This window comes from Ruegeria sp. AD11(2025) (genome assembly GCF_056542405.1).
In genome coordinates this window covers 1-41554 of the sequence record NZ_JBQFZU010000034.1, presented here as the reverse complement: position 1 = coordinate 41554, position 41554 = coordinate 1, and the positions used below count along the sequence as shown (strand labels likewise).

Here is a 41554-nt window from a genome sequence, read left to right as displayed (position 1 = left end):
TCATCTCCACTCCTTGGCGGTTACGATGAGCCAGAAACCCTCTCTTATCAAATCGACCTAAACTGTCCCATTGGCGCTGACGTCAGACAATTCCTTGTGGGAAGCCGTAAGATCAAAGGTTTGGTTCGACATGTCGATTGCCGGTCCTGTACCGTCGAGACTGTTGACCCTGCTGCGACGGCATCCGGCGGCTCAGAGCCCAATCCTCTCAAATGCCGCATCACGCATTAACGTCGGCTTTTGTGACAACATTGGCGGTTTGCATGCCAATCTCGCGAGAGGCGGCAACATAGCGCCGAGTTGAGCAATGCGTTATTGTTCGGAAGCCAGCACGTGGGCTAGAATGCAACTTATACGATAGTGCATTTACGCCGACGAACCAAAAGACGGTACGCAACATGCCAGTTTTTATTGTTTTGACAGATGCAGATATTAGCGATGCTGCATTTTGGGGAGCGTTGGATATCGGTCCCGACAGTACGATTGATGCTTCCGGACTGAGCAATTCGATCCAGGTCACGATGACCGGGAATTCCATCACATTCACAGATACCAATACAGGGATTGTCACTACATACAGCGATGTTGATCTGGCTGGTGGATCGTTCAGCCAATTCGTCGAATACACGGGTAACAACAACGACGACAATGTCAGCGGATCGGTCGGTCTGAACGCAGGCGGTTACAGCGGCGGGCGTGGAGACGATACCTTAACAGATAGCGGCACATTGGGTGGGACTATCAGTGGTGGCCTTGGCAATGATACTCTGCAGGGCGGCTCCGGCGACAACAACATCTTTGGCGATCAAGGCAATAATACTCTGCGCGGCGGTTCCGGGAACAATAACCTCAGCGGGGGAGCAGGCAGCGATACGCTTTTTGCTGAAGACGGTAGCGGGAATTTAGATGGCGGCACTGGTACAGATGTCATCTATGCAGGCCAGAACACCAGCTTTGTCGATGGAGGTAATGGAAACGACACGTTAATCCTACCGGCTGGATCAACCTTCACTCCATTTTCTCCCGGTTCGAATGGCGGTACCGCTACGTTGTCAGGCGGAGGTACTTTTACTTATGTCAACATCGAGTCGGTTGAGATTGCCTGTTTCACTGAAGGGTCCTTGATTAGAACGCCCGACGGCGATCGTTTGATAGAAGACCTTAGAGTCGGTGATTTGGTCGACACACTCGATCATGGGTCACAGCCCATCCGTTGGATTAACAAGCGCACTGTGCCGGGCAGAGGTAAACATGCGCCTATCTGTTTTGCGCCCGGTGTGATCGGAAACCAGCGCGCGATCCGGGTCTCTCCACAGCATCGTGTTTTGTTATCGGGCTGGCGTTGCGAGCTTTTTCTGCATACGCCCGAAGCTTTGTGCGCGGCGAAGCATCTGTGTGATGGCGACCGTATATTCGTCGCCCCGTGCGATGAGATCACTTATGTCCACTTTATGTTTGGCCAGCATGAGATCGTGTATTGCGAAAATGCGCATCTTGAGAGTTTCTATGCTGGCGAGCAGATCATGAAAGCCGACCAAGCCATTTATCAAGAGCTGATTGAGTTATTCCCCGAACTCGCTGGTGACCAAAAGGTATCACTACCCGCACGCCCGTTCGTCAAGAAAGCTGAGGCAATGCTGCTGAACGGCTGACGCGTGTGAAGCATGAAACGTCGCGCACTTCGCCGTTCGTCATGCGCTCCAATGGATGGCTCCACCTTGCGCCAGAACGTGCAAAACACGCTGTTCGTGTTTTGAGATATTCAATGGATTGTCTCTTGGTCTTATGCCAGCCGAAAATGCATCCGGCATCTCGCACGGAAGTCTTTTGGTTCAGGTCGGTCCAATCAGGTGGACCTTAGCGGCGGGCCGCAATCGTAGACATAAAATCTCTATAACTCTGCATCCGTGCAGCGCGTGATGGGGAGATAGTGTGATGAGTGTCATAAGGCAAGCGGACATTGGGAAGACCAAATCGAACGGAAGCAAAGTCCCGCGTCTGTCTGGTCGGACCAGGCCGCGGCGAAAGTACGGTCTCGGTTCAGGCCAATTTCAGGCCTCTGAATGGCAGCTTCGGTGGCACGCGCTGCGTCGCAACGAACGGCTCGCTGCGCATGCAGCTATCCGCGTTCGCCACGTGGCAGATCAGCAGGAACAGGCGCCTTCGGTGCCTGATCTGCAAATCAGCCTTGGTTATCCCAAAAGGAAGTCAGGATCAATGAAAGCAGTCTGGGTGCTGGATGAAGGAAGTGAAGCGAAAATGGCAAGGCTCTGTCGCTGGTGGCAGTACTATGCGTCGCCCTATAAATGAAACGTGGAACGTCACTGATATTTGACTCAATCGACTTCCAAAACCTCAACAAATCGGCAAATCGCGTCACTCATTTCTGACCCAAACGGCAAGCATTTTTGACCCAAAACGAGCGGCAGCTTGTGGTCGAAGCCGCGGATAAACTCTCGAAGTTGCGTTATGACACTTCCGAACCAGTCTCAGTTATCCGCCTCAAGCCACGCTCTTGTTGCAAGGCCCAAAGAAACTTTAGTAGAGACCAGCGACCTTTGCCCGGAGTTTGACCAGTGACGCTACGATGTCGATGGTGGGCGTTGAGACCCCTGTAAGTTGTCCCAGTTCTTGCACTGAAGTTACTAAGGCATCAATTTCCATCGGTCGGCACAACTCCAAATCCTGCCACATGGAGGTCTTGTGCGCACCGACGGCCGCTCCACCGTCGATCCGTTTTTCAACGTCTATCGGGAATTTAACACCAAGTTTCTCACCGATTTCCTGAGCCTCAAGCATCATCCCGCGAGCCACAGAGCGTGAGCCTTGGTCGGTACACAAGACATCAAGTGTTGAATGGGTGAGAGCGGAAATAGGATTGAACGACAAGTTGCCCCATAGCTTCAGCCAAATCTCGTCCCGAATTCTTGGTCTTACAGGCGCACGCAGACCGGCAGTGGACAGTGCAGCCGAAAGGTTGGCGGCACGGTCCGATTTAGAGCCATCGGGTTCGCCTAACGAAAACCGATTGCCTTCGACATGCTTGATCGATCCCGGAGCAATGACTTCTGCGGCTGGATAAACAACACATCCAAGCACCCGGTCCGGCCCGAAACCGTTCCATTGCGCGTCTCCCGGGTCTACAGATGACAATCTAGTTCCCTCGAAGGGGCCGCCCAGCTTGTGGAAATACCACCATGGTACCCCGTTCACTCCGCTCACTATTGTTGTTTCTGCCCCAATCAGCGGCTGCATCGAGCCCACAACTGCTGGAACGGAATGCGCTTTCAGTGTGATAAAGACATAGTCTTGTGGTCCGAGATCGGCGGCATTGTCCGAGGCGCGTATTGGCACGTTGATCGGGTCCCACCCATCCTCGTGGAGAGTCAGCCCTTTTTCTTGCATTGCAGCCAGATGTGGGCCACGCGCAATGACACTGACGTCGGCGTCAGCCTGCGCGAGCTTCGCGGCAACGTAACCTCCGATAGCTCCGGCACCAAAGATACAAACTTTCATGTGTCTAAGCCTTTGCCAGTCCCAATTTAGCGGCCATCCCGATCCTTTGTATCTTACCAGTCGCGCCTTTTGGTATCTCTTCGAGAATAACCACTGAAGTCGGCACCTTGAACTTTGCGAGCCGCGCGCCAACAAAATCCCGGACTTCCTGACCTGCAATCGCCGCTCCTTCTGAGAGCACCACCGCCGCCGCTATGTCTTCGCCCAGTTTTTCGTGGGGAACGGCAAAACAAACTGCCTGAGCAACGTCCGGATGGCTCAGAAGCACGGCATCAACTTCAAGCGGGCTGATTTTTTCTCCGCCGCGATTGATAAGCTCCTTTAGGCGTCCGGTCAGTCGCAGATAATTCTCCTCGTCGAACGACCCCTGGTCGCCGGTGCGAAACCAGAGTTTTCCATCTGCTTCAAAGAAATTGTCTGCATTTGCCTGCGGGTTGCTCTCATACCCAGGCGTCACGTTCGGACCGCTGATAACGATTTCTCCGACATCACGCGAAGCGATCAATACATTTTCCGTTTCGTCTGCAATTCTGACTTCGGGACCCGCTGCTACTCCGACATATCCGGGCTTTTGCTTTTGTGGAGGAAGCGGGTTGCAACACATTTGATGCGTAGCCTCAGTCATACCGTAGGCTTCGATCACGGGCGCATCAAAAGTCGCAATCAACTCTTCCATTACCGGCGCGGGCAACGACGCGGAAGAAGACCGCAAGAAACGCAATCGAGATTCCTCAATAATCGATTGGTTTCGGGCGGCTCGGGCGAGAATAGCTTGGTGCATTGTCGGAACTGCTGTGTACCATGTCGGATCAACCTCAGCGACCTGCGAAAAAAAGCTGAGAGCGTTGAACCCAGGGGTGCAGCTAATTTGCGATCCAGCGCTTAATGAAGCTGCGACGGCCGCGATCAACCCATGGATATGAAACAGAGGCATAATGCTCAGACAACGATCGTCTGTCGTTAGCTTCAAAGACGAAGCAACGTTCCGCGCCGACGAATAAATATTGGCCTGCGTCAAAGGAACGATCTTGGGGCGAGACGTTGTTCCTGATGTGTGGAGTATCAGGGCAACGTCATCTTCGCCCGGCGCTGATGTATCAACCACTCCAATTGGGTCACAGGCCAAAACGGAAAACTGTCCGGCTGGACGAGAACTATCACTAGAAGCCCGCAAGACGACCACACCCAGTTCCGTCGCCGCTTGCACGGCTGGGCCATTTTCGTTTTCGCTTACAAGAAGGGCCTTTGCTTTCAGGTCTTTGAGATAGAAGACGTATTCTTCGAAAGTGTATGCAGGGTTTAAGGGCGCCGTCGTCGCCACTTGGGCGACGGATATGAATGCCGTCGCCATCTCTGGTCCGTTGGGCAACACAATTGCCACCCTGTCGCCGCGCCCTACTCCGATCTGATGCAGGTCCTCTTTGACTTTCGCGCAATGCTCGCGCAAACCAAGATAGCTCAACCAAGACCGGCCAGGGGCTCCAATGGCATTTGCAGTGTCTGCGTGGTGTGCGATCAATTCAGCGACTAAATGGGGCATCTGTTATCCGTTTACAAAAGCGTCGGTTTCTTTCGCAAAGTAAGGTTGTCGCAGCAGGTCCTAAGTCACGCGTACATTCAGGCTGCCCAGCTTGTCGACGGCCAAGACCATAACATCCCCTCGGTTGACGGGACCAACACCAGAAGGTGTCCCTGAAAGGATAACGTCACCGGCCGCAAGCTCGAAGTAGTCGCTCAGGTACGAGATCATCTCGGGGACTTTCCAAATCATCTGGTTCAAGTCGCCTTCTTGCCGAACTTCACCATTCACCGTCAGAGTAATCGGACCTCTGTCGAGATGCCCGACCTCTGATGCCTTGTGAATCGGTCCGCATGGCGCCGAGCGCTCAAACGCTTTCCCAATTTCCCACGGGCGACCCATTTTTTTCATCTGTCCTTGCAGGTCGCGACGGGTCATATCAAGTGAAAGGCCGTACCCAAAGACATGATCCAACGCATCGTCCACCGAGATATTCGTGCCGCCGGACTTGAGCGCAACAAGCATTTCTGCTTCGTGGTGCACGTCGGAACTGTGCGGAGGGTACGGGAACTCCCCTGAGGAATCCAAATTGTTGGGATTCTTCTGAAAGAAAAACGGGGGTTCCCGGTTCGGGTCGTGACCCATTTCAATCGCATGTGCCGCGTAGTTCCGCCCAATGCAATAGACACGACGAACCGGGAACGTGCCGCCCCCCGCTACGGGTATGACGTGCACCTGCGGCGCGGGAATGACATGGTCGGACATCGCTTTCCTCCTGAGCGTTTGACAGCTAAAGATCGGGTTTTCAAACGGACAGACACCTTCCGATCAATGCCACATCACATTCAATTGGACGTGGCTGCTTACCAAGTCATCGCCAAAATCTATGCTATTTTGCAAGAGCCACGGCTTCAATATGGCGCGACCATTTCCCAAATTGGTTGGGCTTTGGCGCTACCTCAGTCGTCGGACTGGATGCTCTTTGGCAGCACACGCGAATAAACCGATTTCAGGTGATCTACCATGGCGCTGGCCGCAAGCTCGCCATCACCCTTTGCTATGGCTGACACAATCACATCATGTTCACTAAAACTGGAATAATCTTCTGCGGGTTTCAAAGTCTCTCGTGGCTGCCCCCAAACAATTGATCTTCGAACCGAATTCAAAGTCTCGAAGAAGTATAGAAAGAGCTGGTTTCGAGTAGAGCGGGCTATGGCGTAGTGCAAATTGTTGTCCCACGCTTCGTAAGTGCGCCAATCTTCTGCCGTGCGACATTTGTCCGCGCAAAGCCTCATTTGCTCACGGTCCGAACGAGTAGAATGGAGCGCCGCCAGCCGGCTAAGCTGCGGTTCGATCGTAAATCGCACCGACACAACCTGTTCAGGTTTAATTTGATTGCCCAAATAGGTTACGTCGGTGAGGTTGAGAACCGGCCTGGAACCAACAAATGTTCCCCGCCCCACATGACGCCAGATCAGCCCCTGGGCCTCAAGCTCTGCCAACGCTCTTCGCAACTGATTGCGGGTTGCCCCAAGTTTTGAACACAGCTCACGTTCAGGTGGGAGCCTGTCGTTATGCCTGTATCCGGCATTGTTAATCAGGTCGCGTACACGGTGCGCGAGTTCGGTTGGTGCGCTCATATCTCCACCCAATTTGGTGATTGGTTGATTGATTGAAACGCCAAGTCGGAAAAAACTCAAGGCCAAGAAACAAGCAAACATCGAGTCGCCGGACAGAGCCCGCGACCCGAGCTTTGCATCAGCACTAGGGAGGAGAGCCGAGTGCGATTAGCAACTGTTTCCGTAGAGGGCAACGCAGTTTGCGTGGCAATACTTGCCGATGGCAGCAGATTGGACGTTTTGCACGCAGCACAAATCCTTGGCATGGCGCTGGATGCCAGTACGATGCAGCAGTTGATTGCAGGCGGCGAAGTTACGCTTAAGACCTTAAATTCACTCGTTTCGTCAGCAGAATCAGGAGAACTGACAGACGCGTTGGTGCCCGCTGATGCACCATTTTTGGCTCCAATTCCTGCTCCGCGTAAAAACGTGTTTTGCGTTGGGCGCAACTACGCTGAACACATCGCCGAGGGTGATCGGGCGCAAAACCAGAAAGTTGGTGTAACCGAGCATCCGGTGTTCTTCACAAAACCGCCGACGTCCATTGTGGCACCAGAGGCCGAAATTTTGATTTTTCCAAAGGTTTCGCAGGCCATAGACTATGAAGTTGAACTGGCAATTGTGATCGGAAAACCGGGGCGCAACATAGCTAAGGCTGACGCATACGAGCATGTATTCGGCTATACTATCCTCAATGACATCACCGCTCGTGACATCCAACGCCGACATGGTGGGCAGTACTTCAAAGGCAAGGGTTTGGATGGGTCTTGCCCATTGGGTCCCTTAATAGTGACCGCCGACGCAGTAAGCGATCCACACGCATTATCAATTGGAATAACGATCAACGGTGAACAGCGCCAAAACGGAACGACGGCGGACATGATTTTCGACATTCCAACGCTGATCGCTTCCCTGTCGGAGGGCATGACCCTGGAACCTGGCGACGTTATCGCGACTGGCACGCCGTCTGGTGTTGGGTATGCGATGAACCCTCCACAGTTCCTGAAAGACGGGGACATCGTGGTTTGTGAAATTTCAGAAATCGGCACGCTCAGGAATACCGTGCGCGCCGTTTAAGTGGCTCCTGCATTGCTGAATATGCGGGACGCCAACCATGCAAGGGAGGAAGACTACAATGATGAACAGAAGGACTTTCACAGCGTCTTTGCTTTCGGCGGTACCGGTAGCGGGAGCATTGGGAACACAGGTTTTTGCGCAGGATTTGCGTAAAATTACTTTCGTGCAGCCAAGCCCTTCGGCAATCAATTCATTTCCGGTGTTTGTTGCCATTGGAGAAGGGTACTTCGCGGATGAAGGTTTGGATGTAACTGTCGAGGCGATTAACGGCTCGGGCGCCGTGCTTCAGGCATTATCCGCCGGGCAAGCGCATTTCGGTCGCCCAGGACCTGGCCCCTTGATTGCCGCACGGTCGCGCGACGTGGATGCCGTACACATCTACAACGTTGCCGCCCGCAGCAACTTTGGCATCGCCGTGCCGGAAGACTCTGACATTCAAAACGTCGAAGAACTGCGGGGCAAAGTCATCGGAACAGGTACCGCGGATGGCGCTGAAGTGGGCTTTGCACGAAACGTAATGACCGGGGCTGGCATGAAAGAGGGTGAAGATTTTACCTTCCTGACCGTCGGCGATGGCGGCCCAGCAACTGCGGCTTTCCTGAACGGCGAAATTGACGCTTATTCTGCTTCGACGGCTGATACGGCAATCCTGAACCAGCGCGGTATGGCGGTGCGTGACATCACGCCTGCGGAATTCGGGCGCTTCTTCGGAAACGGTATTGCAACTATGGCTGACACAATCGCCAATGACCGCGAATTGGTTGAGGCCTGGAGCCGCGCATTCGCACGTGGACACGCTTTTGCGCTCGATGATGCCAACCGCGAAGCCGTGTTGAAGCACCTGGCGGACGGAAATCCGCAGGAAGGCGAGGACAAAGAGTTCCAGTCAGCGCTGTTCGATGCCGTGCGTTCAAAAACCATAGCAGCAGATCCAAGCAATGGTCTGGGATGGTATCCCGCCGAGGTTTGGCAAGAATGGCAAGATGCGCTGGTCGCAGGGGGCGAAATTTCAGGGCCACTTGATGACCTGAGCGCTGCGTGGACCAATGAGTTTGCTGCCATTGGCAACGAGGCCGCCAGCAAATGAACGCTGAAGTCACCCATGAGTTCTCCGGCGCGCCCCTGGGCACGCCGGTCTACGAGTTGACCCACGTAAGCAAGACCTATGCGCGCAATCTGGTTGTCGCGCTCGAGGACATAAATCTGACGCTTCGGAAAGGAAGCTTCACATCTGTCATCGGGTCCAGCGGGTGCGGAAAGTCAACTCTGCTCAAGATCATGGCGGGCCTGATCCCGCCCACCAAGGGGCGTGTGATCCTTCAGGGACAACCGGTCACAGGGACACGCCGGGACATCGGTATGATGTTTCAGCAAGCGACGCTTTTCCCCTGGAAAACGGCCGTAGAAAACATCGTCTTGCCGATTGAAATCCGCGATGGAAAGGCGGCGGCCAAGCAAGCTATGGCCAAGGCGCAGGAACTTTTGGACATCGTGGGTTTGCAAGGGTTCGAAAACGTATATCCGAACGAATTGTCAGGCGGCATGGCGCAGCGCGCTTCAATCTGCCGAATGCTGATCACAGAACCAGCCGTGCTTTTGATGGACGAACCATTCAGCGCTCTCGATGAATTGTCGCGCGATATGATGAACATGGAATTGCAGCGGATATGCCGGGAACAGGATGCGACTGCTTTTCTTGTAACGCACTCCATTCAGGAGGCCGTTATTTTGTCTGACGAAATCGTCGTTCTCAAACCGCGCCCGGGCAGGATTGCTGAAATCGTCGAGGTCGACCTGCCGCGCCCACGAACGCTCGATATGATGACTACACCAAAATTCGGCGCTATCGTAGACTACATTCGCAGCCTCCTGGATAAGGGAGAAGAAATGTGAGCGAAGTTCAGAATTACTCACCTTCCGTAAAAGACGCTGATACCGCAGAAGACACTGTATGGGAGCAGAAAGTTCACTTTATCGACTCGGTCCCCCGCTGGTTGGCGATGACCTTTGTCTTCGTGGTATTCGTCGGTACCTGGCAAATTGTGACCAGTTTTAAGCTGGTCTCTCCGATCATTTTACCGACGCCGATGGAAACCCTCAAAGATATGATCTTCGTGGGGCAAAACCTTTTGACCGGCGGTTACATGCTTGGTGCGCTGTGGATCACGATAAAGGAAGTCATCTACGGTTTTGCGCTGGCAATCGCGATCGGGTTTTCGCTGGGCGTTTTGGTTGGCGAAACGGCCTTTGGCGAGAAGGCCGTGATGCCCTATTTGGTATCTATCGATACGATGCCAAAAGTCGCGTTCGCACCGCTATTTGTGGCTTGGCTGGGGTTCGGCATTGAATCCAAGGTGGCACTTGCGGCCTTTATCGCAACCTTTCCAATCGTAGTTGGTACTGCGGCTGGGCTTCACGCCGCCGACGAAAACGCGCGCATGTTGTTCAAGACGATGGGTGCGAGCCGGATGCAGACATTGATCAAAATGAAGCTGCCGACTGGGTTGCCACAGATTTTCACCGGCCTCAAAATCGGAGCAGTCGGTGTTATGGCTGGCGCGATCACAGGAGAATTCCTGGGTGGCGGAAAGGGATTTGGTGAACTCATCCGTGTTGCAGCTTCGCAGCTCAACACTCCGCGCGTGTTCTCCTTGATCCTGTATCTAAGCCTTGTTGGTCTCGCTGTATTTGCGTCAGTGGTTTGGACACAGCGTAAGCTGGTGTTCTGGCACAAAGAGCAGGTTGGCAGAGATGACTTCTGAGCCTGTGAAAATAGACTGCCAGAGCTTGCGTGAATTTGTGGCAAGCGCGCTCGAAACGCAAGGTGTGCCAGAAGCCGATGCGGACAGGGTGGCCTCGCTGATGGTTGAGGCCGACATTTTCGGCTATGGCACTCACGGGGTTTTTCGCCTGCGCCAGTACCTTGCCCGATTAGCAGGTGGCGGGTGCAATCCCACGCCCAACGTCACTATTGAACATGAAACCGTCGCAACCGCGTTGATTGACGGCGATGACGGCCTTGGTCACCTGGCTATGGCGGCGGCACGTGATCTTGCAGTAAAAAAGGCAAAAGAGGTCGGCATCGGATGGGTTGGTGTTCGGCGCGGCAATCATGCAGGACCACTGGCACTTTATGTGCGCCCGCAAGCCGAGGCTGGGTTGCTTGGCATGGCTGCGGCGGTGGGCAGTGCAAACCACGTACCGCCCTATGGCGGAAGCGACTTGCTTCTTGGCACCAATCCCATCGCATTCTCTGCCCCTGCCGATGGCCCGGACCCGTTTGTGTTCGATATGGCGACGACCGTTGCCGCGATGGGTAAGATCAAAACCCTGTTGCAGCAAGGCGAACCTATGCCCGAAGGTTGGATGGTTGGGCGTGATGGCAATCCGTTAACGGACCCTGCCCGCAAATCAGAAGGGTTTCTTTTGCCGATCGGAGGTCCGAAGGGTTTCGGCCTTTCCGTGGCTATCGGGTTGATGGCCGGGGTGCTGAATGGCGCGGCATTCGGCTCTGACGTGGTCAATTTCACCTCGGATACAACTTCATCCACAAACACCGGCCAGTTCGTTATGGCGCTCAATCCGGCAGCCTTTGGGATGGGCAATGACTTTGCTTCTAACGCAGCCCGCGTCTTCTCTGAAATGCGCGCATCCGCCCCCCTGCCCGGTCATGACCCGGTGCGCTTGCCCGGAGACGGCAAAACGGCTGCCGCAGAGGCCCGCCGCAAAGACGGTGTGAGGCTGAACCCCGCTCTTTGTCGAGACCTTAACAAACTTGCTGAGGACTGTGGGCTATCTCCTCTGTTTCCTAGTCTCAGCACCGACTAGCAGCGCATCCGTGGGAAGCTGGTAGGCGCTTTTGACGAGAATTTAGCGAGGTGTCTCGTCCTCTGCCTCCAGCGCTTTCACAAGAGCAAAAAGTTTGTTCATCATGTGAAGCTTCATGGTTTTTCCAAGCCCATCTGCATCGCGGGCTTTAAGCAACTCCATCATGGCTTCATGTTCATCAATTGCCTGCGCCCAGCGTTCGTCCGACAAGTTGGCCATAAAACGTGCACGGCGGACCCGCGCGGCTAAAAGCTTGTGGTGGTTTTCCAAAATTTCGTTTCGCGCGCTCTGAATAAGTGCCTGATGGATGTCCTGATTGGCTTTGAAATACGCCTGCCGATCACGCGCCTCGTACGCGCTCAGCATATCCTTGTGGCTACTTTCAATCCGTTGAAATTCTGCGGCGTCCATCTGCTGACAGGCCAGTTCACCCACAAGTTGCTCAAGCGCTGCAAGCACTGGAAACGTGTTCTCCAATTCCTCTCTCGTTACACTTGCAACGCGAGCACCACGATTGGCCTGAAGCACCACGAAACCTTCTGATGCAAGAACCTTTAAGGCTTCTCTCAGTGGTGTCCGTGAAACACCCAAGGAGTCACAAAGCTGCTTCTCGGGCACTTTTTCACCCGGCTTCAACACATCCTCTACAACAAGATTGCGCAAACGTTCGACCAGCTCTTCATGTAACGTCGTGCGCTTGATGCTGTCCGTCAGATTCATTGCCACTTCCTATTCATCAAGTGCCATTTCCAGCAGGCGCGCGACATGCATGGGCTGTCGCAGGGTACCCGCAGTGATTTGGTGCCGGCACGATGTTCCATCCGCCACTACGATTGCATCCGCAGGCGCTTTTTCTAAAGCTGGAAACAGGTCGAGCTTTGCCATCTTGATCGATACATCGATAGTTTCGGGCGCGTATCCAAATGCCCCGGCCATACCACAACAACTGCTTTCAATCATGTGCACCTGCGCCTCGGGAATACGCTTCAGAAGATCAAGCATCGGTGTGACGGCATCGTGCGCTTTCTGGTGGCAATGTCCATGTACGTATATTGGGTGCTTCAACGGTTTCAGGGGCAAGTTCGATTGGCCGGCCAAAAACTCCTCGAAGGTACACGTGGCTTGCGACAACAGTTCTGCATCCCGTCCCGGGCAAAGAGCCAAATATTCGTCACGAAAAGTGAGGATTGAGGATGGTTCAAGTCCGACCACCGGCACCCCTTGAGCGACTGCCTCTCGCGTCGCGTCGATCACGCGCTGCGCCTCATGACGCGCCTCTTCCACGCAACCCACAGCCAAAAGAGTGCGCCCGCAATCCAGCGACCTTCCAGTTTGGTCATCCCGTGCTACGGCGACCCGCAGTCCTAGCGCACGCAGGACCCGGACCGCGGCGCGTAGATTGTCAGGCTCGAAATACCGGTTGAACACATCGACAAACAGAAGAACCTGCGGATCAGCGTCCTGTGCCTCGCCATCCCGGAACGGGTCTGAAGACCACACTGGTAAGTCACGTCGCGCCGAAATTCCAGTCGGTTTTTCCAGTAGTTTACGCAAAGGAAAAATTTTGTTCCGGGTATTCAATAGCCACGCAACTTTTGCTGCTTTAGGTGCATATCTGGGCAGATAAGCTACTAATTTATCTGCCAATGTCAGCCCGTCTTTTTTGCGCTTCGCTGAAAGCACTTCGATCTTCATGCGGGCTATATCAACGCCAGTCGGGCATTCACGCGCGCAAGCCTTGCAAGACACGCAGTATTTCATCGTGTCCTGCATTGCGTCCGAGGTTAAACCGCCCGGCAACTGCCCGCTGATGGCAAAACGCAACGTGTTTGCCCGCCCACGTGTGGCATCACGTTCGTTTCGGGTCGCACGGAAAGAGGGACACATAACCCCGCCCTTGAGCTTGCGGCACGCACCGTTGTTGTTGCACATCTCGACGGCGCCCTGGAATCCTCCTCCGGCACCCGGCCAAGCCGACCAGTCCAACGCCGCCTCAAATTCCGGAACTGAATAGTTCGGGCCGTAGCGGAATAGGCGGCGATCATCCATGGCAGGCGCGTGCACGATTTTGCCGGGGTTCATTAACCCATCGGGATCGAACCGGTCTTTAACCTCTTCAAACGCAGAAACGATGCGCGGGCCAAACATCTTGCCATGAAACTCTGATCGCACGATTCCATCGCCGTGTTCGCCTGAGTGAGACCCCTTGTATCTCTTGACCAGATCAAAGGTTTCTTCGGCAATCGCTCTCATTGTCCGGACGTCCTTATCCTGCCGCATATTCAGCACAGGACGAACATGTAAACACCCGACTGAGGCATGCGCGTACCATGTCCCCTTTGTGCCGTGTCGGGCGAAAATTTCAGTCAGGCCAGCGGTGTAATCGGCGAGATCAGGCAACGGGACGGCGCAGTCTTCAACGAACGAGATCGGTTTACCCGCCTCTTTCATCGACATCATCACGTTCAACCCAGATTTTCTGTATTCCGCGATCGAGTTTTGCAGTTTGGTATCAGTAACTGATACAACTCCGCCCCAACGGTTTTCAATCCCGCTGAAATCAAACCCGAGATCTCCCATCAGTTGGGAAAGCTCAACCAGTATTGCAGCATTGTCCTCAGCGCTACCCTCGGCGAATTCCACCAGCAGCAGGGCTTCGGGGTCGCCTTCAACAAACGCCTCAATCGTACTGCGGAACAACGGGATTTCACGCCCCAATGCGATCATGGTGTCATCGATCAACTCTACTGCCTGCGGTCTGAGCGTCACGAGGTGCTGCGTAGCCTCCATCGCAGCACGAAACGTCGGGAAATGACACACGCCGGTAACTTTTTCACCCGGCAATTGAGCCAGTTTCAGCTCCAGTTCTGTGAAATATGCCAGCGTACCTTCTGACCCCACCAGCAAATGGGACATGTTGACGTCGTTACCTACGAGCGCATCGATATTATATCCGCCCACACGACGCTGAACTTTAGGAAACCGGGCATCAATTTCCGAAGCCTCGCGACGCCCCAGAGCACGCATGTCTCCAACAAGATCCGCATACTCGCCAGGTGCCGCCATATCGGCGCTGAACCGTGCTTCCATTCCGTCGCTGAGGATTGCACTTATTGCACGGACATTGTCGCGCATGATCCCGTAGCGCAGGGATTTTCCGCCTGAAGAGTTGTTGGCGGCCATTCCTCCAAGCGTGCAGCGCGACGCGGTTGAGGGATCAACAGGAAACCACAGACCATGCGGTTTCAATGCTTGGTTCAGTTGATCCAGAACGACACCCGGCTGAACACGCGCGACACGGTTTTCAACGTCCACGTCCATAATGCGATTCAAGTGCTTGGTGTTATCCAGGACAACGCTTTGATTGACCGTTTGCCCACATTGCGATGTGCCGCCGCCGCGCGGAAGAATGGAGCATCCTTCGTCGCGCGCAACAGACATCACAGCCTGTATATCTTCTGTGGATCGGGGAACCACCACGGCCTTCGGTACCATCTGATAGATCGAAGCGTCGGTCGAGTATCGTGCGCGCGATGCAGGGTCAGCCGTCACCTCTCCCTGGACATCTGACAACAGTCGGCGGTGCAACGATCCATGTTCAAGCATCGGGTTCGCCTTCTCTTCCCAACTAGCCAATAAGAAGCTTCACTTCACCGTTGACTGAATAATGAATTCATAATTAAATTTTGCCAATAGGTAATCACGCCACTTTCATGACACCAACGGAAGGATCAGCTCAGATGCGCCAGGCGGGCAGACATTTTTTGCAAATCCCAGGGCCAAGTGCCGTGCCGGAACGCATCCTGAAGGCCATAAGCAAGCAGACCATCGACCACCGCGGGCCAGATTTTGCAGAAGTAGGCCACAAGGCCCTCGCTGGGATGAAAACGATTTTCAAGACAAAACAGAACGTCTTTATCTACCCTTCATCCGGGACAGGCGCATGGGAAGCTGCGCTTGTGAACACAGTGTCGCCGGGCGGAAAAGTTCTTATGTACGAAACAGGACATTTCGCGTTCATGTGGAACAAATTGGCCAAAAAAATAGGATTGCAGCCCGAGCTAATTGAAGGGGATTGGCGTGGTGGTGCGGACCCCAATCAGATTGAAGACCACCTGCGAATGGACAATCAGCACGAGATCAAGGCGGTCTGCGTTGTCCACAACGAAACGTCGACAGGGTCAGTCTCACCTATCGAGGACGTGCGCAGCGCTATGGACGCAGCAAAACACCCCGCGCTTCTTATGGTTGACTCAATCTCTGGCCTTGCATCGATCGATTTCAGGTTTGATGACTGGGGCGTAGATGTCTGCGTCTCAGGTTCGCAAAAGGGACTGATGCTACCACCCGGTCTGAGCTTCAATGCTGTAAGCGATCGTGCGTTGGAACATTCAAAATCCGTTACAACGCCACGCAGCTATTGGGATTGGCAGGATATGGTCGGGCCAAACCTGAAAGGGTTTTTCCCTTATACCCCCGGCACCAATCTTCTTTACGGACTAATTGAGGCCATCGATATGTTGCATGAAGAAGGACTGGACAACGTATTCGCTCGGCATGCCCGCCACGGAGCCGCGACACGGGCTGCCGTGCAAGCATGGGGTCTCGAGGTACTGTGTACTCGCCAAGGTCAGGAATCGGGCGTCCTGACCGCTGTTAAAGTCCCGGAAGGGCACTCTGCGGATGCCTTCCGCGCGACGGCGCTGGAACACTATGACATCTCACTTGGAAATGGCCTGTCGAAAGTGGCCGACAAAGTTTTCCGCATAGGTCACTTGGGGGATTTCAACGACCTGATGTTGATGGGCACACTCTCAGGCGTAGAAATGGGACTCGCCAAAAGCGGTGTGCCGCACAATACAGGCGGTACTCAGGCTGCATTAGAGTATCTCAAGGCCGCGTAGCACTGGACAAAGTCTCCAAAAACGCCACGAGGGCCGCGATCTCCTGTTCCGTCAATTTCAGTTCCGAAAGAACCGCCTCGCCGTCGGTGTGAAGCCTTTCCGTGTCGATTTCGCTGTAGTGCCGGACCACGGCATCAAGATCATCCAGGCTGCCGTCATGCATGTAGGGGGCGGTTTCCGCCACGCCTCGCAGGCTGGGCGTACGAAAGATTCCAAAATCAGAATGGCTTCGTCGCACATTTCGGACCGCCCACGCGCCTTGCTTTTCCGGATCGTCAGTCCAGTCTCCGTCCAATGTATAAGGGCTGGAGAGCAAAAAATTCAGTCCTCCGAACCGCCCTTCATCGACCTTTGTCTTGCTCAGAAAATACGGTACGCCAGCGTCGTGGAATTCGTTGTTGGAAAATCTCGGGCCATTATGGCAGAACACGCAATTCCCACGCCCCAAGAAGAGCTGAAGACCTCGCTGGGCAGCTTCGGGGTAGTTCGCAGCCTCTGCCAGATCGCTGCGCTCCAACGCGTCGCGAAAATCGTCAAATTGTGTCCGCTCGGTTACCAGAGTTTCCAGATAAGCTGATAGGGCTTTGGCAGTGTTTACCAACACCAGATCGGGGTTTTGGCTTTCAATTTCGCCAAAAATATCCTCAAAATCATTGACATCGGGACTTTCGGAAATGGCCCTCTTCAGGCTTTCCTTACTGTGCGCCATCTCTTGTTCTTCGATGATCGGATGCAAGCTGGCTGCCCAAAGATTATCGCTCTTTCCGCCCCACCCGTACCATCGCAGACCAGCCTGGTTCCGCAGCGATGGCGTATTCCGATCCAAAAGCACGCGACCGAACGCACGCGGATCGAGCGTGGTAAATGCCTGCTCGGGGTCGTGACAACTTGCACAGGCTAATGCACTGTCAATCGACAACACCGGATCATCGAAAAGCGCAGCGCCCAGCGCAATCGCTCGGGGATCGTTTGAAACCCTATTGCTTGGATCCGGCTGGATTGGTGGCGGCCACGGCCCGAAGGACAACGTTTGCTGGATCTCGTCTTCTGATAGCAAGACCTCAGCACGCACTACACTCGTTAGGGCCACGAACGCGACTGTCACCCACAGCTTCATTTCAACGCTAAGTCAGAAGTGTAGGATAACGTTTGCCCGTTATACTCGACGTCCACTTGCAGTTCCCACATTCCCGGCATGTGAAACAGCATATCATCGATACGGAACACGTCGTCGCCTATTGCAGTGACAACTGGAAGGTAGTTCATCCCGTGTTGGTGAGCAGGCATGACTGCATCGACACGCATTTCACTTACGGCAGTTTCACCGCACACCGTGAGGAGTATCGAAAACGGCTGGGCCAACGGGATTTCGTCGACAGCCACATACACCGTAGGTGCGTTCTGAGTTTCTGTACTCATCCGTTGCCCCGTCGCCTCACAAGCGATGGCCGCGCCGGAAGATGCCAGAAACCAGACGAGCCAGCGGATCATTTTGATGCCAGCAAACGTTCTGCGTTGGCATAGGCAATGTTGTCTGCGATCTGATCTGGAAGCAATTCCAGCCATTCGCGTGAAAAATCTGCATGCGGGCCGACGTAATACCAACGCTCCGGTGCAAACGTATCGGTACCGACCATAAACCGATCAGGATGCGCTTCGAACGCAGCTTGCCAATCCGGATCGACACGGCCCCGCGAGACCATATCGGAACGGAACGCCAGATCGGCCCAAAGCCGGGGATACGCGTTCAAAGCGTCGACCACCTTCCCCGGATCGTCAAAACCTGAGTGGGCCCATAACACCCGAGCCTCCGGCCAGGTTTCGAAAATCAGGTCTACCGCCTCGCGATCACCATGGTGGTGCAGAATTAGGTTCCGCTCTTTGGCCAGCGCGATCATGTGCTGGATGACTGGCGTCTTAATGTCATTTCCATAGGCGTGAAATTCGCCGATGGCTTCATAGTCATTCTTAGCCAGATTTGCTTCCAGATAGTCGATAACTGTTTCGTCGTGCATCCAGGTGTTGATCTCACCACGACGCCGATAAGGGCGAAGTGCCGGAACAACGATGTCCGGCGCTGCAGCCAAAAGAAGTTGCGTTCCGTTATCGTCCGAGCTGGAAACCAGGGCTTTCCGCACGCCTGCATCCCGCAGGATTTTGGCCACCTGTTCGGGCGGAACCAGTTTGACGGCATCATGGCTGTAGTGAATATGCGCATCGAAGATCGGCCGCTCTTCCGCGATGGCCTCACCGCAGAACAGCCATGCACCTAAAATGAAGGTATATCTTAGCATTTCAAACATCCTCCATAGCGTTCAGTCCCGAGCAAGCGTGACGTCGAAATTCACGTGCAGGTAAGGTTCAGTGATCTTACCTGAAAGTGCCATGTCATTGGGAAATTCTGAAGCGGGTCGTTCGACATACGTCATCACCAGATCGTCCCGAACGCCGAAGACCGTATCCTGATCCAGATAGGGATCGTCGTCCGGAAAAATCTCGGTCACGAGTGAGCGATAGCCGGGGGCTTTGACGATAAAGTGTAGGTGTGAGGGCCTCCACGGATGGCGACCGCAAGCGCGCAGAATATCGCCGACTGGCCCATCAGACGGCACAGTGTATTCAACAGGCTTAACTGTGGTGAAAGCATATCTGCCGTCATCGCCAACTGTCATCAGCCCGTGGAAAGAATAGGTGTCCTGTTCTTCATCCTGACTGGCGTAAAGGCCATTGGGGGCCGTTTGCCATATGTCGAGTTCTGCGCCGGCAATGGGATTGCCCTCTGTGTCCCGAATGACGCCTTCAGCAAGCAGAACCGGCCCGCCGTAATACCGTTTCATATCCCCACCCATGGGCAGCGGAGGTGCGCCGGATACGTGAAACGGGCCCAACACCGACGAACTTGTTGCGTCTGGACTTGAATGCAGCATGTCCACCAAAGATGACAGGCCCAGGACGTCCGACGCCAGCACAAACTCGTGGCGATCCTCGGTTTCCACAGCGGCACAACCCTCGAGAAACGCAATCCCAGCGCGCCATTCGTCATGCGTCAGGTTGGTTTCGCGCGCGAAGTCATGAAGATGCTTGACCAGGGACCCCATGATTTCACGCATCCGCGGATCGGTGTCTTTGGACAGGTATCCCATGAAGACGTCGGTGATATTGTCATTGGTGACAGAGCGCATCTTGGCCTCCTTAAATCAGGGCAAGGCTGAGGATCGGGAACTCGATCAGAATGAACAGAACGATCAGCATCACGAACGCAAAGGGAAGTGCGCCCATGAACACATCCTGGAGCGATATGCGGTCGTCGTTGATCGTAGATTTGATGACAAAACACGATATGCCCAGAGGCGGGGTCAGAAGTCCGATTTCAGCTCCGACCACGGTGATAATCCCGAACCAGATCAGCGACATATCAAGGGCCTCGGCCATGGGCAGGAACAACGGGACGACGATCAGGATGATCGATGCTGTGTCGAGCAATGTTCCCAAGAAAAGCATCAGCAGGACATAGAGCAGCATGATCGACCAGAAAGACGCGGAATTCCCTGCAAGCAAATCCTGCAACTGGTTGGGCAGACCAGCGAGTCCCAGCATGCGGCTGTAGATTGACGCTGCAGTGATCAGGAACAGGATCGCCGCTGTGATATGGCCGGTCTCCAGCAACGCATCCCAGAAGGCTCTGGGCGTCATGGATTTGCGCGCAACGGCGATAACCAGCGCGACCAATGCCCCGGCTGCCCCTGCCTCGACAGCGGTTAACCACCCCGTGTAAATGCCGCCGAGCACCACGGTGATGATGAACAATGTCGGCAGGGTTTTGGATGCGATCTCGCGCTTGGACATCCATTCGGTGTCTTCGACGACCCGGCCCCCAACGAATGATGGTGTGAAACGTCCCATGACCCAAATCGCGCCAACATAGGCGATTGCCAGCATGATGCCCGGTATAACTCCCGCAAGGAACATGTCCCCAACGGATTGTTCGGCGACAAACGAGTATATGATCAACATTGCCGAAGGCGGGATGATCATGCCCAGCACCGAAGACCCGGCCACCACACCAACAGCAAAACGCGGATTGTAGGCCTGCGCCATCATCTGCGGGACCGAAACTTTGGTGAACACCGATGCCGACGCAATTGACGACCCTGTAACTGCGGCAAAGACGGCGTTGGCTCCGACGGTTGCCATTCCGATACCGCCTTTGACCTTGCGAAATCGCATGGTCATGACTTCGTAGATGTCCCTGCCCAACCCGGCCTTTGAAACGATGAGCCCCATGAAGGTAAACAACGGGATGGTTGCAAAGCTGTATTCCATCGCGCTGTCGCCGACCGCCACTTTCAACAGGTTCAGAGCCAGCGTGAAATTGTCCCGCATCAGCCAAATCGACACGAACGAGACCACGCCCAGTGCGACAGGAATGTAAACGCCTGCGTAAATCAGAAAGACGATGGCGATGACCGAGATCAGGCCAATCTCAATCGGCGTCATTCTGCGGCCTCGTCATGTTCAGGGGTGCGAATTAGATGCGGGCGGTCCTGCGCCGTGACAACCTTGAGCAGGAAGATCACGCAGGCAAGCGCAGTACCGCACGCGATGACCAGTTTGACCGGCCACCATGGCAGTGTGAAAAGACCCGGAACTCCGAAGTAGTCCTGCGTCTCCCACATGTGCAGGAATTCCGGAAAGGTTACATAGGCAATTAGGCCCATGAAGATTGCCGAGATGGCATTGATGATGCGCCTCAGATTGCCCGTCAGACCAGGGCGGCGATGGTGCAGCAGGTTCAGAAACCCGTCCGAGCGCGTCAGCCGATCCACTCTGACCACGTCGGCCAGTTGCAGGAAAACGATCATCACGACCGAAAACTGCACCATTTCGTAAGTGCCTCGAAGCGGAGCCGAAAACAGCCCGCGCGCAACGACGTCGACATTCAGAATGACCACCAACGCAAGGACGACGAGCGTGCCCAAAGCGTTGGCAGTTATTGCAAGCGAATTAGCGACCCGCGACAGAACGGCAACTGCGGTCTTCAGCATGTATGGCCCCTTTCTCGGGTCGCCGAACGATTATTCGGCCGTCCAGTCGCGCACACCAGTGAAACCGGCATCCTGAAGCTTGCCGAGATAAGCGGCCAGCATATCCGTGCCTTGCTCGCCGTTCTCATTCAGCGTTGCAGCCCATTCCTGCGCAACATTGGGCATCGCATTTGCCCACGCAGCGCGGTCTTCATCCGAGATTTCAATGATCGATCCGCCAGCTTCTACAAAGGCATCTCGTGACGCAGAGGCTCGGTCCATCGCAATGCCTGCCACGTGGTCACGGTAGTCGATAGCCACGGCCTGGAGTACGTCTTTGACCTCATCGGGCAGATTTGCCCAGTAATCGGCGTTGACGGTGACTGTCTTTGTATTCACCGCGCCAAGGTCTGCCTTCAACATGTATGGGGCCACTTCTACGATCTTGAACGTCTTGGAAGCTTCCGGCCAAATCATCACGCAATCGACAAGGCCGGTTTGAACCATGTTGTAGAAATCAGTGAGGCCTCCGCGAACGCCCGCCGCGTCCTTGATACCCTCAAGATAGCGCAGGTTCAGGCCGGCACCCGCGATTTTGCGTCCTTCAAGGTCTGCAACTTTCTCGACCGGCTCTGAGCAGAACATCTGATATGTGTCGAGCACAACACCCGTCGCCAGATAGACCTGATTTTGCGCAGCGAACTCATTCTGCATTGCCGGGTATTCTCGCGCGATCTCATCCACGGCTTTGGCCACCGCGCGGGCATCCGACGCGACGAATGGTGTCGAGCCTGAGATCCCCTGACTGGGCAGCTTGGATGAATGGAAGATGGTTGTGACGATGCCAATGTCGCCCAAACCCAGTTGTACACCTTCAAGAACACCTTTGGGTTTTACGATCGAACCGCCATAGTTCTCCTGCCAGTTCATCTTGTAGTTACCGGACTCAGCCAGCCGCTTGTCCACTTCTGGAATGAAGAAGTTGGTGAATTCCTTCACCCACAACGCACGGTCGGGGTAGCCATCAATCACGACCGCGGAAATGGTTTCTTCTGCGGCAACGGGCAGCGCCATAACGCTAGCTAAAGCGGCGCCCATTAGGCTGCGTTTGGTCCAGTTTTTCATTTCTCTCCTCCCAGAAAGTCGGGTCTTATTTATTTTTTGTTTTGACCCAGTTGACGGTCAGGTCCGTGCCTGCCGCTTCAAACAGTTTTGCGATGGCGCAATACTTGGCTGTCTCCACGCCCACGCGTGTCAGTTCCTGCTGACTGGCGGGCGTATCGCACTTCACAGTGAGTTCGATTTCGGGAAACGGAACATCGATCTCCTCTTCCATCAGGACACCGCGCCGATCCAGCCTGCATTTCGTGTCGATTGTCACCGTGCCGAGATCAACTCCCAACCGGTGTGCGTTCTTGTGTCCGATGACGTTGGTACAGGCGATCAGGGCCGCCATTACGGTTTCGGTTGGAGACGGGCCTAGATTTGTTCCACCTCGTTCGACGGGCCTGTCGACAATCACATCAGGATCGCGAATTGCAATCTCAGCGCGCGTGTGTGTCGGGCACTGGGCTGTCGTGCGGTACGTCACGACAGGTTTCACTTTCATCGCCACTGCGCCCCCTCCTCATGCATATGAGCAAACCTTTTCGAATGGGAAACGCGGCAGCTTGTGGAACAAACCGGTTTCGTCCGCATAGCCCAGATTGCAAAGAAAGTTCGACTTGAGCGTCGTGCCGGCGAAGAATTCCTCGTCGACGATCCGGTTCGAAAAGCCTGACATGGCGCCAACGTCCAACCCGACAGCCCGGGCCGCGATCATGAAGTAAGCGCCCTGAAGCGTTCCATTGCGAAACGCAGTGTCGGCCACGTAGTCGGGATTGTTTTCGAACAATGGCCGGCGATCTTCGTGCGGGAAAAGAAAGGGCAGCTCCTTCCAGAACTCCAAGTCGTAGGCAATGATGGCCGTGACTGGCGCATCCCTCATCTTTGGAACGTTCTTTGGTTTTAAAGACCTGGCAAGTCGCTCTTTGCCTTCGGCACTTTTCACGAAAACAAAACGGGCAGGCAGCGTGTTCATGCTGGTCGCGCCGTTGATCGTGATGTCGTAGATCTCTTCAAGCAACGCGTCGGAAACCGGTTCGTCGGTCCATGCGTAGTGAGACCTGGACTCGCGCAGGATCAAGGCGATTGCGTCATCCGACAGACGAGGAATGCGCGCACGCAGATCACGATGATCTTGCTGCGCTTTGGCGCGAAGTGCCTCCAGTTCTGCCCCAGTCGGTGCGCTCATTCTGCGGCCACCTTCGATCTGGTATCTTTTTCGTCGACGATCGGGCTGGCACATATGCCGATACATTCGATCTCTACCTCGACGGTTTCACCCGGCTTCAACCAGCGAGGTTCGGGTTTTTTGGCATGGCCCACGCCCGGCGGTGTTCCCAATGCAATCAGATCGCCCGGTTCGAGGGTCATGAACTCTGAAATTGTCGCAATCACCTGGCGGACGCCCCAGATCATGTTGGTGGTATTTGAACTTTGTAGGACTTCATCGCCAACGCGGCTTTCGATTTTCAGGCCCGAAGCTCCCTCGGGCAACTCATCCGGGGTAACCGTGAAAGGACCAATTGCTCCGGTGTCGTCAAAGTTCTTGCCCGGCGTCCACTGAACCGTCTTGCGCTGATAGTCCCGCACCGACCCATCGTTGAAAACAGTATAACCAAACACATGGTCCAGCGCGTCTTCTTCCGAGATATGACGACCGCGCTTCCCAACGATCAGCATCAGTTCCGCTTCGTAGTCGAAAAGCTCGGAAGCCGCCGGTCGCACCATGGGTTTTCCAGCCGCCATGATTGAGTTCTTTCCACGCATGAACAGCGTAGGGTACTCGGGGGTATCGTATCCACCTTCTTTGATGTGGTCGGTATAGTTCAATCCCATGCAAATAATCGTGCCGGGGTCGGCCACTGGCAAAGCCGGGGTGATAGTCGAGACTGGCACAGACACCGCTGCCGAGATTTTATCGGCGAGTGAGTCGCTCAAACCCGGATTGGCAATCAGTCCCATCAGATCTGTGCCAACGCCAGAGTCTAAAGACGTTAAATTTACTGCATTTTCGTCACTTACGGCAAAAACCGCAGTGCCTTCCGAAGTCTCTCCCACCAGGTATTTCATTTTCACCATCCATATCAGTTCGCTTGATTTTTGCCGACTATTTTGAAATATGTCAAATAATATCGATATTTTTGGAGAGTGCTAATGGTCGCTTGGACGGACTACAAATCAGAAGCAAAGAACCGTGGCGCATTGGCTTTGGAGCTTTATGTTGCTCACAGCACACCAGCCAAAGCGCCCGAAGATGTGAAGGCTTCACTGCCCGGTCACCTGGCATATCAGGCGCAACTTGAACGTTCGGGTCGGCTGGCTTTTGCCGGGCCAATGTCGGATGAAACCGGTGAGCACATGCAGGGAATGGGCCTGATCATCTACCGCGCCGACAGCCTTGAGGCCGCTCGAAAGCTGGCCGAGGACGATCCGATGCATAAGAGCGGGGCGCGCAGTTTTGTGCTTCGGCGCTGGATGATCAACGAAGGCTCTCTGAACCTCTCAGTCGGCCTATCGACCGGAACAAGCGCCCTCAGTTAAAAGCACTTCAAAGATTGCGCATTCAAAGAGGAAAAGTCGGATATGGACGTCATGCTTGATACCGAGGGCAAAGAGAAATCGGCCACTCATGGTGCGTATCGAAGGCTGCGCGATATGATCCTCACAGGCGAGTTGCCTCCCGGGCAGAAGCTTAAGATCGAACAACTCCGTGGTCTTCTGGACACCGGCGCAAGCCCGGTTCGCGAAGCGCTTAGCCTACTGACCTCTGACATGCTGGTCGAACGGATCGATCAGCGCGGATTTCGAGCAGCGCCAGTCAGCAAAGCCAACTTCGAGGAAATACTATTGCTGCGATGCAACCTCGAGGAAACAGCGCTCCGCGCTTCCATCTCCAATGCAGACGGAGCTTGGGAGGACAGGCTTGTCTTGCGTCATCACCATATGAAAAAGGCCGGTCAAAAAGGTGCACCTGACTTCGAAGACGCCCACAAAGCGTTTCATATGGCTTTGTTGGAAAATGCAAAACTGCCGTTGCTGCTACGGTATTGCTCGCAGCTTTACGACCTCAACATTCGCTACCGGTATCTGGCAGCGGGAGGGCCAAGTTACAAAAAGCGCGATATCGCTGCCGAACACCAGCAAATTCTAGATGCCGCACTCGACCACGACGTGGACAGCGCAACCCGGCACTTGCTCAACCACTACCGCCGAACGGGTGAGTACCTGAGCAGTCAGATGGAGTCCTGAAATGCAGCGGAACTGGTTTCTGGGCGATCTGCTGAATCAGCTGTTCGACCGTCCCGGCAAAAGGCGCGGCAACGATGACAACCGATCAATTGTAGAGCTTTGTGAGGCCTTGTTGTCCACCGAAGGCGAAGTATCGGGTTTCACCCTCGCCTCCACAATTCTTGATCGCTACCAAACCTTGGAAGACCCCGAGAAATTGGAGTTTTTCGCCTATTTGAATGACCAACTTGAGCTGGACGCGGATCAGCTTGCCGAAGTGGCAAGCCTCTATGCCAAGGGCCGAAGTGTCGATTTATATCAAAAGCTTAGTGACGTTGCGGAACCCAGACGGCAAGAGTTGTTGCGCCGATTGAACCAACCTTCCGGCGCGACACAAGAACTCGTATCAATGCGCGTTGACCTGTTGCGCTTTCTCAAATCCAACCCCGAGCTCAAACGAACAGATATTGATTTCATCCATTTGTTGCGGAGCTGGTTCAATCGGGGCTTTCTTGTCCTCAAGCAAATCAGTTGGGATACCCCAGCCCGCGTTCTGGACAAGATCGTTACCTATGAGGCAGTCCATCAGATCAACGATCTGGACGATCTGCGACGCAGGCTCTATCCGCCGGATCGTCGTTGCTTTGCGTTCTTCCATCCTTCGATGCCGGATGAACCGCTGATTTTTGTCGAAGTTGCTCTGACGGCTGAAGTTCCAGACGCAATTGATGCGCTTTTGTCGGAAGGTCGGGAACCGATCCAAGCCGAACAAGCAAAAGTCGCGGCGTTCTATTCCATTTCAAATTGCCAGAAGGGTTTAATGGGTATCAGCTTTGGAAACCTGTTGATCAAACAGGTTGTGACCGAGCTGTCGCGAGAGCTTCAGGGGATTGATACCTTTGTGACCTTGTCGCCAATACCAGGGCTTAACCGTTGGTTGGCGGGCGAGACAGAACACCCTGAGCACGGCCACGCCGCCGAGGCCGTGCTTGAGGCAACAACCTCGCCACAAGATTTGCGCGCGATGGCCGCCCGATACCTGTTGTTCGCCAAGCGCGAGGATGGGATGCCGCTGGATCCCGTGGCCCGCTTCCACCTTGGCAATGGTGCCGAGTTGCATGAGCTGCACGCCGAAGCCGATTTATCGCCAAACGGACGATCACAATCCGGCGGTGCGATGGTCAACTACCTTTATGATTTGAACAAAACAGAACGTCATCACGAAGAATTCGCAACACACGCGACAATCGAAGCCTCGCGTTCAGTTCGCGCGGCATCAACCGCCGCACTTGCTGCCAAGCCAAGGGAACATACAGAGTGAGAAATACCCTCTACGATAGTTTGTTTGCTCACCATGAAGGAAACGAGGCTCCGTTCCTGGAACTCGATGATGGCCAAGTGGTGTCCTACCACGCGTTTTTGAAGCGTGCGGCGCAGATCGCGCATGTTTTGCATATCAACGGAGTTTCCCCCGGCGATCGCATCGTTGTGCAAGCCCCCAAGTTGGCCGATACGATTGCGCTCTACGCCGCTTCGGTTCAGGCAGGTGCAGTCTACCTGCCGCTTAACACTGCTTACACATTGCCAGAGCTGGAGTATTTCATCTCTGATGCCCAACCTGCGATGGTCGTCTGCGACGGCAAAGACGAGGCTGAAATCGGAAAACTGGCGACCCGATCTGGCGCCAAGCTGCTGACCCTCGGCGGCGATACTCCGAGCCTGAGCCTTGAGGCAGACGCGCAGCCCGCCATATTCGAAACCGTGGATCGCGCACCGGACGACCTTGCGGCGTTGCTGTATACGTCAGGCACCACAGGCCGCTCAAAGGGCGCAATGCTGAGCCATCAAAACCTGCTATCCAACGCCCATGCTCTCGTTGATCTGTGGGGGATTACAAACGACGATCGCTTGATTCACGCACTGCCGATCTTTCATACGCACGGTCTGTTCGTGGCGATGAACACATCACTCCTTGCCGGTTCCGAAGTTCGGCTGATGGAAAAATTCGACGTTGGCTTGATCTTGGAGGAATTGCCGCGCTCGACCCTTCTGATGGGTGTACCCACTTTCTACACCAGATTGCTAGCGGATGAAGGTTTCACCAAAGAGGTCACGGGGACCATGCGTCTGTTTATTTCCGGTTCAGCCCCATTGCTGGCCGAAACACAAGGGGCGTTCGAAACGCGGACCGGACACCGTATCCTTGAGCGCTACGGCATGACCGAAACGAACATGAACACCTCTAATCCTTGCAGTGGTGAGCGTCGCGCGGGAACTGTTGGCATGGCGCTACCCGGCACCGAGGTGATCGTGACCAACCCTGAAACCGGAGAGCCATTGGCCCAAGGCGAGGTTGGAATGATCGAAGTTCGCGGCCCCAACGTGTTCAAAGGCTATTGGCAGATGCCCGAGAAAACCGCCGAAGAACTGCGAGAGAACGGGTTTTTCATCACCGGGGACTTGGGCCAGTACAGTAAGGATAGCTATCTGTCGATAGTGGGCAGGTCAAAAGACCTTATCATTACTGGTGGTTACAACGTCTATCCCAAAGAAATTGAAGACATCCTGAACGACATCGACGGTGTTCTGGAATCGGCGGTTTTCGGCGTCCCCGACAACGACTTCGGTGAAGCAATCATCGCCGCTCTGGTCGCAGAGCCAGGCGAAAAACTTGACACGGATCGGATTGCGGGGACCATCAGGGACAAGCTGTCGCGCTTTAAGCATCCGCGCCGCTACGAACTTGTCCCGGAATTGCCACGAAACACTATGGGAAAAGTTCAAAAGAACGTGCTGCGCGAACGGTACGCGAACAAGGAACTGTCACCGGCGGTATCTTAGGAAGCCCATCCAGACGCTCAATTAAATCAAGACCTTCAGATCGGATACTACCCACCCTTCAGACTGCCAAACTCATTAGGAGATCCACAATGACTCGCATGACGGCAAAAGACTTCGACCAGGAGCTTCTGGACCTGTATGACTTTTACGCGCACGGCAAGATCACCAAGCGCCAATTCCTGGATCGCGCCGGCAAGTTCGCGGTCGGCGGCGTGACAGCGGTCGCGCTGCTGAACATGCTCAGCCCGAACTACGCGATGGCTCAGCAAGTGTCGTTCAACGATCCCGATATCCACGCGGACTACATCACCTACCCTTCACCGAATGGAACCGGTGATGTTCGCGGCTACCTTGTCCGACCCGCCGGCGTTGAAGAGCCCCTGCCCGCGGTATTGGTAATCCACGAAAACCGCGGCCTTAACCCCTACATCGAAGATGTGGCGCGCCGATTGGCGAAGGCCGGGTTTATGGCACTGGCCCCCGACGGTCTGACGTCAGTGGGAGGATACCCAGGCAACGACGCGGATGGGCGCGAGCTGCAAAAGACAGTGGACCAAGTCGAATTGATGAACGATTTCTTCAATGGATTTGAATACCTATTGAACCGAGATGATTGCACTGGAAAGGTCGGCGCTGTTGGTTTCTGCTACGGCGGCGGTGTGGTCAGCGCAATTGCCGTAGCCTATCCCGAACTGGCCGCTGGTGTCCCGTTCTACGGGCGCCAGCCAGCGGCCGAGGATGTGGCCAAAATTCAGGCGCCGTTGCTTGTTCAGATGGGAGAGCTTGACGAACGCATCAACGCGGGCTGGCCAGATTTTGAGGCCGCCCTGCAGGCCAACGACAAGGTATACGAGGCCTATATCTACGAAAACGCCAACCACGGTTTTCATAATGACAGCACGCCACGCTATGACGAGGAAATGGCAAACCTGGCCTGGGACCGCACAATTGAATGGTTCAAAACCTATCTGGAGTAATTGGGGTGTGCTGCGAAGCCATTCTTGCGTTGATATCGCTTTGCCGACACCCACAATGCTCCGAGAATAATTCCCGGGAACGCCGCTCGCTCGCCGCGCAATGATGGTGTCAGTCATGATCTTCTCTCAAAAGCGCTTGCCGTACTGAACGTGAAGCTATCGTTCAGTAATAGAAGCCCCCGCACTGGCCTACAACAGCGCGAATTTCCGCCCAGGAAAAAGCATCGAGCTGTTGGTGGCTCAAACTGTCAGACGGTTGTTTGCCGCGCCTTACACGCTTGTCCAAACCGACGAACAGAACTATGAAAACCAGAAACGCAGACTCTCGCTACGAACGAGGGAGCCTCGGGGGGCAGGTCATAGTATGTCGGCTACCACCGCCGAAGCCGTGTCGAGACCAAGATGCATTGTATGAAACTGCTAGGTCAGAATCTCATGGCGAGGGGCTTCGACCGACAGGTTGCCGAAATCCAGGTACGCGTCGCCGTCCTGAACCGCTACACCGCTCTCGGCGTACCCGTCACAGAACCCCTCGGATAAGTTCGTCCAGGAAAAGGGGACCTGCGGCCAGAACCTGAGTTGTGCAACAAAGCCACCCAATCACAAAACGCAACTAAGACAACAAAGAGAGCTGACATGTTGCGGGAAATGTTGCGGGATTTCGATTGTTAAGGGATTGCCAAAAATTTAGGCGCATCAGAGTCAAGTCAAGCATTCGTTTTTATTGTGTTTTTCACGCATCGCCACTTTCTTAAGTGTGGAGCATCACTGACGCTATGACTCAATCAGCAGCCGAAACCTCAACAAATCCATGAATCACGTCATTCAATTCTGACCCATACATCAAGCACTACTAGTCCAGCATGTAGGGTGGTCTGCATGGCATCAGCGCCCCGTATCAGAATTCCTGTCTATCGTTCTGCCACCGCCTGATTTCCGCAGCGATCAAAGCCGAGTCCTTGCGCAACTCATGCGTATCTGCCCACTGCTTCGCCTGCGCCCATTCGGCCATGGCAAGGTTGTATTTTCCATCCAGCCTGTGACTTGTGCCCCGCCACATACCAAGCTGCGCTTTTCCGACAGAAAAGGCTTTGCTGTAGTCTTCCATTTTGGACAGAGCGCTTTTTTCCAGACTGTTCCAGTCTTCGTACCGATCGGAAAACCCCGTTTCGCGCCCGCGCAGAAGCACTTCCAGCACGCTGGAAATACCGACAATTACACTGTGAGATGACGGTCGGCGCATCTTGTCCAGCAGTTTCAGGGTCGCAGCGGCGGCATCAAAACCTTCCGATTGGTTCCCGATGCGCGTAAGCGCCAGCGCTAGGGCGCCTACGGCAGAAATCTGGGCCGCCAAATCAACAGAGCCAGACATGCCGGACGTGGTTAAGCGCAAAATATCCACAGCTTCGCGCGGCCTCTCGATATGCAGAAGGCAAAGGGCCTTGCACCTCAGTGCCCAAACTTCCTGCTGGATATTGCCGGCATTCTGGGCCCTCAGCAGCAACAGATATGCGGTTTCTTCCAAGGCGCTCAGATTGCCTCGATAATATTGCGACCAGAAACGAATTCCCTGTGCGTTACACCATCGCAACTGATCCCCTGATTTCACGGCAAGAGCCTGCGCCATCTCAAGCCGTTCGTCGACTTTATCCCATTCGCAGAAACCTAGCCGCCAAAGGGCATCCAAGGTACATACGTGTGCATGCAAAGACGGATCGTCCAGCTTAATCGCTACTTGTTCCGCACGATTCATCAGCCTGGCATTCAGGGTCCGCCAACCCATCATGCCCAGACCAGCGGCGAGTTGGCAGTTGGACAACACGGTTTCTACCGAAATTCCCGTATTCTCTGACCGGTTAACAGCGCCCAGAAGGTTGCACATTCCCTGGACGAAGCGCAGTTCGAAATAATCTACCGTTGCGGCCTGGTTCAGACAGCGCGCTATTTCGCCATCCCAATCCGACTTTTTTGATGTCACAACATAATTGCGGGACAGCGGCAAATATTGACGCGCAACTATGCGAAAACCTCGTTCAACGAGGCAAAAGACAGTCGAGATCTTGGTATTCGGTATTTTTTCCCCGGCCGCATCCAGTGCTTGCCGGATCGCTTTGCCCTGGGCCTGAATATCTCCGCGACCATAATGTGCTTCCGCAAGTTGTCGGCGCCAACGAACTAATCTCAATTGGTCATTTTGCCTCCGGCCGCGTCGATGCGGTTTGTGTTCCAGACAAATTGAAATGAAGGATTCAACCTCGCGATAGGCTCCGGTACGCAGCGCATTTGTGGCGGCGATATCTGCATATTTGACCGCATGATCTGCAAGCCCGGCCGCTTCAAAATGCTGGACCAAGGCGGGAAGGTTTCGACCTTCGGCATCGGGATGTTCGGCTTCAAGCAAAAGGGCAAGGGATCTATGCAGCGCTCGTCTGCGTTCACTTGGAATCGATTGGTAGACGACATCTCGGATTTGATCATGACGGAACTCGAACCCTCTGTTCTTCCTTCGGCGTATTAACTGAGCGTCCGTCAGGTGATTGATGATATCGGTTGGTTCAAATCCCAGCAGAGCTTCGAGCGGCTTGATTGCGAAAGAGCGCCCAACTACGGAAGCGGCCTCCAGAGCGCTTCGCGATCTCTGATCCAATCGATCAACCCGTTCACGAATGACCTTCTCGACTCCTTCGAAGAAGGCGAGATCGGTCAATGGCAGGATTGATTGCCAACACCCGTCGCGGATCGAAATCAGTCCCTGGTTCTTCAGCGTGAGCGTGATTTCTTCCACAAAAAGCGGATTGCCACCTGCCAGCTCCGCAATTCTCTGGGCGACATCGTCATGCGGAGGGACATCATCCAAGATTCGATCCATCAGTCTTTTGACCGAGACATCGTCAAGCTCTCTGACCTGGAGCGGGCGAAAATACCAGGCAAGATCATTTTCTTCCGAACCAAGCCCCGCATCGATTCTTTCCGCGCGCTTGTATAAAGAGTCGAGCTGCTTCGGCATTTCGCCAACGCGGACACACAGAACAACCAAAATTGAGTCTAGAGACCCAAAAATCCACTCCAGCAGCCGCCATGAAGCGGAATCGAGCCACTGGCTGTCTTCCAGAACCAGGGTGAAGGGACGGGGAACTAAGACGTTGATGACTTCGCCGACAAGGCGCATCGCCGCGTCGACTCTGTTAGCCCCTTTCAGATGAAGCGTACTTGCAGTTTCAGGCTGTTCGGCGGCCAGGAGATCACCCAACAGAGGCAAACGGTCAGCAAGATCAGAGGCATCGGGAATGCGGTCGCGGATGGCATTGTAAACCTCAAGTCCCGAATTGTCGTCATCCATCTTCAGAAGACCGGCCAACACCCTGCGCCACACGAGCATCGACGTGCGCCGATCATCCCGTTCGGCATGTGCAACAACGACTTCACCTGTTTCAATGCTCAAGTTGCGCGCGAACGCATTGATCAGCGTGGTTTTTCCAATGCCGGGTTCCCCAAGTACCGCGACCAGTCTCTTCGCTCCGGACTTGACCTCTTCATGAGCTTTCAAAAGCCAGGTCAACTCGTCCGCTCGCCCGATCAATCCGGTTTGACTGCGACTGGTAACTTGACGTTCAACCGGACGAAATACGGGAACAAGTTGCCCCAAACCGGCCAGTTGCAGCGCCTCGCTTTCCTGGAAGTTGAATTGATCCCGCGTCACTCTCTGAGTTTGGGAATCGCAATGGACACCATCCAGCGCCTTGTTCATCAGACGCGCCGCGCGGTTGACCGGCTGGCCAAAGAGGATGGGTTCCAAATGACGGGTATTGCCGACGATCTGGTGCAGAACATCGCCTGTTGCCACGCCGATTGATGCCTTCAGTTCCAATCGGTGCGCGGCGTTTTCGATTGCAATTGCGAAATCCAGCGCCCGTTGGGGGTCATCGCGATGAAAGGACCCGGTTTCTCCAAAAGCCGCAAGACAGGTCAGCCCATCCTTATCCATGATGAAGTCAGCCGTCGGACCGTCCCGATGATTGAGTTCGGACTGAATTTCGAGGCACAGCGTCTGCAGGGTTGGAAACACGTCCAAAATATCGGACGAGCGCAGATAGACGCGGATGAATACCACGGTCATGGGACGAATTTCGGCCAGCGCTCTGAACGCACTCAGCGCATTTTCCAGCCCCGCCGCGTCCTGAGGTGCATTTTCCCGAAGTCGTTCCAGCAGATGGCATATCCTTGGGGGAAGGAATCCCTTTACCCATTCTTCGGACGGACCGCTGGCTTTCTCTGCCGCGGTTGTTGCGGCGGCGTCTTGCACAACGCTGTCATTATTCGTCAGAGCGGCGTTTGCCTCGGCGGAGAGTTGTACCTGACGCGCGCCCGCGCGCCCAAGCGCGTCCGATGCCTGTGAACAGGCATTGCCGCCCGCGAGGAGCTGCCAGTGGGGGTCACCGCTCAGGGCTGCAATCCAGATATCTCCGCAGCCCAGACCTGCGTGAAACTCGGGCTGAACCGAGCTGTCATCAGTGTCGGTTCCGGCCCGCGGATTTCGACAAATGACCTCGGCGCATGCGGCGGCATCACGCACCGCCCGCGTCGGATTGCCGGGCGTGTTCAGCCAAAAGGCCAGAATGGAGTCGCCGGTAAAGCGATAGACATCACCGCCGCGGGACACGATCTGTTCCACGCACAGGCTGTAAGGCTGGTCCAGCGTTTTCGGGATTTGCTCCATCCCGGACTGGCCGCGATGGGACAGGCTTTCGACCAGCGCCGTGTACCGCGACACATCAATCAGCAATGCCGCACCGGATAACCTGACGAAACTGGGTCTTGCCCCATCGGCGCCATGAAGCTGTCGCAGAAGATGTAGTGGCAGTAAACCGCCAAGTGATTGCAATGAAACGTCCAAATCCGATCTCCGTGAGGTCGGGACACTGTTCAAACGCCAAACTGACCGGACAGTGCGCAGGCGACGCAACCTCTGATCCGGCTCGTTTGGGCACTCGCCTTATCGAGGATTGTCGCACATTTTCCTCTAAAAACGAAAAGCGGGATTTACGGGCGGGTCTTCCCGTTTAACCCGCCATCCCGCCGGACCTTGGGAAATTCACGCCAGGATATGCTAGAGTGACAATATTGAAGTGCCCTGGGGGGATGGCACGCATAATTGAACGTCGTCCGCCACATTCAGCCCCGGTGGTTCACCGATGGCGCGTTCCACGGCCCGGAGCGCCTATCGAATGGTTTCCCCGTATTCGGGCCGGCTGGACCATTTGCCATGACTGATTTCGACTCTGTCTCACGCACCGCCTGGATTTCGCAAGGATTTGAAAGGCTGGTTGATCGTGTTCGCTCCAATCCCACCGACGTGCATTTCGATGTGCTGATCATCGGTAGCGGCTATGGCGGGGCCATGGCCGCGGCGGTTCTGGCCGGGCGCACGATTGGGACTGACACCGCAAAGGTTGCGGTTCTGGAACGCGGGAACGAATATCTGCCTGGCGCGTTTCCGACCGGGCTGGGTGAGCTGGCCAAACACGTTCGGCGGGACGGGAACCGGCAGGGGCTGTTCGACTTACGGCTCGGCCCCGAGGTCAACACGGTCGTCGCCAACGGCGTTGGCGGCGGGTCCCTGATCAATGCCGGCGTCATGGAGACGCCGAAGCCAGGCGTTTTCCAGAATGGCTGGCCTGCGGAAGTGTCCGACCTCACGACGTTGGAACCTTTCTATACCAGAGCCATGAAAAAGCTGGGCGCGCATGTGGACGGAGTGCCGAACAAAATCGACAACCACCCCGACGGAGTACCGCTCAAACACCAGGCGTTGGAAGATATCGCCCCGCATGCGACGTTCAGGTCGGCGGCAATAACCGTTGCCATGAAAGACCGCGTCAATTGTGCCGGCGTCAGGCTGAATAAATGCCTGCAATGCGGGGATTGTGCGACGGGATGCAATTTCGGAGCCAAGGAATCGCTGGATCTGAGCTTGTTGGCGACTGCCCATCAGGCTGGCGCGGAAATATTCAGCGGCGCAACCGTGCTCTTCGTGTCGAAGGACGACACCAGTTGGGTGGTCAACACGGTTTACACCGACAAGAGCCTGCGGCTCAGGGATGGTGCGGTCGTGAAGATCCGGGCCGACAAGGTCATACTTGCGGCGGGGACGTTGGGATCGAACGAAATTCTCGAACGCTCCGGCGAAGGCGGGTTGGCTGTTTCAGCCAAAAATATTGGGCAGGGATGCTCGACCAACGGCGACATGCTGGCGGTGGATTTTGCGACCGATACGGTTGTGAACAATGTAGCCGATGAAAGCGTGCAACCGTCTCAGCGCGCTATTGGTCCGACGATCACCGGCATCATCGATCTGCGGGATGCCAAGGGCATTCTGATCGAAGAAATTTCGGTCCCCGCGTCGTTGCGCCTTGCATTCAATGAGGTGTTCGGTTCTGTCAATGCCCTTCAGGGGTTGCAAGACATTGACAGGTCGATCCATTCCGATGGATTTCCGACCGACGATGGGTACGCGGTGCCGCCGCCACACATCAAGAAAACCGCCGCGTTTGCCATTATGGGCGACGACGGGGCGCAGGGTTCGATTGAATTCAAGGTCGAATGGAATGACACCGAGGTCGATGGCACCGCCGTCATGAGATGGCCGACCGATGCCGAACCAGAGATTTTTGAGAAGGAGATAACCGAATTATCCAAATTGACCACCGACACGGGAGGGCGGTTGATCGCAAATCCTGCCTGGCGGCCCTTGCCCAAGGATATGGATTTTCTGGTCGGGGATCAGACAGGCCCAGTTACAACCGTGCATCCACTGGGCGGTCTGAACATGGCCGACAGCGGGACACATGGGGTGGTCAACCATCTCGGGCAGGTCTTCAGGTCTGAAACCTCGAACAGCGTTTACGATGATCTTGTCGTTCTGGATGGTTCGATCGTGCCCACCGCGTTGGGGACAAACCCGGCACTGACAATTGCCGCACTGGCCCTGCGCGCGGCCGAGGAACTGGCGGTGCAATGGTCGTTAGGGGCCAAACCTGACGTCGCGGTCGATACACAGCCTTTCGAGCGGCCGGTCTTTCGCGAGACCGACAGGGCGGCTGCACCGCAGCCGACCGAAGTCGAGGTGATCGAACGTCTTTCCGGACCTGTGGAGTTGACCCCTGACGGAGGATCACCAGATCAGTACATTGCCGAGCTGACGTTGCGGTTTAAGCCCAAACCGGTTCAGGACTTGAATCCGGGGGCTCAGGGGGATTGCACGCTTGTTCTTTCCGAGGACGAACTGGACCCGCTGACCCGAAGCGAAATCCGGATATTCCGGAAGGATGACTGGGAACCACTCAGCAAGACATGGAGCCCTCCTATGTGGCGCGAGCGGGAGCTTGACGCCATAGCGATCCTTCGCGCGCCACTGACCGGCCACCTCAAAGTTCTGGAGCGCGAAAGCAGCTGGCCCACGGGGCGGATCTGGAGGGCGGGCAAGGCATGGTTGCTGAACCGGGGTTTGCGGGACATCTACCAGGCGACCTTCGAAGATCACACAGGCGGGTCCGGACCGGGGCTTCTTAGCCGGATCAAATCCGGGATCGCCATCGCCAGCAAGGCCGGTGAAGTCAGGAAACTGGTTTACAGATTAAAGATTGGTCCCGCAGTTTCGGGGTCCGAAATTCAACTTGGCGGAAATCGCATTCGAGGTGTCAAACGGTTCACATACAACCGTCGCGGCAACCCGTGGCGGCAATTGATGGACGTGACGCTGGAAGACTTCCCGGGGCTCAACAGACGCGGACCGCGTGTCCTAAATCTGGATATGGTATATCTTGCGCGGATCGGCGTTCCGCTGTTCCGGATTACAAAGCAGTCGGATGCCATGACCGCGATTTCGGACATTACCGGATTTGTCGGCTATTTCTTACGTCTGCTGCTTGGCATTCATATCTGGAGTTTCCGGGCTCCGGATACGAATGATGACAGCAAGGTGATCGACTTCGCGCCGCCGGATCAACTCAGGCTGTCAGATGGTACAACCGTGAACGCTGACGTGTTTTGTGACGGTGGCCAAATTGGGGCCGAAGTGCCGGATCTCGACAAATCGCTTGGCCCAATCGAGGGGAAGGTTCGGATCACCCGCTACCCCAACCCAAATGCCACAAGGCCTCCGGTGGTCATGTTCCACGGCTACAGCGCCGGTGGCACCACATTTGCACATCACGCGGTCAATCCGAACTTTGCCAGCCACCTGTGGGAAAGCGGGCGGGAGGTTCTGATCGCTGATCTTCGCACCAGCCCGTATTTTCGCGAAACAACGGCGACCGTACCCTGGAGTTTCGACCAGATCGCCGCGAATGACGTTCATTATGTGATCAACAAGGCGATCGAGGTCACCGAGGCGCAGCAGGTCGATGTGGTGGCGCATTGTATGGGGACGGTCGTGTGCAGTATGGCGATCCTGGGCTCGGCATCGGACCCGCCCGGCCCGGATGATCTGTTCACAAAGGTCCGGCGCGTGGCGTTCACGCAGGTTGGACCCCTTGTGGTGTTTTCCCCGATCAATATTCTGCGTGGCTATATCATGAAATATTTGGTCGGGCTACTACCTGACAACTACCAGTTTCGCCCTGACCCCCGGTCCCTGGCGGACGACATACTGGACCGAGTGCTGGCAACGTTGCCATACCCCGTCGATGAGTTCGATATCGAAAACCCCGTGATACCCTGGAAACGCACGCCCTGGACCAGAACGCGGCACCGGATGGATGCGCTGTACGGGCGCGACTTCAACGCAGCCAAGATGGACCCCGGAGTCCTGGAGTTTATAGACGAACATTTCGGAGCGTTGAGCATTCGGACTGTCAGTTCCACCCTGCACTATGCCCGAAATGATATGATGACGGATTTTCGGGGCCGGAACAAATGGGTTTCGCGGGAAAATTTCGACACAACTTGGAGTGATATTCCGACCTTCAGCGTGCATGGTGGCGAAAACGGGCTGTCTGATCCCGTTACCGTCGACAGAATGAAAAAAATTCTGCATGACGCCGGGATTCAATATCTTATGCCGGAGATCGTCGAGCACGCAGGGCACCAGGACGCTCTGATCGGCGCGGACAGGTTGACCACATTTGAACATATCCGCACGTTCCTGGACCTGGACCTGCCGCCCCATAAGGGTAAACGCAACACCGATAAAGTGGTCCATCCCCCCTGGATCGGGCCGGTCATGACACTTGAGACTCCTGAGGCCGCCACGACGCCGGGTTATATTGCGCGGATCGGCGCAGCGCCATCGCATAGAAAACCTGAAAGCATTGTGTTGTTGCGGGTTCAAGTAACAGATGACCGGATACTGCGACCTGACACGCAAACCGATGATTGGGACGAAGACTATCTGCTGTTGTCGATGGTTGTGTACCCTGAACAGGAATTCGCGAAGGACGGCTGGGCCGTTTTCGAGGTTCCCAAGCAGGAATTCATGCCGGGATTCAATTCTGAAAAACCGGGCAACGCCACATTGGTGTTGATCGCATATGACGAGGCCGATGTATTGGCGCCGGCTGCGGGCCGCCAATATTACTTTGTTCAACGAGACGACAATCGCCAGGATCACGTGTTCAAGTTCGGCCGTGACGGTAAGCCTACGCGCGCAGCACCGGAAGAATTCGATCTCGAACGGTTCGTAAACACCCGCAAGGCGGTTTCAAGGTCGCTGCTCCGAGGGGCCAGTTTGACAAGACCCACGGACGAGACTTACGGGTCGGGTCTCACCCTGCGTGGTCGACGGGATGTGAACAGGGTTGCAGTTGACCCGAGGTCTGATACCGGCATGCGGGACGTGACGGTATCAGAATTGGAGTTCGCGTCCAACCAGGCAGTTGCAGATGCGGTGTTCGATCAGCTTCAGGATCAGGACGATATCATACTGGATGGTGTCATTCCCGATTGGAAATTGCCCGACGGTAATGAGCAAACGCGCTTTATGTTCGGATCGTGTCAGTATCCGGCAGGGTTGCTGGACAAGCCAGTGACCTACAATTCCTACGGGACGCTGGCCGAACGGCTGGCAAACTCTGCCACGCCGCCGCGCTTCAGTCTTCTGGTCGGAGATCAGGTTTATGTCGATGCGACCGCCGGTCTGTTTGATCCACGGGACATCAACGACCGCTACCGGACCCCGTACGAGAATTGGTTAAGAGCCCCAACGGTGCGCAAGGCGCTTCGGTCGGTACCATCCTATATGTTGCTGGACGACCATGAAATCGTGGACAATTGGGAACCCAGGACCGGAGTGAATGACAAGCAATCGGATTGGTTCAAGGAAGCAATGTGCGCATACAAAAAATACCAACACGGATTGCATTGGAACCGTCAAGACTTCGAACACGGCAACGCACGCTTCTTCCTGCTGAATACCCGAACCGACAGAACGCGGCGGGCTGTGGGTGACCTTGCGAACGCGGAACTTGCCGATAGGTCGGCGATGACAAATCTCAAAGGCTGGATGGACCAGGGCAACGGTGTAAAATTCATTGTGACGCCATCGATGTTTCTGCCACGACATCGTCGCGCTATTCAGCGGGACACCCGGCTGCACCCCGACAACCTCAGCGCCATTCACTCGGATGGATGGGACGGTTATCTTGCTTCAATGCGTGAAGTCTTGGACCATATCGCAAAAAATCAGATCAAACATATCGTGTTTCTGTCCGGGGACGAACATCGCGCCTGTCTGGCCACCGGCGATATCTTCAACGCACAAAATCAGCAGGTCGCGCGTTTTGCATCTGTTCACACATCCGCGCTGTGGGCACCGTTTCCTTTCGCGAATTCCCTGGAGGAGGACACTGCCGATCAGGAAACGTTCACATTCGATTTGGCAGGTGATCAGTTCTCCTGCGTTGTGAAAACTGAAAGGCCGGTGGCCGGTGACGGTCCGACATTCGTCTCCGTGCGTTCATCGGGCAATGACTGGTTTGTCGATTGCGAATTCTCGGACGGATTGACAAGGACAATAGCCTTTTAGGTTCAGGACCCATTGATTTCCGATTGGTTGTGAGCTTCACGATTCAAGAAACGAGCGGTGAACATGTCTGATCTATTCTGGTTGAACGACGCGCAAATGGCGCGGCCTGCACCTTTCTTTCCAAAGTCCCACGGCAAGCCTCGTGTTGGCGATAAGCGCGTGCTGAGTGGAATTATCTTCATCAATCGCAGTGGCTTACGGTGGCGCGACGCGCCCAAAGGATACGGACCGCGCAAGACGTTGTACAATTGTTGGAAGCAATGGAGCGGTATTAGTGCCGCAGATTTGCGACACGCCTAAGTCTTCATCGACCAACGCGTCAGGCCATGTTGAGAACGCCCATTCTTCGTACACCATTAGACTTTGCAAAGTCCGCATTCTGCGCGCAGCAGTCATCTGCAGTGCTTGGCACTGCAAACGCGGCGAAGGTCTGTCTGGTGGCCACTATTACTTTTTGAAGTTTGACAGATGGATTCAATCGCAAATAGCGGCAAGCCCTCTTCCCCATCACCTTCCTTTCGTGGGCCAGCGGGATTTGGACAAGCCAAACGCCCCTGGCCGTCAGGGTGAGGGCGCGGCCCTCCCCCTCTGGCAACCTTTTTAGACAGGGCCGTGTCCTCGGTTTTGCCTGCGGGCCGCACCACCCCTGTCGAATAGCGTTGCCTCGCCCCCTCCCGCGTTCGCCACGTGGCAGATTAGCTGGAACAGGCAGCTTCGCTGTCTGACCTACAAATCAGCCCTGATTTTCCGAAAGGGAAGTCAGAACAAACCAAACTGCCTGCGGGAGCATAAAATGGGGGCGGCGTGTTAGGCTCAGGACCCATTGATTTCCGTATAGCGGCGTGATTCACGGTTCGAAAACGAGCGGTGAACATGTCTGATCTTTTCTGGCTTACA

The 41554-nt window shown here is 55.1% G+C and carries 31 protein-coding genes and 2 pseudogenes; 15 read left to right on the top strand and 18 right to left on the bottom strand.

The window, feature by feature from the left end:
* Positions 1 to 398 precede the first annotated feature (398 nt).
* Positions 399 to 1652 carry a Hint domain-containing protein gene (locus tag ACR1XY_RS21410; RefSeq protein ID WP_480596299.1) on the top strand — a complete coding sequence of 418 codons (1254 nt, stop codon included), beginning with the start codon at positions 399 to 401 and terminating at the stop codon, positions 1650 to 1652.
* Between the two features lie 39 nt (positions 1653 to 1691).
* On the opposite strand, the gene ACR1XY_RS21405 is transcribed toward ACR1XY_RS21410, so the two are convergent.
* From ACR1XY_RS21405 to ACR1XY_RS21385, 5 genes are all read right to left on the bottom strand, one after another.
* Complete coding sequence (locus ACR1XY_RS21405; protein WP_480596297.1) at positions 1692 to 1811, bottom strand: YjhX family toxin; 120 nt, start codon at positions 1809 to 1811, stop codon at positions 1692 to 1694.
* Between the two features lie 727 nt (positions 1812 to 2538).
* A complete protein-coding gene (locus ACR1XY_RS21400) occupies positions 2539 to 3516 on the bottom strand; it encodes a 2-dehydropantoate 2-reductase (protein WP_480596295.1) in 978 nt (325 codons plus the stop codon).
* A gap of 4 nt (positions 3517 to 3520) precedes the next feature.
* Complete coding sequence (locus ACR1XY_RS21395; protein WP_480596293.1) at positions 3521 to 5056, bottom strand: acyl--CoA ligase; 1536 nt, start codon at positions 5054 to 5056, stop codon at positions 3521 to 3523.
* A 60-nt stretch (positions 5057 to 5116) separates the two neighbouring features.
* Entirely contained in the window at positions 5117 to 5800 is a 684-nt protein-coding gene (locus tag ACR1XY_RS21390) for a fumarylacetoacetate hydrolase family protein (RefSeq protein WP_480596291.1), read from the bottom strand.
* A gap of 194 nt (positions 5801 to 5994) precedes the next feature.
* Positions 5995 to 6675 (bottom strand): FadR/GntR family transcriptional regulator, encoded by a 681-nt coding sequence (locus ACR1XY_RS21385; RefSeq protein ID WP_480596288.1) that lies wholly within the window; start codon positions 6673 to 6675, stop codon positions 5995 to 5997.
* Between the two features lie 141 nt (positions 6676 to 6816).
* Between ACR1XY_RS21385 and ACR1XY_RS21380 the strand changes: the two genes are divergently transcribed.
* Genes ACR1XY_RS21380 through ACR1XY_RS21360 form a run of 5 tightly spaced genes read left to right on the top strand, consistent with a single transcriptional unit; the run spans position 6817 to position 11559 of the window.
* Positions 6817 to 7731: a fumarylacetoacetate hydrolase family protein gene (locus tag ACR1XY_RS21380; protein ID WP_480596285.1), complete on the top strand. Its 915-nt coding sequence runs from the start codon at positions 6817 to 6819 to the stop codon at positions 7729 to 7731.
* A gap of 58 nt (positions 7732 to 7789) precedes the next feature.
* Complete coding sequence (locus ACR1XY_RS21375; RefSeq protein WP_480596282.1) at positions 7790 to 8818, top strand: ABC transporter substrate-binding protein; 1029 nt, start codon at positions 7790 to 7792, stop codon at positions 8816 to 8818.
* Positions 8815 to 9624, top strand: coding sequence for an ABC transporter ATP-binding protein (locus ACR1XY_RS21370; protein WP_480596280.1), 810 nt, complete (start codon positions 8815 to 8817; stop codon positions 9622 to 9624). The genes ACR1XY_RS21375 and ACR1XY_RS21370 overlap by 4 nt, the downstream gene beginning before the upstream one ends.
* Entirely contained in the window at positions 9621 to 10493 is an 873-nt protein-coding gene (locus ACR1XY_RS21365) for an ABC transporter permease (protein ID WP_480596277.1), read from the top strand. The genes ACR1XY_RS21370 and ACR1XY_RS21365 overlap by 4 nt, the downstream gene beginning before the upstream one ends.
* A complete protein-coding gene (locus ACR1XY_RS21360) occupies positions 10483 to 11559 on the top strand; it encodes an Ldh family oxidoreductase (protein WP_480596275.1) in 1077 nt (358 codons plus the stop codon). The genes ACR1XY_RS21365 and ACR1XY_RS21360 overlap by 11 nt, the downstream gene beginning before the upstream one ends.
* A gap of 42 nt (positions 11560 to 11601) precedes the next feature.
* On the opposite strand, the gene ACR1XY_RS21355 is transcribed toward ACR1XY_RS21360, so the two are convergent.
* Together ACR1XY_RS21355 and ACR1XY_RS21350 are read right to left on the bottom strand one after the other, a co-directional pair.
* A complete protein-coding gene (locus ACR1XY_RS21355) occupies positions 11602 to 12279 on the bottom strand; it encodes a GntR family transcriptional regulator (protein WP_480596273.1) in 678 nt (225 codons plus the stop codon).
* Positions 12280 to 12288: 9 nt separating this feature from the next.
* Entirely contained in the window at positions 12289 to 15165 is a 2877-nt protein-coding gene (locus ACR1XY_RS21350; RefSeq protein ID WP_480596270.1) for an FAD-binding and (Fe-S)-binding domain-containing protein, read from the bottom strand.
* 134 nt (positions 15166 to 15299) lie between these two features.
* On the opposite strand from ACR1XY_RS21350, the gene ACR1XY_RS21345 reads away from it, so the two are divergent.
* Positions 15300 to 16463: a pyridoxal-phosphate-dependent aminotransferase family protein gene (locus ACR1XY_RS21345; RefSeq protein WP_480596266.1), complete on the top strand. Its 1164-nt coding sequence runs from the start codon at positions 15300 to 15302 to the stop codon at positions 16461 to 16463.
* Here the strand turns inward: ACR1XY_RS21345 and ACR1XY_RS21340 are convergent.
* Genes ACR1XY_RS21340 through ACR1XY_RS21295 form a run of 10 tightly spaced genes read right to left on the bottom strand, consistent with a single transcriptional unit; the run spans position 16450 to position 24661 of the window.
* A complete protein-coding gene (locus ACR1XY_RS21340; RefSeq protein ID WP_480596264.1) occupies positions 16450 to 17568 on the bottom strand; it encodes a cytochrome-c peroxidase in 1119 nt (372 codons plus the stop codon). The two genes, ACR1XY_RS21345 and ACR1XY_RS21340, sit on opposite strands and share 14 nt — an antisense overlap.
* Before the next feature lie 8 nt (positions 17569 to 17576).
* The gene (locus ACR1XY_RS21335) at positions 17577 to 17954 is read right to left on the bottom strand and encodes a hypothetical protein (protein WP_480596262.1); all 378 of its coding nucleotides are present in this window, start codon (positions 17952 to 17954) and stop codon (positions 17577 to 17579) included.
* Positions 17951 to 18757 carry an amidohydrolase family protein gene (locus ACR1XY_RS21330; RefSeq protein ID WP_480596259.1) on the bottom strand — a complete coding sequence of 269 codons (807 nt, stop codon included), beginning with the start codon at positions 18755 to 18757 and terminating at the stop codon, positions 17951 to 17953. Before ACR1XY_RS21330 ends, ACR1XY_RS21335 begins: the two co-directional genes overlap by 4 nt.
* A 21-nt stretch (positions 18758 to 18778) precedes the next feature.
* The gene (locus tag ACR1XY_RS21325; RefSeq protein ID WP_480596257.1) at positions 18779 to 19645 is read right to left on the bottom strand and encodes a dioxygenase family protein; all 867 of its coding nucleotides are present in this window, start codon (positions 19643 to 19645) and stop codon (positions 18779 to 18781) included.
* Positions 19646 to 19655: 10 nt separating this feature from the next.
* Complete coding sequence (locus tag ACR1XY_RS21320; protein ID WP_480596255.1) at positions 19656 to 20960, bottom strand: TRAP transporter large permease; 1305 nt, start codon at positions 20958 to 20960, stop codon at positions 19656 to 19658.
* The gene (locus tag ACR1XY_RS21315; RefSeq protein WP_480596252.1) at positions 20957 to 21508 is read right to left on the bottom strand and encodes a TRAP transporter small permease subunit; all 552 of its coding nucleotides are present in this window, start codon (positions 21506 to 21508) and stop codon (positions 20957 to 20959) included. Before ACR1XY_RS21315 ends, ACR1XY_RS21320 begins: the two co-directional genes overlap by 4 nt.
* Before the next feature lie 30 nt (positions 21509 to 21538).
* The gene (locus ACR1XY_RS21310) at positions 21539 to 22612 is read right to left on the bottom strand and encodes a C4-dicarboxylate TRAP transporter substrate-binding protein (RefSeq protein ID WP_480596249.1); all 1074 of its coding nucleotides are present in this window, start codon (positions 22610 to 22612) and stop codon (positions 21539 to 21541) included.
* 25 nt (positions 22613 to 22637) lie between these two features.
* Positions 22638 to 23096 (bottom strand): OsmC family protein, encoded by a 459-nt coding sequence (locus ACR1XY_RS21305; protein WP_480596302.1) that lies wholly within the window; start codon positions 23094 to 23096, stop codon positions 22638 to 22640.
* 18 nt (positions 23097 to 23114) lie between these two features.
* Positions 23115 to 23780 carry a malonic semialdehyde reductase gene (locus ACR1XY_RS21300; protein ID WP_480596248.1) on the bottom strand — a complete coding sequence of 222 codons (666 nt, stop codon included), beginning with the start codon at positions 23778 to 23780 and terminating at the stop codon, positions 23115 to 23117.
* Positions 23777 to 24661 carry a fumarylacetoacetate hydrolase family protein gene (locus tag ACR1XY_RS21295; protein WP_480596245.1) on the bottom strand — a complete coding sequence of 295 codons (885 nt, stop codon included), beginning with the start codon at positions 24659 to 24661 and terminating at the stop codon, positions 23777 to 23779. The genes ACR1XY_RS21300 and ACR1XY_RS21295 overlap by 4 nt, the downstream gene beginning before the upstream one ends.
* An 84-nt stretch (positions 24662 to 24745) precedes the next feature.
* On the opposite strand from ACR1XY_RS21295, the gene ACR1XY_RS21290 reads away from it, so the two are divergent.
* The 6 genes and pseudogenes from ACR1XY_RS21290 to ACR1XY_RS21265 form a co-directional block, all read left to right on the top strand.
* On the top strand, positions 24746 to 25132 hold the full coding sequence (locus ACR1XY_RS21290) for a YciI family protein (RefSeq protein ID WP_480596243.1): 387 nt from the start codon (positions 24746 to 24748) through the stop codon (positions 25130 to 25132).
* A 42-nt stretch (positions 25133 to 25174) separates the two neighbouring features.
* Entirely contained in the window at positions 25175 to 25840 is a 666-nt protein-coding gene (locus ACR1XY_RS21285) for a GntR family transcriptional regulator (RefSeq protein ID WP_480596241.1), read from the top strand.
* Between the two features lies 1 nt (position 25841).
* Positions 25842 to 27140 carry a malonyl-CoA decarboxylase gene (locus ACR1XY_RS21280; RefSeq protein ID WP_480596239.1) on the top strand — a complete coding sequence of 433 codons (1299 nt, stop codon included), beginning with the start codon at positions 25842 to 25844 and terminating at the stop codon, positions 27138 to 27140.
* Positions 27137 to 28660, top strand: a complete 1524-nt coding sequence (locus ACR1XY_RS21275) for a malonate--CoA ligase (RefSeq protein ID WP_480596237.1) — start codon at positions 27137 to 27139, stop codon at positions 28658 to 28660. The genes ACR1XY_RS21280 and ACR1XY_RS21275 overlap by 4 nt, the downstream gene beginning before the upstream one ends.
* 89 nt (positions 28661 to 28749) lie before the next feature.
* Positions 28750 to 29637 (top strand): YghX family hydrolase, encoded by an 888-nt coding sequence (gene yghX / locus ACR1XY_RS21270; RefSeq protein ID WP_480596235.1) that lies wholly within the window; start codon positions 28750 to 28752, stop codon positions 29635 to 29637.
* Between the two features lie 369 nt (positions 29638 to 30006).
* A pseudogene (locus tag ACR1XY_RS21265) lies at positions 30007 to 30177 on the top strand (IS5/IS1182 family transposase); the annotation flags it as partial.
* Positions 30178 to 30535: 358 nt separating this feature from the next.
* Here the strand turns inward: ACR1XY_RS21265 and ACR1XY_RS21260 are convergent.
* The gene (locus ACR1XY_RS21260; RefSeq protein ID WP_480596233.1) at positions 30536 to 34309 is read right to left on the bottom strand and encodes an AAA family ATPase; all 3774 of its coding nucleotides are present in this window, start codon (positions 34307 to 34309) and stop codon (positions 30536 to 30538) included.
* A 591-nt stretch (positions 34310 to 34900) separates the two neighbouring features.
* Between ACR1XY_RS21260 and ACR1XY_RS21255 the strand changes: the two genes are divergently transcribed.
* Together ACR1XY_RS21255 and ACR1XY_RS21250 are read left to right on the top strand one after the other, a co-directional pair.
* The gene (locus tag ACR1XY_RS21255; RefSeq protein WP_480596231.1) at positions 34901 to 40657 is read left to right on the top strand and encodes an alkaline phosphatase D family protein; all 5757 of its coding nucleotides are present in this window, start codon (positions 34901 to 34903) and stop codon (positions 40655 to 40657) included.
* A 63-nt stretch (positions 40658 to 40720) separates the two neighbouring features.
* Positions 40721 to 40924: pseudogene (locus tag ACR1XY_RS21250) on the top strand (transposase); the annotation flags it as partial.
* Positions 40925 to 41554: the final 630 nt, after the last annotated feature.

Coding starts and splice junctions, on each gene's coding strand:
- ACR1XY_RS21320 (WP_480596255.1), bottom strand. CDS start 20,960: ATGACGCCGATTGAGATTGGCCTGATCTCGGTCATCGCCATCGTCTTT.
- ACR1XY_RS21360 (WP_480596275.1), top strand. CDS start 10,483: ATGACTTCTGAGCCTGTGAAAATAGACTGCCAGAGCTTGCGTGAATTT.
- ACR1XY_RS21395 (WP_480596293.1), bottom strand. CDS start 5,056: ATGCCCCATTTAGTCGCTGAATTGATCGCACACCACGCAGACACTGCA.
- ACR1XY_RS21285 (WP_480596241.1), top strand. CDS start 25,175: ATGGACGTCATGCTTGATACCGAGGGCAAAGAGAAATCGGCCACTCAT.
- ACR1XY_RS21280 (WP_480596239.1), top strand. CDS start 25,842: ATGCAGCGGAACTGGTTTCTGGGCGATCTGCTGAATCAGCTGTTCGAC.
- ACR1XY_RS21300 (WP_480596248.1), bottom strand. CDS start 23,780: ATGAGCGCACCGACTGGGGCAGAACTGGAGGCACTTCGCGCCAAAGCG.
- ACR1XY_RS21385 (WP_480596288.1), bottom strand. CDS start 6,675: ATGAGCGCACCAACCGAACTCGCGCACCGTGTACGCGACCTGATTAAC.
- ACR1XY_RS21315 (WP_480596252.1), bottom strand. CDS start 21,508: ATGCTGAAGACCGCAGTTGCCGTTCTGTCGCGGGTCGCTAATTCGCTT.
- ACR1XY_RS21335 (WP_480596262.1), bottom strand. CDS start 17,954: ATGATCCGCTGGCTCGTCTGGTTTCTGGCATCTTCCGGCGCGGCCATC.
- ACR1XY_RS21350 (WP_480596270.1), bottom strand. CDS start 15,165: ATGCTTGAACATGGATCGTTGCACCGCCGACTGTTGTCAGATGTCCAG.
- ACR1XY_RS21325 (WP_480596257.1), bottom strand. CDS start 19,645: ATGCGCTCTGTCACCAATGACAATATCACCGACGTCTTCATGGGATAC.
- ACR1XY_RS21295 (WP_480596245.1), bottom strand. CDS start 24,661: ATGAAATACCTGGTGGGAGAGACTTCGGAAGGCACTGCGGTTTTTGCC.
- ACR1XY_RS21400 (WP_480596295.1), bottom strand. CDS start 3,516: ATGAAAGTTTGTATCTTTGGTGCCGGAGCTATCGGAGGTTACGTTGCC.
- ACR1XY_RS21405 (WP_480596297.1), bottom strand. CDS start 1,811: ATGCCGGATGCATTTTCGGCTGGCATAAGACCAAGAGACAATCCATTG.
- ACR1XY_RS21290 (WP_480596243.1), top strand. CDS start 24,746: ATGGTCGCTTGGACGGACTACAAATCAGAAGCAAAGAACCGTGGCGCA.
- ACR1XY_RS21375 (WP_480596282.1), top strand. CDS start 7,790: ATGATGAACAGAAGGACTTTCACAGCGTCTTTGCTTTCGGCGGTACCG.
- ACR1XY_RS21330 (WP_480596259.1), bottom strand. CDS start 18,757: ATGCTAAGATATACCTTCATTTTAGGTGCATGGCTGTTCTGCGGTGAG.
- ACR1XY_RS21310 (WP_480596249.1), bottom strand. CDS start 22,612: ATGAAAAACTGGACCAAACGCAGCCTAATGGGCGCCGCTTTAGCTAGC.
- yghX (WP_480596235.1), top strand. CDS start 28,750: ATGACTCGCATGACGGCAAAAGACTTCGACCAGGAGCTTCTGGACCTG.
- ACR1XY_RS21390 (WP_480596291.1), bottom strand. CDS start 5,800: ATGTCCGACCATGTCATTCCCGCGCCGCAGGTGCACGTCATACCCGTA.
- ACR1XY_RS21255 (WP_480596231.1), top strand. CDS start 34,901: ATGACTGATTTCGACTCTGTCTCACGCACCGCCTGGATTTCGCAAGGA.
- ACR1XY_RS21345 (WP_480596266.1), top strand. CDS start 15,300: ATGCGCCAGGCGGGCAGACATTTTTTGCAAATCCCAGGGCCAAGTGCC.
- ACR1XY_RS21355 (WP_480596273.1), bottom strand. CDS start 12,279: ATGAATCTGACGGACAGCATCAAGCGCACGACGTTACATGAAGAGCTG.
- ACR1XY_RS21305 (WP_480596302.1), bottom strand. CDS start 23,096: ATGAAAGTGAAACCTGTCGTGACGTACCGCACGACAGCCCAGTGCCCG.
- ACR1XY_RS21370 (WP_480596280.1), top strand. CDS start 8,815: ATGAACGCTGAAGTCACCCATGAGTTCTCCGGCGCGCCCCTGGGCACG.
- ACR1XY_RS21410 (WP_480596299.1), top strand. CDS start 399: ATGCCAGTTTTTATTGTTTTGACAGATGCAGATATTAGCGATGCTGCA.